Source organism: Tunturiibacter gelidiferens (genome assembly GCF_013410115.1).
GTDB lineage: Bacteria > Acidobacteriota > Terriglobia > Terriglobales > Acidobacteriaceae > Edaphobacter > Edaphobacter gelidiferens.
Genome location: NZ_JACCCV010000002.1, coordinates 2131560 through 2189230, shown reverse-complemented (window position 1 = coordinate 2189230; position 57671 = coordinate 2131560). Strand labels below are relative to the sequence as shown.

Annotated in this window: 49 protein-coding genes and 1 pseudogene (2 of these 50 cut by a window edge); 24 read left to right on the top strand and 26 right to left on the bottom strand. The window is 53.1% G+C overall.

Annotation, left to right across the window (positions count from 1 at the left end):
• A protein-coding gene (locus HDF12_RS21175) for an Ig-like domain repeat protein (RefSeq protein WP_179586710.1) crosses the window boundary here: on the bottom strand, nt 1-2748 show its 5' portion. It extends 504 nt beyond the left edge of the window; 2748 of the gene's 3252 nt are visible here — the first part of the coding sequence; its start codon is at nt 2746-2748; the stop codon falls past the left edge of the window.
• A gap of 685 nt (nt 2749-3433) precedes the next feature.
• On the opposite strand from HDF12_RS21175, the gene HDF12_RS21170 reads away from it, so the two are divergent.
• Both HDF12_RS21170 and HDF12_RS21165 read left to right on the top strand, forming a co-directional pair.
• Entirely contained in the window at nt 3434-3769 is a 336-nt protein-coding gene (locus tag HDF12_RS21170) for a BON domain-containing protein (RefSeq protein ID WP_257025759.1), read from the top strand.
• Between the two features lie 57 nt (nt 3770-3826).
• Nucleotides 3827-4465 (top strand): general stress protein, encoded by a 639-nt coding sequence (locus HDF12_RS21165; RefSeq protein ID WP_257025758.1) that lies wholly within the window; start codon nt 3827-3829, stop codon nt 4463-4465.
• Nucleotides 4466-4679: 214 nt separating this feature from the next.
• Here HDF12_RS21165 and HDF12_RS21160 read toward each other — a convergent pair whose 3' ends face one another.
• Nucleotides 4680-6770: a catalase gene (locus HDF12_RS21160; protein ID WP_179586708.1), complete on the bottom strand. Its 2091-nt coding sequence runs from the start codon at nt 6768-6770 to the stop codon at nt 4680-4682.
• Nucleotides 6771-7046: 276 nt separating this feature from the next.
• Here HDF12_RS21160 and HDF12_RS21155 point away from each other — a divergent pair, with 276 nt between their 5' ends.
• The 4 genes from HDF12_RS21155 to HDF12_RS21140 all read left to right on the top strand — a co-directional run bounded on the left by HDF12_RS21155 (nt 7047) and on the right by HDF12_RS21140 (nt 9971).
• Nucleotides 7047-7739, top strand: a complete 693-nt coding sequence (locus tag HDF12_RS21155; RefSeq protein ID WP_179586706.1) for a PIG-L deacetylase family protein — start codon at nt 7047-7049, stop codon at nt 7737-7739.
• A gap of 2 nt (nt 7740-7741) precedes the next feature.
• Complete coding sequence (locus HDF12_RS21150) at nt 7742-8320, top strand: SAM-dependent methyltransferase (protein ID WP_179587169.1); 579 nt, start codon at nt 7742-7744, stop codon at nt 8318-8320.
• Nucleotides 8317-9027 (top strand): glycosyltransferase family 2 protein, encoded by a 711-nt coding sequence (locus tag HDF12_RS21145; protein WP_179586704.1) that lies wholly within the window; start codon nt 8317-8319, stop codon nt 9025-9027. The genes HDF12_RS21150 and HDF12_RS21145 overlap by 4 nt, the downstream gene beginning before the upstream one ends.
• A gap of 122 nt (nt 9028-9149) precedes the next feature.
• On the top strand, nt 9150-9971 hold the full coding sequence (locus HDF12_RS21140; protein WP_257025757.1) for an acyl-CoA dehydrogenase family protein: 822 nt from the start codon (nt 9150-9152) through the stop codon (nt 9969-9971).
• Between the two features lie 87 nt (nt 9972-10058).
• Here HDF12_RS21140 and HDF12_RS21135 read toward each other — a convergent pair whose 3' ends face one another.
• Nucleotides 10059-10427: a low affinity iron permease family protein gene (locus HDF12_RS21135; protein WP_179586700.1), complete on the bottom strand. Its 369-nt coding sequence runs from the start codon at nt 10425-10427 to the stop codon at nt 10059-10061.
• A gap of 189 nt (nt 10428-10616) precedes the next feature.
• Between HDF12_RS21135 and HDF12_RS21130 the strand changes: the two genes are divergently transcribed.
• Nucleotides 10617-10982 (top strand): response regulator, encoded by a 366-nt coding sequence (locus HDF12_RS21130; RefSeq protein WP_179586698.1) that lies wholly within the window; start codon nt 10617-10619, stop codon nt 10980-10982.
• 95 nt (nt 10983-11077) lie between these two features.
• Nucleotides 11078-11830: a sensor histidine kinase gene (locus HDF12_RS21125; protein WP_179586696.1), complete on the top strand. Its 753-nt coding sequence runs from the start codon at nt 11078-11080 to the stop codon at nt 11828-11830.
• A gap of 148 nt (nt 11831-11978) precedes the next feature.
• Here HDF12_RS21125 and HDF12_RS22585 read toward each other — a convergent pair whose 3' ends face one another.
• From HDF12_RS22585 to HDF12_RS21105, 5 genes and pseudogenes are all read right to left on the bottom strand, one after another.
• A complete protein-coding gene (locus HDF12_RS22585) occupies nt 11979-12488 on the bottom strand; it encodes an SDR family oxidoreductase (RefSeq protein ID WP_257025756.1) in 510 nt (169 codons plus the stop codon).
• A gap of 67 nt (nt 12489-12555) precedes the next feature.
• A pseudogene (locus HDF12_RS22580) lies at nt 12556-12684 on the bottom strand (SDR family oxidoreductase); the annotation flags it as partial.
• A 359-nt stretch (nt 12685-13043) separates the two neighbouring features.
• Nucleotides 13044-14216 (bottom strand): zinc-dependent alcohol dehydrogenase, encoded by a 1173-nt coding sequence (locus tag HDF12_RS21115; RefSeq protein WP_257025755.1) that lies wholly within the window; start codon nt 14214-14216, stop codon nt 13044-13046.
• A gap of 64 nt (nt 14217-14280) precedes the next feature.
• Nucleotides 14281-14919 (bottom strand): SRPBCC family protein, encoded by a 639-nt coding sequence (locus HDF12_RS21110; protein ID WP_179586692.1) that lies wholly within the window; start codon nt 14917-14919, stop codon nt 14281-14283.
• 313 nt (nt 14920-15232) lie between these two features.
• Nucleotides 15233-15394 (bottom strand): DUF3309 domain-containing protein, encoded by a 162-nt coding sequence (locus tag HDF12_RS21105; RefSeq protein WP_179586690.1) that lies wholly within the window; start codon nt 15392-15394, stop codon nt 15233-15235.
• A gap of 286 nt (nt 15395-15680) precedes the next feature.
• Here HDF12_RS21105 and HDF12_RS21100 point away from each other — a divergent pair, with 286 nt between their 5' ends.
• Complete coding sequence (locus HDF12_RS21100) at nt 15681-15917, top strand: hypothetical protein (RefSeq protein WP_179586688.1); 237 nt, start codon at nt 15681-15683, stop codon at nt 15915-15917.
• Here the strand turns inward: HDF12_RS21100 and HDF12_RS21095 are convergent, their stop codons facing one another.
• The 7 genes from HDF12_RS21095 to HDF12_RS21065 form a co-directional block, all read right to left on the bottom strand.
• A complete protein-coding gene (locus HDF12_RS21095) occupies nt 15918-16559 on the bottom strand; it encodes a DUF2062 domain-containing protein (RefSeq protein WP_218892523.1) in 642 nt (213 codons plus the stop codon).
• 129 nt (nt 16560-16688) lie between these two features.
• Nucleotides 16689-17066, bottom strand: coding sequence for a response regulator (locus HDF12_RS21090; RefSeq protein ID WP_179586684.1), 378 nt, complete (start codon nt 17064-17066; stop codon nt 16689-16691).
• Nucleotides 17067-17251: 185 nt separating this feature from the next.
• Nucleotides 17252-18694: a PAS domain S-box protein gene (locus HDF12_RS21085; protein ID WP_373563995.1), complete on the bottom strand. Its 1443-nt coding sequence runs from the start codon at nt 18692-18694 to the stop codon at nt 17252-17254.
• A complete protein-coding gene (locus tag HDF12_RS21080; protein WP_179586681.1) occupies nt 18685-19500 on the bottom strand; it encodes an alpha/beta fold hydrolase in 816 nt (271 codons plus the stop codon). The genes HDF12_RS21085 and HDF12_RS21080 overlap by 10 nt, the downstream gene beginning before the upstream one ends.
• Nucleotides 19501-19754: 254 nt before the next feature.
• On the bottom strand, nt 19755-22133 hold the full coding sequence (locus HDF12_RS21075; protein ID WP_179586679.1) for an AI-2E family transporter: 2379 nt from the start codon (nt 22131-22133) through the stop codon (nt 19755-19757).
• Between the two features lie 284 nt (nt 22134-22417).
• The gene (locus HDF12_RS21070) at nt 22418-22774 is read right to left on the bottom strand and encodes a twin-arginine translocation signal domain-containing protein (RefSeq protein WP_179586677.1); all 357 of its coding nucleotides are present in this window, start codon (nt 22772-22774) and stop codon (nt 22418-22420) included.
• A 609-nt stretch (nt 22775-23383) separates the two neighbouring features.
• Nucleotides 23384-24097, bottom strand: coding sequence for an SOS response-associated peptidase (locus HDF12_RS21065; protein WP_179586675.1), 714 nt, complete (start codon nt 24095-24097; stop codon nt 23384-23386).
• A 278-nt stretch (nt 24098-24375) separates the two neighbouring features.
• Between HDF12_RS21065 and HDF12_RS21060 the strand changes: the two genes are divergently transcribed.
• The 4 genes from HDF12_RS21060 to HDF12_RS21045 are packed head-to-tail and all read left to right on the top strand — an operon-like array spanning nt 24376 to nt 30428.
• Entirely contained in the window at nt 24376-25503 is a 1128-nt protein-coding gene (locus tag HDF12_RS21060) for a P-loop NTPase family protein (RefSeq protein ID WP_179586673.1), read from the top strand.
• Nucleotides 25504-25505: 2 nt separating this feature from the next.
• Nucleotides 25506-27014, top strand: a complete 1509-nt coding sequence (locus HDF12_RS21055; RefSeq protein ID WP_179586671.1) for a DNA polymerase Y subunit UmuC family protein — start codon at nt 25506-25508, stop codon at nt 27012-27014.
• Nucleotides 27007-30216, top strand: coding sequence for a DNA polymerase III subunit alpha (locus tag HDF12_RS21050; RefSeq protein ID WP_179586669.1), 3210 nt, complete (start codon nt 27007-27009; stop codon nt 30214-30216). Before HDF12_RS21055 ends, HDF12_RS21050 begins: the two co-directional genes overlap by 8 nt.
• Complete coding sequence (locus HDF12_RS21045; RefSeq protein ID WP_179586667.1) at nt 30216-30428, top strand: hypothetical protein; 213 nt, start codon at nt 30216-30218, stop codon at nt 30426-30428. Before HDF12_RS21050 ends, HDF12_RS21045 begins: the two co-directional genes overlap by 1 nt.
• A 1701-nt stretch (nt 30429-32129) precedes the next feature.
• On the opposite strand, the gene HDF12_RS21040 is transcribed toward HDF12_RS21045, so the two are convergent.
• The gene (locus HDF12_RS21040; protein WP_179586666.1) at nt 32130-32561 is read right to left on the bottom strand and encodes a hypothetical protein; all 432 of its coding nucleotides are present in this window, start codon (nt 32559-32561) and stop codon (nt 32130-32132) included.
• Nucleotides 32562-33790: 1229 nt separating this feature from the next.
• Between HDF12_RS21040 and HDF12_RS21035 the strand changes: the two genes are divergently transcribed.
• Entirely contained in the window at nt 33791-35446 is a 1656-nt protein-coding gene (locus HDF12_RS21035) for a hypothetical protein (protein ID WP_179586664.1), read from the top strand.
• Between the two features lie 253 nt (nt 35447-35699).
• Here HDF12_RS21035 and HDF12_RS21030 read toward each other — a convergent pair whose 3' ends face one another.
• Entirely contained in the window at nt 35700-36263 is a 564-nt protein-coding gene (locus HDF12_RS21030) for a 3'-5' exonuclease (protein ID WP_179586662.1), read from the bottom strand.
• A gap of 114 nt (nt 36264-36377) precedes the next feature.
• On the opposite strand from HDF12_RS21030, the gene HDF12_RS23010 reads away from it, so the two are divergent.
• From HDF12_RS23010 to HDF12_RS21015, 3 genes are all read left to right on the top strand, one after another.
• Nucleotides 36378-37130 (top strand): SOS response-associated peptidase, encoded by a 753-nt coding sequence (locus HDF12_RS23010; RefSeq protein WP_179586660.1) that lies wholly within the window; start codon nt 36378-36380, stop codon nt 37128-37130.
• A gap of 424 nt (nt 37131-37554) precedes the next feature.
• Nucleotides 37555-38157 (top strand): hypothetical protein, encoded by a 603-nt coding sequence (locus tag HDF12_RS21020; RefSeq protein ID WP_179586658.1) that lies wholly within the window; start codon nt 37555-37557, stop codon nt 38155-38157.
• Nucleotides 38154-39626, top strand: coding sequence for a S1 family peptidase (locus HDF12_RS21015; protein ID WP_179586656.1), 1473 nt, complete (start codon nt 38154-38156; stop codon nt 39624-39626). Before HDF12_RS21020 ends, HDF12_RS21015 begins: the two co-directional genes overlap by 4 nt.
• 262 nt (nt 39627-39888) lie before the next feature.
• On the opposite strand, the gene HDF12_RS21010 is transcribed toward HDF12_RS21015, so the two are convergent.
• Nucleotides 39889-40365 (bottom strand): NUDIX hydrolase, encoded by a 477-nt coding sequence (locus HDF12_RS21010; RefSeq protein ID WP_179586654.1) that lies wholly within the window; start codon nt 40363-40365, stop codon nt 39889-39891.
• A 794-nt stretch (nt 40366-41159) separates the two neighbouring features.
• Here HDF12_RS21010 and HDF12_RS21005 point away from each other — a divergent pair.
• The 3 genes from HDF12_RS21005 (at nt 41160) to HDF12_RS20995 (ending at nt 45169) form a co-directional block, all read left to right on the top strand.
• Nucleotides 41160-41984: a helix-turn-helix domain-containing protein gene (locus tag HDF12_RS21005; RefSeq protein WP_179586652.1), complete on the top strand. Its 825-nt coding sequence runs from the start codon at nt 41160-41162 to the stop codon at nt 41982-41984.
• Nucleotides 41985-42101: 117 nt separating this feature from the next.
• The gene (locus tag HDF12_RS21000; RefSeq protein WP_179586650.1) at nt 42102-43646 is read left to right on the top strand and encodes a hypothetical protein; all 1545 of its coding nucleotides are present in this window, start codon (nt 42102-42104) and stop codon (nt 43644-43646) included.
• 20 nt (nt 43647-43666) lie between these two features.
• Entirely contained in the window at nt 43667-45169 is a 1503-nt protein-coding gene (locus HDF12_RS20995) for a hypothetical protein (RefSeq protein ID WP_179586648.1), read from the top strand.
• 226 nt (nt 45170-45395) lie between these two features.
• On the opposite strand, the gene HDF12_RS20990 is transcribed toward HDF12_RS20995, so the two are convergent.
• Genes HDF12_RS20990 through HDF12_RS20980 form a run of 3 tightly spaced genes read right to left on the bottom strand, consistent with a single transcriptional unit; the run spans nt 45396 to nt 47417 of the window.
• On the bottom strand, nt 45396-46178 hold the full coding sequence (locus HDF12_RS20990) for an SOS response-associated peptidase (RefSeq protein WP_179586646.1): 783 nt from the start codon (nt 46176-46178) through the stop codon (nt 45396-45398).
• 14 nt (nt 46179-46192) lie between these two features.
• Nucleotides 46193-47029 carry a non-homologous end joining protein Ku gene (ku, locus tag HDF12_RS20985; RefSeq protein WP_179586644.1) on the bottom strand — a complete coding sequence of 279 codons (837 nt, stop codon included), beginning with the start codon at nt 47027-47029 and terminating at the stop codon, nt 46193-46195.
• 49 nt (nt 47030-47078) lie between these two features.
• Nucleotides 47079-47417, bottom strand: coding sequence for a hypothetical protein (locus HDF12_RS20980; RefSeq protein WP_179586642.1), 339 nt, complete (start codon nt 47415-47417; stop codon nt 47079-47081).
• 258 nt (nt 47418-47675) lie between these two features.
• Between HDF12_RS20980 and HDF12_RS20975 the strand changes: the two genes are divergently transcribed.
• Nucleotides 47676-49694 carry a SpoIIE family protein phosphatase gene (locus HDF12_RS20975; RefSeq protein ID WP_179586640.1) on the top strand — a complete coding sequence of 673 codons (2019 nt, stop codon included), beginning with the start codon at nt 47676-47678 and terminating at the stop codon, nt 49692-49694.
• 572 nt (nt 49695-50266) lie between these two features.
• On the opposite strand, the gene HDF12_RS20965 is transcribed toward HDF12_RS20975, so the two are convergent.
• Nucleotides 50267-50491 carry a hypothetical protein gene (locus HDF12_RS20965; protein WP_179586637.1) on the bottom strand — a complete coding sequence of 75 codons (225 nt, stop codon included), beginning with the start codon at nt 50489-50491 and terminating at the stop codon, nt 50267-50269.
• Between the two features lie 89 nt (nt 50492-50580).
• Here HDF12_RS20965 and HDF12_RS20960 point away from each other — a divergent pair, with 89 nt between their 5' ends.
• Nucleotides 50581-50937, top strand: a complete 357-nt coding sequence (locus HDF12_RS20960; RefSeq protein ID WP_179586635.1) for an STAS domain-containing protein — start codon at nt 50581-50583, stop codon at nt 50935-50937.
• Between the two features lie 225 nt (nt 50938-51162).
• On the opposite strand, the gene HDF12_RS22075 is transcribed toward HDF12_RS20960, so the two are convergent.
• The 4 genes from HDF12_RS22075 to HDF12_RS20945 form a co-directional block, all read right to left on the bottom strand.
• A complete protein-coding gene (locus tag HDF12_RS22075; protein ID WP_218892522.1) occupies nt 51163-51303 on the bottom strand; it encodes a hypothetical protein in 141 nt (46 codons plus the stop codon).
• Between the two features lie 382 nt (nt 51304-51685).
• A complete protein-coding gene (locus tag HDF12_RS23005; RefSeq protein ID WP_373563977.1) occupies nt 51686-52093 on the bottom strand; it encodes a type II toxin-antitoxin system PemK/MazF family toxin in 408 nt (135 codons plus the stop codon).
• A gap of 2 nt (nt 52094-52095) precedes the next feature.
• Nucleotides 52096-52896 (bottom strand): hypothetical protein, encoded by an 801-nt coding sequence (locus HDF12_RS20950; RefSeq protein WP_179586631.1) that lies wholly within the window; start codon nt 52894-52896, stop codon nt 52096-52098.
• Nucleotides 52897-53279: 383 nt separating this feature from the next.
• The gene (locus HDF12_RS20945) at nt 53280-53462 is read right to left on the bottom strand and encodes a hypothetical protein (protein WP_179586629.1); all 183 of its coding nucleotides are present in this window, start codon (nt 53460-53462) and stop codon (nt 53280-53282) included.
• Between the two features lie 1183 nt (nt 53463-54645).
• On the opposite strand from HDF12_RS20945, the gene HDF12_RS20940 reads away from it, so the two are divergent.
• Together HDF12_RS20940 and HDF12_RS20935 are read left to right on the top strand one after the other, a co-directional pair.
• Nucleotides 54646-56562, top strand: a complete 1917-nt coding sequence (locus HDF12_RS20940; RefSeq protein WP_179586627.1) for a caspase family protein — start codon at nt 54646-54648, stop codon at nt 56560-56562.
• 144 nt (nt 56563-56706) lie between these two features.
• Nucleotides 56707-57671: the 5' portion of a caspase family protein gene (locus tag HDF12_RS20935; protein WP_179586625.1), read on the top strand. The gene runs 340 nt beyond the window's last position; only the first 965 of its 1305 coding nucleotides appear in the window; it begins with the start codon at nt 56707-56709; the stop codon falls past the right edge of the window.

The window sequence follows — 57671 nt, the reverse complement described above, 5'->3', positions numbered from 1 at the left end:
GTTGACGGTAATGATCATTGGCAGGGAGGTCGACGCCGCATTGTTGGCGTCGCCACTATAGGTCGCGATGATGGTTTGGGTGCCTGCGTTGAGCGTGGTGATGATTGTAGCAATTCCGCTTGAGATGGGGACGGCGCCGAGGGTGTCTGTGCCGTCGCTGAATGTGACGGTCCCTGTGGGAACCGTGGCGGAGGTAGTTACTATCGCTGTCAGGGTGAGGCTTTGGCCTGTCGCGAGTTGGGTGGCCGAGGTGCTGAGGCTTATTTTGGTGCTGGAGAGGACTGGTGGCGGGGGAACAACGGGAAGCTGCGTTACTGTCACGGTGACGGCGACAGAGGTTGAAGCTGCGTGAGTTGCGTCACCACCGTAGACAGCTACGATGGTGTGAGTTCCTGTGGCCAGGGTTGCGTCGTTGAAGGTTGCGACTCCGTTCGCCAAGGGGACTGATGCCAGCAGCGTCGCACCGTCGCTGAGTATTACGGTCCCGGTGGGAACGCCAGTTGCGGAGTTGACGGTGGTGGTTAGTAGGAGATTTTGTTGTGTCGTCAGCTGCGTGTCAGAGGCAGTGAGCGCAGTGGTTGTGGTGGAGGGGGCGGGCTGTGTCACCGTCACCGTGACAGAGCTTGAGGTGGAGACGGCGTCGCTGGAGTCTCCGCTGTAGATTGCAGTGATTGAGTGCGAGCCTGCATTGAGGGTGGAGGTGCTCAGGCTGGCCTTTCCGGCTGAGAGGGTTGCGACTCCGATGACGTTTCCACTGTCGTTGAAGGTCACGGTCCCCGTTGGAGAACCTGAGCCTGAGACGGTGGCGTTCAGGACGACGTTTTGTCCGGTCGGTGATAGATTCGGTGTTGCGTAGAGCGTGGTGGTGGTGCTGAGTGGAGCAGGCTGTGTTACGGTCACCGTGACAGAGCTTGAAGTTGAGGTGGCGTCGCCGGAGTCTCCGCCGTAGATTGCTGTGATGGTATGTGAGCCTGCGCTCAGAGTAGAGGTGCTGAGGCTGGCTTTACCACCGGAGAGGCTAGCGTTTCCGATTGTGACGGTCCCATCTTTGAAGGTTACTGTTCCTGTTGGCGAACCTGATCCTGAGACCGTGGCTGTAAGAGTTACCGTCTGCCCGCTGGTAGGCGTCGTCGGGGAGGCTGCGAGCGTCGTTGTGGTAGCGGCCGGAGCGGCCGCAGTAGGAGTAAATGTAAAGAGTGTGGCAGAGTAACCCGGGAAGCTTTGGTTGACGGTTCCGTTGTTGATTGACGCGCTGGCCCCCGAGACAATCTGTTGCAAATTTGCACCGGTGTAGGTGTAGACCGCTCCACTATTCGGAAGAGTAACGCCAGAGACGGTGAGAGTTGTGCTGATCGTAGCAGCTGTTTTATTCAATATCAGTATGGTCACGACGTTGTCCGTCGATCGTTGCGCTGCATAGACCGAAAGCTGGCTTTGATCGGAGCTGGTTGCGTCGACCCAAGTATCGCCGTATTGTCCGCCGCTGCCATCATAGTTTCGGTACATCCTGAAGGAGTAAGCGATTGGATCGGTTGGCGCGGGAGCGCTCCACATATTTGCGAAGTCGAGCTGCTCACGTCCGAAGATCCCCAGCACGTCCATCTCGGCTATGGCATCTACGATCGATTTTTGCCCGCTGTCGATTGAGTATTCCGACAACGCGATCTTAGTGCCGGGGTAGTACTGGCTCACCCACCCCTTGAAACGGGGTATCAGCTGCATGGGGCCATAGAAGACATACTGTTCTACCCAGGTGCCTCCGTTGAAGGTCGGATCCCAAAGAGTTCGTGTGGAGGCGAGCTGCGCAGAGGGAGACGACACATCGAAGTAGTAGTGCTCGTCCAAGTAGTCCAGGATGCGAGTTCCGTTGGTTGCCTGATAAGCAGCCATCTGCTGGAGATAATATTGGCCAGCGAGAAGGCCGCCCTGCTTGGTCGTGTCTCCGACCCAGCCGCCTAAGGTAAAGTCCGAAGGACCTAGCACCATCGCTGAGGGGTCCACTTGTTTGATGGCTGAGGCGTATTGCTCGCCTAATTGCGTAATGGTGGGGTAATCCGAACCATTCGGCAGAACATCGCGATGGGTGTTTCCCCATCCCAAAGGTTCGTTGTCCAACTGATAGAAGGCGACTCCACCTTGTGAAGCGGGACCGAAGGTTCCGACCAAGTGTTGCAGCCAACCCTTTTGCAGGCCCGTCGAATTGTCTATGTGATTCGTATATATATTGTTGTCCACCAACTGCGTTCCGTTGGCTGCGATGCTGTTGCCGCAGTTCTCGCCGTTCGGGTGCACATAAGGGTTTGTCGATTGCTGCACACCATAAATAGAGACTGGAAAACTGCAGCTCCATGCCGCACCTTTATTGACGAATGGGATGATCGGAATTGTGATCAGAGGGTCGGCCGATTGATAGGTGCGGATCATCTGGTCTACGGAGGCCCCTGGAGTCGGATTGGTTGTGCCGCTTCCGCCCATGAAGTACCAGTCGAAACCGGCATTACTCGAGTCAACCTGCCAGTTGTAACGCGTTGTGCCGTCGCCGCCCCAACGTATGTTTGGGACAGAGATCTCTTTCGCATAGGTTGCGTCGAGACCGTAGTTCGCGATGCCGTAGATTTCCGGGCTAATGGGATGCCGTCCGCCGGAGATATCAACGGAGAGAGTAGGAGGGGTGCTCTGGCCAAATGCAATTACAGACGCACTCAGGTACAAAAACGTGACGCACAGGATGCCGACGTCGGATCGCATGGGGAGGCGTCTCACAATCGAGCGAAGATGTCGTGCCCTGCCAGCCTAATCGGCGAAGCTCTTGCTCCAGATACAACCAAAGTTGCAGCCGTCGTTGGCACTCTAGCCGCAACATGCGCTTGGCTCATGAGCCTTGCGCCAGAGAGAACGGCTTTGCAACCACCAGTCTCATAGAGGACTGGGTCGACGAAATTGAACGTGGGACCTGGTTTCTCGCCGCGATCTGCTCGCTCATCAATTTCTATTTAGATGGTCGGAGGTGAAACCCGATCAACTCAGGATCCATCTCTCAAGAAATGCCTTCTCGTTCCTCGTCCCGAATTGACGCTACTGGAAGCCGACGATTCGCTTCATCAATCAGACCCCGGCGAGCCATAAATAGCGTGGGCCGCACGTATTACCTGGCCCGAACACCTGGCATACCGCAAGAAGAGAGACACCTAATTTTGTTTACCAGCCGATGCGCAATTTGGATGGCGAGACCTCGGCTCACGGAGGGGATATTTCGTCGCTGTGTGTTCTCTTTGTAATAGTCCCAACCGAGGACAACTCTCTTTCATCTCCTCACGTCAGATCACTGACTGCACTTCGGGATGCAAGATGTGTAAACCCGGCAGCTCAGGCGCTCTGTCCGCCGAAAGGTCTCATGAAACACTTGAGTAGAATCTCCCCCGCTACCGCGGCAATGGCGGTCCTTTGTGCTTTTGCACCGGTCTCACTTGCGAGCGCTCAGCAAACCGCGCCCGATAACTCCCAACAGAATAAAAACCAGAGCCAGAACGCTGACAACCAATCAAATTCGACCGCCGATCGCATGACCACGGCGAAGATCCGGAAAGCGATCATCGCGGACAAAACGCTCTCAATGTATGCCCACAACGTGAAGATCATCACGCTCGACGGCCAGGTCACCCTGAAAGGGCCAGTCAAATCGGAGGAGGAGAAGCAGCAGGTTGCTTCCGACGTATCTGCGCTGATCTCAGCAGATAAGCTCACGAATCAGCTCACTGTTAAACAGTAGGCTTCGCACCCAAGTCCACTCATCATCAACGCTTCAAAAGTTTCAAAGGAGTTACACATGTCAAGTAAACACGTTGCAGTTTTTGGTATTTACAAAACCCCCGCTACCGCAGAGGCTGCTGTAGATTACCTCCTGTCAAAAGGATTCACCAACGAATCGATCTCTGTTCTTCTCCCAGATGACGACAGCACTCGTGCCTTTGCTCACGAAAAGAGCACAAAAGCTCCCGAAGGTACTGCGACTGGTGTGACAACGGGGGGCGTCATTGGTGGGACCCTTGGCTTGCTAGCAGGGATAGGCGCCCTAGCTATCCCCGGTGTTGGTCCGCTCATCGCAGCGGGTCCGATCATGGGTGCGCTTGCGGGCCTTGGGGTCGGCGGAGCAGTTGGTGGCATCGTCGGAGCTCTTGTTGGTCTTGGCATCCCGGAATATGAAGCAAAACGCTACGAAGGCGCAGTTAAGGACGGAGGATCACTTCTTTCGGTTCACTGTGATACTTCGGAGCAGATCGACGCCGCTAAAGCTGCGCTCAAAGAAACTGGGGCCCAGGATGTTGCGTCTGCCAGCGAAGCGGGCAACGAAGATACTAAAGGTGGTCGCGGAACTTTCGGAAATATATCCGAAGGACATCACGTATCAGATGATCGCATTGAAGATGCGACCGAAGTCGAGGAAAAAGTAGGAACACGCGTTTAGCTACTACGAGTAGAAAAGGGGCCGGTCTCATAGAGACCGGCCCCTTTTCCCTGCTCACTAAGGTCTGGATCGTCGAGGTGGGCCAACGTTCCACCGAACATAGACCCGATGATATCGCGAGTCCCTCCCACAACTAAACGAGCATTAGGTAGAAGGCGGCAGTCACGAATGAGTCCATTACGACTGCGGACTAGCTCACCCTGATGCGTGTGCATTAGAAGACCGAGCAAACGCCGGGTTCTCGGCTCCAAATCCTTCCTTGGCTCGCTCTCTTCAAATACGCTTTGTGGTCATCTCCGATGACGAGACCGTCATCCTTAATAACACCTGCCGCGTCAAGGAGTGGTTTAGCCGCGGCAGAAGCGCCCATGACCTTCAGGTGAACGAAAGCATCATGGACCCAGGCAACCGCAGCCCCCTCTCTGGAAAGCTTCGTCGCGCCCTCCTTTGAAAGCAGCACGTACACTGCATCAAAGAGTACAGAAGAGCCACCGGCTAATTGAAAGTCGGCCTCAATGGTGGTGCCGTCGGATGCGTTGGCGCCTCCGATCTTCGGAGCGACAATCTTCAGGTTAGCCCCGGCGGCCGTCACGGCCTTTTTTAAAGCCAATATTGTTTTTGCATCGGACCCGTCCTCTACCAGACATCCGATAACCTTGGTCTTTAAACCCGGTACCGCCTTCTTGAGGATGCTCAGTGCATCAGACGTCGGAAGGTCCGTTCTGACTGGAACTTTTGCCGGGACGGCTTTGATTGCGTCAAGCATTCCGAGCCCATTGGCTACCCTCTGGGCGATCTCCGGACTAACATTTGCAAGTTGTCCCAGCATTCTCGTTCGAACTGACCTGGTTTCCACCTTGCTTAATTCGAAGATGAACGCCGAGATAATGTGATTCTGTTCCGGTTCCGTCTGAGAGTTGAAGAACATCAGCGCTTGGGAAAAGTGGTCGCTAAAAGACTCGGCTCGCACTCGCAGTTTGTCTCCGCCTTCGGACGCAGGAAACGTGGTGAATCCGTTTCTCGGGTCTTGACGCGGGGAGTCTGTTTCAAGAGAACTGGGCGAATACGAAACGCGACCCTTCTGCTGGATCATCGTCATGTGGCCGTCTCGCTGCATGTTGGCCATCGGGCATCGAGGAGCATTGACGGGAATCTGCTCATAGTTAGGCCCACCGAGACGGCTTAGCTGAGTATCGATGTAGGAAAGATTGCGACCTTGAAGCAGTGGATCGTTCGTAAAGTCGATTCCGGGAACCACGTCGGTGGTTGCGAAGGCAACCTGCTCTGTTTCTGCGAAGTAGTTTTCGACATTCTGATCTAACACTAATCGACCGATGATCTTCAGAGGGAGCGTTTCCTCTGGAATGAGTTTGGTAGCGTCGAGCACATCGAACTCGAACTTGTTGGCAAACTCCTCATTGAAGAGTTGAACTCCAAGCTCCCATTCTGGAAAGTTCCCTTCGTTGATCGCATTCCACAGATCACGGCGATGAAAGTCCGGGTCGGCACCCGAAATCTTGAGAGCTTCGTCCCAAATTACCGAGGCCATGCCGAGCTTTGGGCGCCAGTGAAACTTCACATATGTCGAATCGCCAGCTTCATTGACAAGTCTGAAAGTGTGCACGCCGAACCCTTCCATCATTCTAAAGGATCTAGGAATTGCGCGGTCAGACATGATCCACATGAGCATATGCGTGGATTCGGGAACGAGTGAGACAAAGTCCCAGAATGTATCGTGTGCCGTCTGTGCCTGCGGAAATCCGCGATCTGGTTCCTGTTTGGCTGCATGAATGAGATCGGTGAACTTAATCGAGTCCTGGATGAAGAAGACGGGGATATTGTTGCCAACGATGTCCCAGTTTCCCTGATCGGTATACATCTTGACGGCAAAGCCTCGAACATCGCGAGCCGTATCTGCTGAACCCATGTTGCCCGCCACAGTCGAAAATCGAGTAAACACTGGCGTCTTGACTCCGACCTTGGTTAATACTCGCGCCTTCGTAATCCCGCTTAATGAGTGCGTCAGCTCAAAATATCCTTTAGCACCGAAGCCCCGAGCATGGACGACGCGTTCGGGAATACGCTCATGATCAAAATGCTGGGTCTTTTCAACCAACAAATGATCTTCGAGAAGAACGGGACCCCGCTCTCCAACTTTGAGGGAATTCTCATCATCTCCGACAACAAGACCCCTTTGATTTGTTAGCTGAGGATGCGTGCCATCTGCAGTTTGATGGAATTCTCCACCTGCGCCTGCTTGATATTCAGCAGCTACGTTCCTTACAGACTTCTTCGTCTTAGACATAGTTCGATCCCTTATGTGATGGCTTTTGCTTACTGCTATACCTGGGTCTGTCCTCGACGGTCGTCGGTCGCGCAAGATGGGCGCTGGTATGGCTGCTAAACATGGGATGCAAAATATGAGAGACGTGGAATGTTTGACATTATGAATGTTTAGAGAGCTTGCCGAGCTTATCCATATAGAAATCTCGAATCACACAAACTGAACCATATAAAGAACGGCATCAAATGTTTAGTACCGCAGTGTGTCTCTCATCTTTCCCATAAATGGTCTATAGAAATGCCGACAGTTGTCCCTCTCACTCCAGAAACGGAATGGCTTCCAAAATTACGTCACCTACCAAACTGGGAGCCCCCACTCATCCCGACGCTCGTTCTTGCTCCGCATCCTGATGACGAAACCCTTGGAGCGGGTGGTCTTATCGCGAGACTTTGCGGGGCAGGTGTTCAGGTAGTCGTGGTGGCTATCACGGATGGAGAAAACGCTTATGCCGACACACAAAATATGAGTGGGATTCGAGTGCAGGAACAGGTTGAAGCACTTTATCGGCTTGGCGTACCGGAATCTATGATTCGCCGCCTGCGCCTGCCGGATCGGGATGTATCCGCCTGCGAAGATCGGCTCGTTGATTCACTCTTGCCGATGGTAAAAGGCAGAATGCACCTTGTCGCACCGTGGAAACGCGACTTTCATCCCGACCATGAGGCGGCAGGACGAGTTGCTGCGCGAGTGGCCCAAGTCAAGGGTGTCATCCTCACTTCTTACCTCTTTTGGACGTGGCATCGGGGTGTACCCGAGATGCTTGAAGGACTATCGGTCGAAAAGGTCCTACTTACTGATGCTGAACTCCACACAAAACGTTACGCCTTGGAAGCTCATGCATCTCAATTCGAGCATGCTGACGGCCAGCCCATTCTTTCTCCCGAACTGCTGTTGCCTACTCAACGAGACTACGAGGTCTATATCCGGTGATCATGGAAACCAAATTCGAATCGTCTCCCGCTTTCTTTGAGGCCAAATATCAGGAGAATACTGATCCTTGGGACTTTTCGCACAGTGCTTACGAACTGGGGCGTTACGACGCCATCATCAATGCGATCTCTCATCGAACTTATCGCCGGGCATTTGAACCGGGTTGTTCCATCGGTGTGCTCACAGAACGTCTAGCAGCATACTGTGGCACCGTTGATGCCATTGATTTTTCGCCGACTGCGGTTGTGCAGGCTCAGAGACGATGTGCTCATCTGCGTAATGTTGAAGTACATTGTGCAGCGCTGCCAGACGGAGTGCCAGTGAAGGATTTCAATCTCCTACTTTTGAGCGAAATAGGCTATTACTTCACCCCTCAAACTTGGCAACAGATCTCCTCGATATTGATCGACTCGATTCCTCAAGGCGCTACTGTTCTGGCTGCGCATTGGTTAGGCCATTCCCGAGATCATTGCATCTCAGGCGATGAGGTCCACGAGATTCTGCTTGCTCATCCGAGGCTCCTGGTCGAGCACTCGGAACGCAACCAAAGTATGAGGCTTAATCGGCTGGTGCGTTTGTGAAGGCTCCTTGGCATGTTGCGATCGTCATTCCGGCTCGGGACGAGCAAGACCTTCTGCCCAGATGCCTTCGGTCCGTACAAGAGGCTCGTCTGATGCTGCCCCCGCATGTAACAAGCGACCTGGTCGTCGTGACCGATCAGTCAACTGATGACTCCTTCCGAATCGCTCACGCGATCGTCCAAGAAAGCGGAACAGTCATCGAAATTGAAGCGGGCTGCGTAGGTACCGCACGAGCACTAGGTGTGCAGCTCGCATTAGAGCGCTATAAGGGACCAAGAAAACTCTGCTGGCTGGCGAATACCGATGCCGACTGTGAAGTACCTGTCAACTGGCTCCAGGACCAAATGGAGTATGCAAAGACAGGAGTCGCCGCGATTGCGGGCATTGTCGAGGTGGACTCCTTCATCGATCACGACTCCTCAGTCCCGGACAGATTTCGTCTTTCTTATTTGATCCACTCGGACGGGACGCATCCCCACGTGCATGGAGCCAACTTTGGAGTGAGAGCGGATGTGTATCTTCGAGCTGGAGGCTGGCAAGATCTTTCAAGCGCAGAAGACCATGATCTGTGGCGACGTCTGAAAATAGGAATACATCAACGCATATCAGACGCTAGCTTATGTGTCTTAACCAGTGGAAGACGGGTAGGGCGTGCACCACTCGGCTTCGCAGATGCTCTTGCCGCACACAATGGAGTTACGGGATGACAACGGACGAGCTGAAGTCCCGACTGACAGACGTTGTTAAGCAGAAGCTGCCACTCCCGGGAGGGGGGCGTACAGCCGAGCGCCATCAGCTACTGGCCGAGACAGCGCGAGAGGATCTCAGCTTGGCGAAGCTTGCAGAAGCTCATTGGGATGCGGCGGCAATCCTCGCGGAGGCGGGACGCAGTGCTGAACCTAACACGTTATACGCGGTTTGGGCTTCTGAGATCCCGGGCCACGCAGTTCGGCTGGAGCGAACTACAGATGGTTTCCAGATCAGTGGCGAAAAGCCGTTTTGCAGCGGGCTTGGAATAGTTGATCGAGCCCTCCTCACAGTCGGGCTACCACACCCACGCCTCGTCGAAGTAGACCTGAGAAAAAATTCAAGCCAGATCAGCTACGATCTGGAAGTCTGGAAGACGGAAGCTTTTCGGAACACTCAGACGGGGGCGATAACACTCCATGAATTGCGGGTGTCACCTGACTCCCTGATCGGCGGCCCGGCTTGGTACCTTGAGAGACCGGGTTTCTGGCACGGTGCCTGTGGAACAGCGGCGTGCTGGGCTGGAGGCGTTGCCGGTCTATTAGACTTTGCCCTCGTTAGCAAACGTGACGACCCTCATACCCTGGCGCATCTTGGCGCAATGCAAGCCGCTGTTTGGGGAATGTATGCACTATTAAAGCAGGCCGCCGATGAGATTGATGCAGCCCCTTCAGATTCGAAGGCTGCACAGATTCGCGCCTTGAAGGTCCGCCATTTAATTGATGGGATGGGTACGGCGACACTTCAACGATTTGCCCGGGCGTATGGTCCCTATCCGTTATCGATGAATGAAGAGACAGCGAGTCGCTATCAGGAAGTGGGTCTATATATGCGCCAGTCCCATGCGGAACGTGACTTAGAGTCTTTGGGCCAACTAACGCTAACCGAAATCATTGAGTCCTGAGAATGCATCTCGTCGCTTTTACTGTCCTAGTCGTTGACATCCCCGACTTCCCAGAGTTCGCTTTCCGCGGACGCGATTCGCATTCTGCTACTTGGATTGAAGTTCATCTAGCTCTAGGTGGCTTAGATTCTCGATGTCTATCATCTGGTCACGAGCCTTATCAATTGGGCGGATAAGCTCGTTGAGCTTGAAATTAATAGCGCGTGCGTCGCGATTTTGCGTGTTCTGGATGAGAAAAACCATAAGGAACGTGACAATCGTCGTGCCGGTATTGATGACCAATTGCCAAGTATCGGAAAAGCGAAATAGGGGACCCATAGCGGCCCAAAGCACAATGACAAAGCCGGCTCCAGCGAACGCCCACTTCGAGCCCAGCCAGCCGGAGGCGGAAGCTGCGAACTGCCCGAACCAATCGTTTGTGGTTCTCACTTGCACCTCAATAGGTTTTCTATCCATATCGTTCCCCTCAGAGCGACAACTGATCGAGTTTCCATAGCTTCCTGTAACGGAGACGTCATCCCTATCGTTATGGGATGTCTCCATCCACCCCGCCATTTGCATAGAAAGTAAAAACTCCCATCATTTCCTGACAAGCAGCAGGTCAATAATCACTGAGGTATCCTACATGGGGAGTCAGGAGACCAAGTGCCGGATACGAGTCGTGTGGTTTTCGTAGTAGACGACGAAGTGGTGATCGCCCACACCCTTGCCGTCATTTTAAATCAAGCTGGTTTTAAGGCGAGCGCATTTGATCACCCGGACAAGGCCATTGCTGCTTCTGTCGACCTGACGCCAGATCTTCTCATCAGCGATGTTGTGATGCCAGGCATGACCGGAGTTGAATTGGCTATCCACTTCCGTCGAACGCAGCCAAAGTGTAAAGTGCTGCTCTTCTCGGGACAAGCCGCGACTGTAGATCTGCTGAAAAAAGCGCGGGAGCAGGGCTACGACTTCGACCTCCTGTCCAAGCCCGTCCATCCGGCTGATCTTCTTGTAAAGCTACGAAGTTGACTTCCGAATTCATCGTGCAACAAACAGGTGAAGTATCGAGTTAAGTGGTAGCTGGTTTAGGCCAACCTTTCGTTCCCTAATGTCCTCAGATAGTCATGGACTCGCCCTTCGTTTCTAGCGGCTCCTTTGAGGACGAAGGTCAAAAGCTCAAAGCCTGTGAAGAGAATCTTAGACGCTATCACCAGCTTGCACTGGCGGGTAGGTTGGTCGGTGCGACCATGCATGAGGTCAACAATCGCCTCGCTGCTTTAACTAACCTTATCTTCTTGGCCAGATCGTCGGGCCAATCCCAACCACAAAGCACCGAATACCTTGATGAGGCGGACCTTCAGCTCCGCAGTTTAGCGGAGATCACCACCAGAAGTCTTACGTTCATTCGTGTGGACGCGGAATCGAAAGAGGTTGATCTGGTTGATTTGGCCACGTCCGCCCTTAAACTTCATCGGGAACAGATTGCAAAAAAGAGGATTAATGTTCAGACTCGCTCATCCGATGTTGCACGGGCTTGTGTGAACAAGGGTGAAATCTTTCAGGTTCTAACCAATCTTCTCTTGAATTCTTTGGACGCTGTTCCACACTCCGGAAATCTTCACGTTCGTGTTGCCATCCGCAGCTTGAACGCGATCATCACGGTTGCTGACAATGGTTCGGGAATTCCGAGATCGATCCAGAACACACTATTCGACTCGTTCAAGAGCAACAAGTCTGAAGGAAACGGTTTAGGCCTTTGGATCGTCAGAGAAATAGTTCAAGGGCACGGCGGCGCCATTCGGTACCGCACAAGCAATAGGCAAAACAAAAGCGGGACGGTGTTTCGAATTGTGTTACCGATCCAGAGAGCATCATGACTGCTTACGAACCGCGCAGCTCAATGGATATCTTCAAAGAGTATTTGTGACATAGCGATTCGACCGCTATCGTGTGTGGCGGACTTGGATCGAATCTTGTAGACGCTCAAACTAGTTAGTAATCTGAAGTGGAATTATCTGAACCACGTTACGGCTGGCCTGCGCCCCCACCTGCTCCATAAATGTTGCCAGTCGTGTAGCTAGCGTCGTTTGCTGCGAGTTGCACATAAATGCTTGCGAGTTCGGCTGGCTGTCCTGCTCGGCGTAGTGGGTAAGTTTCGCCGAAATGAATTAGATGATCTTGGGTGGCTCCGCCTGAAACCTGAAGCGGTGTCCAAATCGGGCCCGGCGCGACTCCGTTTACCCGAATTCCTTTAGGGCCAAATTGCTTCGCCAGCGATTTAACGTAGTTCATAGTCGCAGCCTTGGTCTGAGCATAGTCATACAAGTTGCCCGCAGGATCATAGGCCTGCTCAGACGTGGTTGCGATGATACAAGAACCCTGCTGCATGTGAGGTAGTGCCGCCTTGATGATCCAGAACGGAGCGTAGATGTTGGTCTTCATGGTGGCGTCGAAGGCTTCCGTGGTGAGTTGAAGGATGTCTTCGCACTGTTGTTGACGTCCAGCGTTGGAGACGATGATATCTAAAGCCGCCAAGCGCTTCGATCGTTTTACTTACAAGTTCCTTACAGTAACTCTCCTCGCGAAGGTCGCCTGGGATCTGGATGGCCTTACGTCCTTCAGCTCTAATCAGTTCAACAACTTCGCGTGCATCAGGCTCCTCCGAAGGGTAATAGCTGATGACAACATCAGCACCCTCTCGCGCATAAGCGATCGCGGCGGCCCTCCCCATGCCTGAAATCTCCGCCGGTAATAAGAGCTTTGCGTCCCTTCAAACGGCCCGACCCCTTGTAGCTTGTCTCCCCGTGATCCGGTCTTGGGTTCATCTTACTGGCGAGTCCAGGCATGGTTGTGATTGCCCTGGATATGGTGGTTTCGGATATTTGGAGGTCGGGTCGACAAAAGGGGCAGCGATGTTAACAGCCGTTGTCTGAGCTTGCGCAGTCGATACAGCCGCTGCGACCGTGGCGGCTGCGACGCCCGTTCCTAGATTGGCAACAAGATCACGGCGGGAAATTGGATTAGCGGAACTCATATTTCGGGATCTCCAGAGATTGCGGTGAGTTTAGTAGCATTCGCCCACAAGGCCCTTCAAGATGCGGCTTCTGCCCAAGGATCGATCACGATCTTCGTCACATTTTCTTTCTTGTCTCTCCAAACTTCGTACATCGCGGGAGCCTGCTCAAGCGTGATGCGATGAGAGATGATGTAACTTGGATCGATTTGTCCCTTCTCGATCCGATCAAGCAGAGGCTTCATGTAGTTATGCATGTTCGTCTGGCCCATCTTCATGGTGATGCCTTTACCAAAGGCCGCCCCAAACGGTACTTTGTCCAGGAGGCCGCCGTAAACCCCGGGTACTGACAGCGTGCCGCCCTTACGCACAGCCTGAATCGCCTGTCGGAGTACGCTAGGCCGATCCGTCTCCATCATCAAAGCGACTTTGATTTTGTCGTAAGTTCCTTGCAACTGTGCAGAATGAGCTTCGAGGCCTACCGCATCAATGCAGGCGTCCGGCCCTATCCCTCCGGTTAAATCCTTGAGTGCGGTAAGTACGCTGACATCCTCCTCAGAATAATCGACCGTAATTGCACCGAGGCTTCGCGCCATCTCAAGACGTTCCGGAAGACGATCAATCGCGATCACTCGCGCAGCGCCAAGCATAAATGCGCTTGCCACAGCGAACTGCCCGACAGGTCCGCAACCCCATACCGCAACCGTATCTCCTGGCAGAATCTGTGCATTCTCAGCCGCCATGTAACCGGTCGGGAAAATATCGGAAAGGAAGAGCACCTTCTCATCCGGGAGGTTACTTTCGATCTTCAAAGGACCTACATTCGCGAAAGGAACACGAGCATACTGCGCCTGCCCGCCCGCATAGCCACCCATCATATGCGAGTAGCCAAAGAGGCCAGAGCCAGAATATCCATAAGCCGCCTCCATTAGATGGGCATTCGGATTGCTATTGTCACACGCTGCCCAGATCTTCTTTTTGCAGAAGAAACAATTGCCACAGGCAATCGTGAAAGGTACAACGACGCGGTCACCTCGACGCAGATTGGTGACTTCATTTCCCACTTCTTCGACAATGCCCATGAACTCATGCCCAAGAATGTCGCCTGATTCCATGGTCGGAATAAATCCGTCATAGAGGTGCAGATCTGAGCCACAGATTGCGGTCCGCGTAACCTTAATAATTGCATCGTGCGGATTCAAAAGCTGTGGGTCAGATACTGTGAGTGTCTCTAGCTTGCTCTTGCCCATCCAACAGACAGCCTTCATAACTACCTCCGAAGCAGGTTCCTGGAAACGTGGGATTGGTTAGGACTCAGTTTGAAAGGGTTGGAATAGGAACCTTTTCGCCATATATGGAAGCCTTGATCTTTCCGCTAATGCCTCTATCTCCGTGCGGTTGACCTTCGGTTCTAGGAATCTCGCCGGTTTCAATTAAAGCTTTGAAGTGACGCAGATTCTCAATCGCAGCCTGTTTCGGATTGCGGCCCGCAAACGCTTGCAACGCGCTAGCCAGCTTGCCCATGCGGAATTCTTGGAGCAACGTCACAATAGTCCCGCGATCGCCGTGCGCACCCTCGAAGATCACCTCATCTGCACTGTTGAAATCTTCACCAACTGATTGCCACGCGATTCGTCTCCCAGGTTCGTCTGCCAGAATCTCGGAATCCCATTCAATGGTTTTGTCGTGGTTCTTCATAACCCAATGGGAGGTTCGTTCGCCCGTTACAACTACATGGATGATCTGCTCCTGCCAGACAGATGCAGCCGCAACGTCGCGCCACCTCGCATACAGGTCACTTGGGCTCGCCTGAACCAGTACAGAAGTTCTCACCCAAAGCTTTCCATCTTTATCTCGAGGCATAGGTAGATAACGTCCGTCGAGAATTGTGCCGACCGGTCCAGCGGCTGGCAGCTCTTCCGCGTAGGGCTTTTCTTTTAAGGCATGGGACATCGCAATCTCCTCTGCGCACCCGTGCAACGCAATGTTTGGAATCGTCCGGCGTCTTGCTCACAGACGTACTTACATAGACGCAGAAATCAGCGATTGCGTGGTCCGCCCGTTAGGCGGACAAAGAGCCCGTCCCTGGACGGCCTTTTTGTTTAGGCGTAGCTTCAACCTTTTCCTGCGGTGCTAGATCAGGCCATCTCTCTGTGCCTAGGTCCTGCTGCAGCATCTCCGGGCGGCCACTTTGTGGAGTCTGCCACAGAACCCGTCGTCAGTGGATCATTAGGAGACATTAGTCATTAGGTGCGCGATGGATTGCTTAGAGTCGACCTCGTCCTCGACCGAATAGCAGGTAAATGACGATCAACCCGAGAATCAGGCTGATGCCGCCGCCGCCGTAGTATCCGATTCCAGGGCCCATGTAGTAGCCGCCCCCGCCAAAGAGAACTAACAAGATGATGAGAATGACTATTAGAGGCATGCGCGGAAGTGTAGCACGCGGTTCCCTTGGATCTTCCATATCCGGCGCATATGGCCCAAACAGTCTGAGGTCGCAACACATGAAACGATCAAAGGACAGAGCAAAGTGAACGGGGTTATAAGACAGATAATGAGAAGGGCGCGGATTAGCCAGGTAAGGATGCTGCGAAAGTCGGTAGCGTGCTTTCGCTTCAAACTTGCCGGACGCTGGCAACCATCGACGGGTACAGACGATAACCCTCGTACAATATGTAATTGCGGCACGAGCTGCTTACCAAGGGAGTGTAATGGCTAGGAAAAAATCCGAAAAGAGAGCTATAGAGACACTTGATAAAGCAGTCAAGAATGCTATGAAGAGTGGCGTTAGCGGAGGTCTGGTTGATCAGACGGTGGCATCCGCGATACATGCTGCGACTGTGAAAGCCGCTCGAAAGGCAGCTGTTCCAACCCTAGATCGTGGTAAAGCCACGAAGCCACTGTCAGCCAAAACAGCAGCAAAAATTCAGCAAGAGATTTTGGATTGATCAGCCCTGGGCGGGACGCGAACGGAACAGAGTTCGGTGGCGACGCATCAGCAGCACCAGAGCCCGCCGGAGATAAATTGCGATCAAGGGCATCGCGATTGCACCCACCAGGCCCCAAACGACAAGTGCATGCCACTCCCATTGCCAGATATCACGAATTAGTCTCCAAGGGTGATGGCTCAGATGCTCGATCTGTTGTCGGCTTAGCGGAAGACGGCTAGTGTGAAAAAGATGTACTCCTAACTGAATGAACGGGATAAACAAGAGTAAGTGGATGGGTGTCATTGCATGCGCACCGACCTGCGATGCGATCTGATTCAAGCCGAACGCCCAAGCGATCATAATCACCATAAGAGTGGTGAGTCCCACCGAAGGGTTGATCCCAATGACTATTCCCAGTGCCAAACTCCACGCTAGACGGCGGGGTGATACACCTCCACGTAGTTGGCGCAGCAGGGGGCGCAGTATCTTGCAGCGAAAAAACTCGCGTATCGACTCAGGCACAAGCACGAAGTGGTGAGACGCCTTCCCGCGGGTCTTGGTTGTAAACGCATTTTTATACGTGCGCGAAGTGTCGACTCGCCAGCGTGAGCTCCTCAGTCTGCGCTTGGTCGACTGAGGTAGCTTTGAGGGCGCTAGCATGCACGCAAACACCAGCCAGTATCGAAGTCTCGTCGAAGAACGGCTTTAGCCAGCCGCCGCGCCGTGGCGAACTCTCGAAGCCGCCGCTTTAGGCAGGCGGAATCGGAGTGCAATCTATCTTCTCTGCTTCTATAACCCGCGTATCAATTCAACCATCTTTGTTGGGTGAATCGGTTTGAGGACGAGCGTGAAATCGTACCCTTGTTCGTTTGCAATTTCGATCATCGCTCCCGAAGATTCCTGTCCAGAGAAAATCAACATCTTGCACCCAGGTGCGATAGCCCTAACCGCCATCGCCAGTTCGACTCCGTTCAGTCCCGGCATCATTACGTCGGTCAATAGGTAATCAGGTGGACTAATCCTTGCAGCCTCCAACGCTGCTAGCGGGTCAAAGTATGGAACGGCGTTGAACAAATTCATCTGCAACACGACAGCGAACATCTTCGCGATTTCTTCTTCGTCGTCGACTACGAAGATACTGGGCTGCGTTTCGAAGGGGTTTTCCATCGTTATACCTAAGATGCGTATCGCCGGCCAAAATCGGATAGCGGATTCTAGAAAGTTGGCGTCCGCATGGCGTATTTGGTCATTTGGCCAGCCAGATTTGCAACAACAGATTGGCGCCATATCATCCTAGCCATCAGCCAAGAGCGGAAGGAGCGAAGAACGCAACCTTATCGCTATAAATTTCCTCAATTGGAGAAGAATAGGCTGATTACTGTTCCCGATCTTCCCGGACGAGTCGTGCTTCGCACCGCGATAGTTCCACCACTTTTTGCTATCAGGTCTTTGGTGATCCAGAGGCCAAGACCCGTACCTCCGATGCCTTTTGTCGAAAAGAACGGTTCAAAAAGCTGTCCCTGCACATCCGAATCCATCCCGGTCCCATTGTCTGCGACAAGCAGCCGAACTCCTTCCGACCCAATCTTGCGGTTTCGGCTCCTGTGGGCGCGGATCACTAGCTTTCCCCCATGGCGCATGGCGTCGTACGCATTGGCCACAAGATTCACTAGCACTTGTCTCAGCTCCCCTTCAAAACATAGGAGGGGAGGGCTCGTTTGGCAATCGGTTGTCGCGACAATGCCTGAGTTTTGCAGTCTTCCACGATAGAGAGACAGCACCGAATCAGCGAGTGCCTGAAGGTCGACTTCCGTTCGATTGGAACTTTGCTTATGAAACCGCAGAGTGTGTGTTGCGATGTGGGAGACGCGTGCGAGTTCCTCCTGCGCAGTCATAACGTACTGTAGTGTCTCCGGATCAGCGACGCGAGAACTCAGAATGTAGAGCAGGTTCGTTACGGACTCAAGCGGGTTGTTGATCTCGTGTGCGATGGAGCTGGCCAGCCGTCCAGCAGAAGCGAGCTTTTCGCTTTGCAGTAAAGCTTTTTCCGCCCGCTTGCGGTCGGTTGTATCGCGGATAATGGCTGAAAAGCCGACGAGCGTCCCGGGAGCTTCCATGTGCGGCGTCAGGCTCACCGAGACGTCAATAGAGCGGCCCGATCGATGGAGGGCGAGGGTTTCGCGGTGGACTTCCTCGCCACGTCGGAGTCTCTCTTCTGTGTCTCCCATTGCATCAGGTATAAAAAGCGATTGCAGCGTTCGCCCCTTACCCTCCACCGCCGTATATCCGAAGATCTGCTCCGCGCCGTTATTCCAGCTCTCGACCTGGCCGCGTGTACTCAATCGAATGATGCCGTCCGCGGATCGGCGCACGATTTCGGCAACCTCCTCGAATTCGCGCCTCGCCCTCAGAAGTTCAGACTCGTAGAGCCTTCGCTGCCCCGCGCCGAAGACACTTAGGTGAAAGCGTGTGAGCTTGCTGCTCTCATCCGTATGAACGGCGGCGTTTACGAAGGCGGGGACTTGACTGCCGTCAGGCCGCCGGATGGTCAAAACAATCTCATCGAGGGAGCCACGCAATCGAAGGCTCGGCAGGAATTGCGTCTCGTAGAAGATAACGCTCCCACGGGTGAGCAGGTCGTCGAGGTTCAGTCCCGTTAGTTCACCGCGATCCCGGCCAACCATTGCGAGGAACTTCTCATTAGCGTGGAGAAAGGTCCCATTTTCCGCGATCACAACGAAACCGCTTGGGAGCGACTCTAATGCATTCGCCGCAAAGGAGCTATCTAGGCCAATAATGGGAAGGGTTTCTCGTGCAGAAAGTTCTGCAGAGCTTTGACCACTTCTTTCGGAGCGCTCATGTGTGGACAGTGTCCCGTCGCGTCGATCATTACGAATTCGCTCGTCGGAAGGCACTTGTGAACATATTCTCCCACGCTTGTGCCAGCGATCGCATCTTTTCTACACTGCACGATCAAAGTGTTCGTTCTGACTTTCACGAGATCGGACCTATTGTCGGACAAGAAGGTCACCCGTGCGAAGTGGTTCGCAAGGAAAGGGTTCATCCTACAAAAGCTTGCTTGCAGTTCATCGGCAAGTTCTGGCGTCTCGGGGTTGCCCATAATTACTGGCGCCATCGTGGCGGACCAAGCGACATGGTTGCTCTCAAGCGACTCGAGCAAATCTTCGACGTCACCGCGTTCCATGCCACCTTTGTAGTCGCCAGAATTTATATAGCAAGGCGACGGACCGATCATAGTGAGACTTGCGAAATATTCAGGTTGTTCAATCGCGGCGAGCGCACCGATCATCGAGCTGACAGAATGGCCGACGAAGTGAACATTGTGCAAATTGAGTTCTTCGATGATCTCTATGACGTCTTGAGCGTACCCCCGCAGGGTACTATAGCGAGTCCTATCGAAGGCGGCTGCGTCGGATAGTCCCGAGCCGACATAGTCGAAGAGGACCACCTTGAAGTCATCCGTGAAAGAAGGCACGACGTGCCTCCACATGTTCTGATCGCAGCCGTAACCGTGTGCGAACATCAGTGTTCGATCGCCGCTCCCGAGGATCTTCACGTTATTGCGATGACTCGCTGTCATGGGCACCCAACAGCAAGTATGGCAGATTGAGAGGATACTCGGCTCTAGAAATGTCGCCGAATCACCTCACCTGGAGCGCGTCAACGATTTGCTTTCAAAATGTCGATCCGAATAGTAAAGGACCAAAATGAGCTCTTGGCGCCCAAAGTTCGTCGGCGCTGAACGAAGGCTAGGTAAACTTAGCTGGTTGGAATTAGCTTTTGTTAGCGCCATTGAGATCAGTATTTTAGCGTACCCGTGGGTGAATAAAAACATTAGGCTTCGTCCACTTCGGATTCGTCCGGGATTGAGTCCGCATGAAGCTCGATGGCTGTCATCACTGCATTCGCTATGAACACCAATGTTTTCTTTTGATGTTCCGACAATTGCCTTGGCCGAGTGTCGAGCACGCATATAGAACCGATAATCGTGTCGTCGTGGGCTTTCAGTGGGGCGCCAGCATAGAAGCGAATGCCGTTGTCCTTGACGAAGCAATCTTGAGAAAAGCGCTCATCTTCCGCAACGTCAGGAATCACCAAGCTTGATTCCGAAAAAGATGCCTGACTGCAGATTGACAGGTCACGATCCGATTCCGGGGAAGTCAGTGAGGCCGCGGGCAATCCACACTGCGCCTCCCAAAATCTTCGTTGGCCGTCCATGACTGTTATGAGTGCAATTGGGGCTTCGAACGCTCTGGCCAAATCTGATGCAAGACGGCTAAAAACTCCCTCCTCTGGTCCGTCAAATAAATCTATTCGCTCCATTTCTTGAACAGTCTCACCCAGTACGGCGTCAACTGGGCCTTCCGTTTCAATTTGAGCTTCGGAAGGGTACAACAAGGAAGAGAGGTATTCATTCAGCAATTGCAATGAAGACACAACGTGTTGCGCGTCTTCAGTTGGGATGCGGCTTCTAAGATTAGACAGAACATCGTCGCTGCTTAACACGCAAGCTACAACCACAGCTCGGGGGAAGCGTAAGCGGATTTGGTGGCATCGCATCCTCAGGTGCCGTACTGCACGGGGAGGTACACCAATGACGCAGACAACATTAGATTCGAGTGCAGCTAGTGTTTGTTGAACGTCAGATGTGTTGTAGTCAGCAGACATCACCGTTGCTGAGGCTGTATCTTCCAGGATTTGCAACGCGAGTTGACACGCTACCTCATCAGCCAAATCTCTCGCCGGTATGCACACTACGGTTTTTTCGGTTACGCGGGATGGGGAGGCGAGGGTTTGGGAGAGGTTATAGACGTTTTCCGCGAGCTCTTCAATTTCCTGAAGCATCTCCTCTGCACGTGTTGCAGTGATTTCTTCAGCATATCGGGCTTCTTCAATCATAGTGAGCGCCGGAATAATGACTGTATCGTAAACTTCTGCTCTGGGCGTTGTCGTCAAAACGTGTTCCAGCAGTGCTTTTGCTTCGTGTGTATTTGAGGAGAGTATTCGCTGATAAAAACGCTCTGAATGGGGAGGGATTCGCTCCTCACCGAACAGCACATCGAGAAATTGCAACTGCGGAACCTGCCGCCCCATAACAACAAGACAAACAGTAAGAGGTGTCGAAAGCAACAGTCCAGGGATGCCCCAAAGAAGTGTCCAAAAAATTGCGGCGATTAATATCGCAAGAGCTGACATCCCGGTGGATGCGCCGTACAGCAGAGGCTCTATGAAGTTTCCTGCAATCAGTTCAAGAACCAGAAATAAAATTACGGTCCAAATTAGTTCACTCCAGTGTGCAGAAACTGCGATCGATATGAGTAGTGGGCCCACCGCCGCAATTAGAATTCCGATGTAGGGTACGAAACGTAGAACACAGGTCAATACGCCCCATAGCAGAGGCTTTGGCACACCTATCACCCATAAAGCGCCGCTCACGGCGACCCCGTAAAGAAGATTTACTACAAGTTGCATCAGCAAGTAACGACTGACGCGGCGACCTGCATCCTCGATGGCCGTCGTCGTGACATGCATACGTCCTTTTCCAGCCAGTCGCAACGCTCTGTCTCTTAAATCTTCCCGTCCCAAAAGCATAAAAATGAGGAAGATTACGACTATGAAGATTGTTGTCAGAGGGTGAATGAGGGGAACGACGGTTCGGCTTGCCATGCTCATTACCGACTCGTCCGGCTCTTCGATTCGGACAGTGAGAGGGCCGGTTGGCGTTGAGGAGGAAATTGGAGTGTTTGACCGATTAGCTGTTCTTTGCTTTGGAGCCATGGGAAGAATTGGTACCGGTGGAACCGCCCCCCCGCCTGCGATCTGCTTGCTAATACTGGTCAACATTCCAACCGTGCTGCTCAACCTACCAGCCGAATTGAGATGAAGGGCTCCAACCTTGTCAGTGACGTTCTGTTGATACTGCGGAAGTTCCACCGCAAGACTGTACACCTGGCCGAGAACCGCCCAACCCAACGCGCCTAGTCCAATCACACACAATAAGATCACCAAGAGAGCAGCTGGCGTCTTCTTTAGTTTCCATCGCTCAAGCCTTGTAGCTGCCGGTGCCAACAGAAAAGCAAGGAGACCAGCCAACGCTAGGGGTACGAACACCTCTCGCGCGAAGTACAGGACAGCCATAACGAGAATGCCTGTTATGAGTTGATTATCTGTGCCTTTCAACGTTTCGCGCTTTTCGCCGACCACACCAGGCATACAAGGACCTCTCACGTGGGACAGAATGATCCAAACCGTTCCTCAGGTCACAGATCTCTAAGCCGTCATAATCTTGTCTGGCGTAATCGGGTATTCCCTAATCCTTTTGCCGGTGGCGTTGTAAATAGCATTCGCGACGGCGGCAGCAGATCCAGTGATCCCTATCTCTCCAATACCGCGTGATCCTATTGGGTTGAATTTGACATCCGGAATGTTCAATACAGTTACGTCCAGAGTTTCAATATCAGCGTTCACTGGAACGTGATACTCGGCTAGTGAATTGTTCAGCACGCGTCCGGAGACCGGGTCGATATGGGCCTCTTCACAGAGGGCAAAAGAAACGCCCCCTTCTTAGTACCTGTTAGATCCATTTGCTCCCGAAGGGCATCGAGCACCGAAGTACGACTGTCAAGAGAGAGTGTGTGAGATTTACCGTTGACTTTCAAGGTAATCGGTTGAACCGCCGCGTTCTCCGCAATTGCGATACCCGGCGAGCCAACTGCTGCTGCCGCTGAAAGTAGTCCAGCCGTCTGCATGAACCGTCTACGTGTGAGTTCAAATTGAAGGCCGTTCTTCTCAAGCTCCCGCTCTTCCAGCTCGCACTCTTCGCGGTCAGGATTTGTGCCGAGTGAATCTATCATCTGTCTGCTCCGGGTCGGAATCCATCGAGAGGAATGGTGGTATGGAAGTAGACGGATATTTCGGGCCGAAAGATGCTTCAAGTGGTCCACGTTGAGACGGCATGAAGCACTTGTGGTACTTAGGTTGAATTTCGAAGACATAACGCCGCGTCGGAATGTCACATTCACAAGCCCGATGATCGCAGGGACCTCGATCAAGGGCGGAGAGACGCTCAAAGTACTCTTCGCTTGTGTGCACAACGCGGGGCGGTTACAAATGGCCGCCGCACTCTTCAACCAACTCGCAGACCCATGTAGAACACACGCAATCTTGACAGGAACAGAACCGGGGGAGCTTAGCCATCCCGCGATCTTAGCCGTGACAAGAAGTAGGTATGGACCTCAGCCATGCGAAGCTTCAGAAGTTCACTGAGTAGCTTGCGCCGGATGCCCAGTCCCTTATCACAATGGGTGGCGGTGACAAGTGTCTTATGATCCCGTTCTACGCCGAGACGATTGGGCGCTCTGCGACCCGAAGGGGCTGCCGGTCGAGGAGGTTTAAGCAATATGCGATGACGTGAGGCTGCGTGCTGAATATCATTGGGCAGAACGGGTCAAATCAGGCGAGAACTAACCGAAGAGGGAGGGTACTGGCGGTTCATCAGCCCAAGGCTCACAAAGCTCTGGGCCAATGTTCCTGACGTTGCCCACCTTGGGATCTACCTTCCATGCCTCCAGATTCACCAACGAGGGTCTAAGAAGTTCTGTAGGTGGCCGAGCAGGGTCTACGGGCGACAACCACCGTTCGTAGTCTTCTTGGCGCAGGATGACAGGCATTCTTGTATGGATTGGCTGCATGACCTCGTTAGGATCTGTCGTAATGACGGTGAAAGTCTCAAGCGGCTGTCTGGTGGTGGGGTCGGTCAAGCTCTCCCACAGACCTGCCATGCCGAACAGCTTGCGATCCTTCCGCGCAATTGCCCACGACTGAGTTTTTTTGCGCTGGGGGTCTAGGCCTTGCCACTCGTAGAACCAATCAGCGGGAACGATGCAATGCCTTCTCTTGAAGGCTTCGCGGAACGTGGGCACAGTGGCGATGGTTTCGGCGCGTGCGCTCGTAGATTTGAAACCTGTCTTGTCATCTTTCGAGAAGAAGGGAATTAGCCCCCATCGCATGAGCGTCAGTTCGCGGTCGCCTTCCTCGTCGAGCCTGACAACTGGGAGGAACGTGCTCGGCGCGACGTTGTAGTTTGGGGCCAGGACGACCTTCGGGTTCACCTTCTTTGTGTAGAAGGCGTCTGCGATTGATTGCTTGTCTGATTTCAGTCCGTAACGACCACACATTGGTTCATCCTACCGAATTTCTACTTCCGTAATTCAGCCATGGCGCCAAATCGCTCTTCGGTCATACCGGCGTATTGGCGAACTTTTTCGTGATGGGGTCAGCTTCTTTGCAGATCGAATGTGTGAGATTGCAAAGAGCTTCGGTGAACCTTGCAGACTCCGTATGAAAGTAGTCATGATCCTCCAAAAGCCTTGCACCAGAAATGGTGCACGTTGACTTTGCACAGTTAGGAGAGTAATTCTAAGGCAAGCTAAGCGAACAAAAGGCGAATACAAGAATGAGTCATTCCCCACGGAGCGCAGTATTAAAACGCGAGATCGAGGCACAGCTCGCGTCCCGCATACCCGCCGCCTTGTCGCCCCAAGCCGCGCAGGCGCTGCGGCAACTGGACTCCGGTATTCCTGAAATCGACAGCCTAGTCGGTGGAGGTCTACCCATCGGAGGAATTACAGAGTTTACAGGTTTGGGAAGCTCTGGTCGAACCTCGCTGGCCTACGCTCTTCTCGCGAGAGCAACTGCTGAATCTGTTTGCGCCTACATCGATGTGGACGACACTATGGATCCTAGAAGTTCTGCATCCGCTGGGGTCAACCACAGGAACCTTCTGTGGGTTCGTGTCGCAAAAGCGAATCCCGGACCCACAGCAGCTTGCCCATCACCTTCATCCATCTCCAAATTAGGCCCTTCCGAGACAGGTCGATTTGTTGGCGGGCACTGTGGAAGCAACCATCCGCGAACGGAGACCAAAGGCCTCGATGTAGCGCTTGAAAGGATGCTCACACAGAAGACGGAAGCGCGGCTCGGAAAGATGGAAGGTACCCCCGGCTATCCGAATCGCAAGCTGGGCCTGGCAGCAGCTCCAAAGGAGCAAGTGGCCTTCGAACATTTTAATGCTCGCCGCGCGGACGAGTCCGACCCAATCCGGCGGGCAGACCAACGTGCTGCCAATGAGGCTCACGAGCGATCCCGAGCTCCAATCATGGCGACTTCATCTATCAAGAAATTTGAAAAGCCGTGGAGCCGTTTGGATAGGGCGATCCGTGCGACCGATCAGATTCTCCAGTCAGGCGGCTTCCGAGTCGTTGTCCTTGACCTCGCATCCGTACCGCCCGAGCAGGCTCTTCGTATTCCTTCGGCAACATGGTTTCGTTTTCGGCGTGCCGCCCAAGGGAGTGACGCGATCTTCCTCTTACTTACGCAGGTGGCTTGTGCGAGGTCGAGTGCGATTTGTGTGCTCTACTGCTCGGTGGGAACGGAAAGAATTTCAGGAAATCTGTTAAACGGTTTCTCGCGCACGGCAGAGGTAGCACGTCAGCGCCTGAGTAGCCCATTTGCAAAGAAGTCTCCGGGCCGTGCAGTTACCTGGGACACAACATTCTCCTGGATGCGAGCAGCGGGAGAGTAGACATGGGATATGCAGCTATCTACATCCCGGAGTTTCCGACGCTGGCCTGGTTGAGGCTGGATATGAGCGCTAGAGCCCACGCTACTGCGGTAATTGAGGGGAAGCCCCCGTTGGAACGAGTCGTCTCCTTCAACAGAGCTGGGAAAGAGCTTGGACTGACTCATGGCATGAGCAAGGTCCGGGCGGACACATCTGGTCAGATCTACTTTCATCTCCGTTCCATTCCGGAAGAGAAGGCTGCGCTTGAGCTTCTCTTTGAAGTCGTAAAACGGTTCTCGCCCCGGGTGCAAATTATCGCTTCGCCCGTAAACGGCTATGCGAACGGAAAGCAAATGGCTGCTGTGCTTCTGGTCGATCAGTCGGGAACCGAGACGCTTTTTGGCGATGCACGGAGCTACGCGGAATCGATATGGAAAGCCCTTCAAGCGTTGGAATTTGCGTCAAACGTCGCCGTCGCTCCCAACGCCGAAGCCAGTCTTCTACTGGCTCGAAGCTACACCGGCGTGACGCGGGTTGATGCGAAGGACGTGCAGGCAAAACTCGCTCCTTTACCTTTGTCGATGCTAACCGTAGAGGCTCCTACTCTTGCCACTCTGGGACGCTGGGGTATCCGCAACCTCGGAGAACTGGCCGCACTTCCTGAAACCGCACTGATCAGCCGTATCGGCCAGCAGGGAAAGCGCCTTCAGCGTCTTGCGGTCGGAAGTGAAGATCATCTGCTCGTACCGCAAGAACCGTCGTTCGTGCTATCGGAGCATGTCGAATTGGATGGCCCGCTTGAGTCGCTCGAATCTCTGCTCTTCATCATTTCGCCGATGCTAGAGACACTGCTACGTCAGGCGGTCAATCACGCCTACGCATTACGAAATGTCACGATCACGTTGCACCTTGAGAAGGCTGCTCCTCACCGTTTAGAAGTTCGACCAGCAGTTCCGGTACAAAACAAAGATCTGCTGCTGAAGCTGCTGAACCTCAAGTTACAGGCTGATCCTCCTCAAGCCGGCATACTCGGAGTGGCGCTAAGTGCGGAGCCTGCGATCCCGCAGGTTGCGCAGCGTGGATTGTTTCAGTCGCAGTTCCCGGAACCCGACAAGCTCGATCTTCTTATCGCCCGTCTTAGCGCGATCGTTGGCGAAGACAACGTAGGCTCGCCAGTCTTGTCGAATAGCTTCTGTGACGACGAATTCGTGATGGCACCGCTCCAACCGAGTGCGGTGAAAAGCACGCTAGTCCCCCAAGCTACTACTCGCGCTGCGTTGCGCCGCTTTCGTCCTGCTCAACCGGCAAAAGTGGTCTATCGGGATGCAGTTCCTTTCATCCTGCACTGGAGAGGTGAGCGGCTGGAACTTCGAAGTGCAATTGGTCCCTGGCAATCGAGCGGCTATTGGTGGGACGGACGTCGTTGGGAAGTCGATGAATGGGATGCTGTTGTCTCACAACCGCCGCAATCGCTTCGTTTACTGCATGAGCCTGAATCTGGAAGTTGGTATGTAGGAGGGCAATATGACTGACGGCTATGTCGAACTTCATGGGCGTTCGGCGTTCTCGTTTCTTGAAGGAGCTTCCATGCCGGAGGCGATGGCAGAACAGGCGGCAAGCCTTGGAATGCCAGCTCTTGGAATCCTTGATCGTGACGGACTGTACGGAGCTCCGCGCCTGTACATGACTGCGACCAAACTCGGTCTCCGTTCACACATTGGAGCCGAGATCTCAACGATGGAGTTCGGAAACCAGGTACTTCCCGAGTCTTGGCAACCCCACACCATTCCGCGACGTCCAGCGAGAATCTCGCTTCTTTGCGAGTCGCAGACCGGGTATAAGAACCTCTCTCAGCTCATCACCAACTACAAGCTAGAGCAGAAGACTAAAGGAGAAGGCATTGCTCCCTATCGCATGATTGAAGAGCGGGCAGAAGGTCTCGTCTGTCTGACAGGAGGAGAGGAGGGTCCGCTGGCAGCGGCACTCGCTCGGGGCGGAATGGATGAAGGCCGCCGGATGCTTGCGTCTCTTGTCCGAACTTTCGGGCACCGCAGTGTCTACGTCGAAGTGCAACGGCACCGCATCCGCGAGCAGGAAGCTCGCAACCAAGCTGCGATCGCGCTTGCTCGTGAATTCAACCTTCCCCTGCTGGCGACGAACGGGCCGACTATGGCGACGGCTTTCGAACGCGAGGTCCTGGATCTTATGATCGCGATTCGACACGGCTGCACGCTAGATAAAGCTGGACTACTGCTTCAGCAGAACACGAATCGCCAGATGTTTGGAGGACGGGAGATGTCGAATCTGTTTCGCGATCTGCCATATGCCGTCGCTGAAACAGTAGAACTCTCGTCTCGCCTGCAGTTTGTGATGAAGGATATGGGCTATGAATTTCCCCTCTACCCAATTCCGGAAGACGACACAATGGATACCTTCCTTTTCAAGCGCACGATGGAAGGCGTCGCCAACCGCTATGGCTGCAAGGCGAGCGCGAAGCTGAGGAAGAAAGCCGAAAAGCAAGTCGAAAAGGAATTAGCCCTCATCGCTAAGCTTGGACTCGCCGGGTACTTCCTTATCGTCTGGGACATTGTCGAGTTCTGTCGCAAAAATGGAATGCTTGTGCAAGGTAGAGGATCGGCGGCGAACTCGGCCGTCTGCTACTCGCTTGGAATTACGGCTGTCGATCCGGTCGGCATGGACCTCTTATTCGAGCGATTCCTTTCAGAGGTGCGTGGCGAGTGGCCGGACATCGACCTCGATCTCCCGTCGGGAGATGATCGAGAGCGGGCGATTCAGTACGTCTACAAACGCTATGGCCAGCTCGGCGCGGCGATGTGTGCCAACGTCATCACGTATCGGGGCAAGTCTGCCGCTGGCGAGACGGGTAAAGCACTCGGCTTTGATGTCGAAACCACGAAGCGGCTCACGCAGCTGGTCGGCTCCTGGGAGTGGAAAGGACCAACCGACACGATGGAAAATCAATTCAAGAACGCCGGGTTCGATCTTCACCATCCCAGGATTGCGAAATACCTCGAACTCTCGATCCGAATGCTTGATCTGCCCCGTCACCTCGGCCAGCACTCAGGTGGCATGATCATTGCCCAAGGACAACTCGCCTCGGTCGTTCCGATTGAGCCCGCCAGCATGGTGGGCCGGAATGTCATCCAGTGGGACAAAGAAGATGTCGCCGACATGGGCTTGATCAAGGTCGATCTGCTCGGCCTGGGTATGATGGCAGTCCTTAAGGATTGTGTTGAACTAATCCCCCAGCACTACGGTAAGACAATTGATATTGCTCAGATCCCGCATGACGATCCCAAAGTTTACGAGTCGTTGCGAAGAGCCGACACGATTGGTCTCTTTCAGGTGGAGTCACGGGCGCAGATGGCCTCTCTACCGCGTAACAACCCCGACAAGTTCTACGACCTCGTCGTTCAAGTCGCCATCATTCGTCCCGGACCCATCGTCGGTAAGATGATGAACCCTTACATGGAGCGGCGGCAAGGAAGGCAGGAGATTCGCTACCCGCACCAGTTGCTTGAGCCTGTTCTCCAGCGAACTTTGGGGGTGCCACTCTTCCAGGAACAGCTCCTGCGGATCGCCATGACCATCGCCAACTTTACGGGAGGCGAGGCAGAGGAGTTGCGTCGCGCCTTGGGAAGCAGGCGGTCGGCAGACAAGATGAAAGCTCTCGAACTCAAGTTGAGAGCAGGAATGGACGATAACCAGGTAGGTCCGGCAGCTCAGGATGAGATCGTCCAGTCGATCAGCTCCTTCGCTCTCTATGGCTTTCCGGAGTCCCATGCCGCAAGCTTCGCGCTCATCGCATACGCCAGTGCTTGGCTCAAGTTCCACTACCTCGGAGCTTTTACTGCTGCAATCCTGAACAATCAGCCAATGGGGTTCTACTCTGCTGCGGTGCTGGTAAAGGATGCCCAGCGGCATGGCCTTCGTATTAAACCGGTCGATGTCCTTCGGTCCAGCTGGTTCTGCACGCTCGAGGAAGATGACAGCGGCAAGCTCACGTTGCGGCTCGGCTTCCGGTATGTGCGTGGGATGCGCCAGGCAAGCGCAGTCGAACTTGAGGCCGCGCGAGCAATGCGTCCTTTTACCTCTATTGAGGAACTATCCCGACGCGTTCCGTCGCTTACTCGTGCTGACCTGACAACTCTTGCTGAAGTGGGCGCCTTGAATTCGATCGGAGAGGGGATGCATCGTAGAGAAGCACTCTGGCAGGTGGAACGTGCGGGGCGCAAGCCTGGGCCGCTCCTTGAAACATTAGATCGGGACGAAGGGTCGGAATCGCCACTACGTGCGATGGAGCCACACGAGAGGATGGTGGCTGATTATGCTTCTACTGGCGTTACGGTTGGACGGCATCCGATGGCACATTGCCGACCCCAGCTCCAAACCATGAAGATCGTGCCAGCCAAAGACTTGTCTCTCCTCCGACACGGCGTGAAAGCTCGCATCGGTGGTTGTGTCATTGCACGTCAGCGGCCCGGAACAGCGCATGGCTTCATCTTCTTATCGATTGAAGACGAGACCGGGATCTCGAACGCCATCATCGATCCCGATCTTTATGAAAAAAACCGGTCACTAGTGACCTATGCCAAGTTCCTGATGATCGAAGGCGTTCTCCAAAACCTCGACAGAGTCATTCACATTCGGGCAAAGCATATCGAGCAATTGGATGTGACGTCGGCACCGATGCAATCGCATGATTGGCACTGATGAGCGAACACATGACTTCACCGCCTGAAAGAGAGCCTCCGAAAGACTGGTGGCTGGAGAACGCATGCCGGATTGCGGCGTACCGGCTGAGAAACTCGCCCTTTCTCAGCGCCAATACGATCCCCATACGCGAACAGCTCAAAGACAGTGTTGAGTTTGTGCGCCAAGTTTGGAAAGCGATTGAGCATTCACTGCGTGAGGAGGATTTATGATGAAGGCGAACAGAAACAACCGCCTCCGAGCGAGTTGGATTTGTCCTCACTGTGGTGAAGAGGTTAGGGTAAACCGGTTTCGCCTATCAGCGCATCACCCGGGCTGCGTTATTTGTCCACGTTCGGACTGCGCAAAGGCGTTCCCTTGGAAGCAACAAAATCGTGGACGACTCTGGCCGGAGCAAGCAGCCTACAACGTTCTACGTTGAAGTTATCCTTGCTTGACTGGACTGAACATCTTTGTCCATTAGATACAGATTCTTGCCGGATGACTACGGAGGTCGTATGGAACTGATCAAGATCGCCGCTATCGCGGCAGGCGCCGCCGCCATTGCGAGTGCCGCTGTGGCTGCAGCGATGGCAGGGTTCCGCGCGTTTCAAACGAGATCTCGTCGTACACGCCAACCGTTCAGAACTATCTATAGCCACGGAGGCCGTCCGGGCCAGTCTTTTTCCTCCCATCAATAAGGTCGAATATCGGAGTTGGCAAGACACCCCTGAGAAAGCGGGTCAATACGGGTGACAACTCGTTGTAGTCACATGTCGACGTGGCCGTGGAAGTAACTCGTATATCCTCGAGGTCGAAGCCTATCCGCCAATTTCATCTTGAAGCCTTTCCCGAGACTGCGACCAGATGGCCACCAGAGCACTAACCGATTCTTTATACGAAACTCCTTCGAGCGTAAGCGCCTCTAGGTCAACCCGAAGTTCGCCATTGTCGGCAGCGCTTTCTACCTGGCGCAGCTCGTCTGTTCGCAGACATCCGCTTAGGGGCTTCCAGAAACAATCCCAGTCCTCCAGAGCGTCGCCCTTAAGTTGATTCTCTTCCCAGTAGAGACCATTCGATAGAGGCACTGCGGATTCCGGAGCGAAGCATACAAGGTGTTTGAGCTCACGTTCTCGGGCGCCATTATACCTGAATAATGGGAAACAGAAGCAGAGTGAGTTTGGTAGCCCGCCAAGTTCAGGGTTCGAATACCCCACCAACAGATATTGTCGGGAACGTTCGTCATTCGAGACACAAATTCCAGACACAGCCATTGATGCCCACTGATGTGCTCCACGGCTGAGATCTTTGAGGTACTGCATGACAGTCGAGAACTCTGCACAGTATTCGCAGTTCGGTTGGCCGAATGGGTATTCTCCTCTGACCTGCTTCAGAAAAGAATAAATCGGTTTGCGTGGCTTGATAAGTCCGGCCTTGGGACGAGGTCGATACGGGTTCATGGTTCTAGCACCTTTCCTTATGACGAGCACGGTTTAAGGACTCGCGAGTGGTTGCACTCACTGGCCCGTGTGGGACTACTTCGTCTTACACGAACAACCTACACAGCTCGACTATCAATAGTTGAACTTCAAGTTCTTCATGCGAGTCAACCTTGATCGAATAGCTTATGATGGATTTTCGCTGGAGGTCATATGGAACTTGTCAAGATCGCGGGTATCTCGATATGCGTTGCTGCGGTTGCGGGAGCCATCGTCGTCGCAGCAATGCAAGCACTCCGCGCTTTTCAAATGAGGTCTCGCCACCGCCGATGATCCTCCGGGAATTTCTATAAAAGAGTGGCCCCAGTCATAACCGGGGCCATTCTTCATGACAAGGATCAAAGTGCAGCGGGGAGGACGATCTGGCTAAGCGAACTGTCGATTCCAAATGCTAAGATACTGACAAGGCATGTTGCGAGTTGACAGTTTTCAGCGTTATGAGATCGTCGCCGGATCCAATGCCTTGGACAACTCAGCGACAAACTGCGCAAGTGCCTCTGTCGTAGTCAATACACCGACAATCTTCGGTTTTAACTTCTTTACAAGCCCGACAATCTGTTCGTGAGTCGGTGTGGAAGTCGCCTCAGTGAGGCGATTTGCAGTCTTCGGTGATAAAAAGCGTTCGTGCTTCAGTACGTAGCGGTCTGCGGTAGCACGTGGGAAATCGACTTCGCGTAAGAAGTCCATCCACCTGCCGCCGCGCCCCGGCTTGGATAATAGCTGCTTATAGCGATACAGATGTTCAGCTAACTTGGCCTTCGCGAGATCGAGCTCCTCACGGGTGTTGTCGAGCTTCTGACGGGAACGACGAAGAGCTGTGGTCTTCGTCTTCTGAGAAGACCACAGCTCGCTGATCTCGTTCTCCAAAGTTGTCTCCAACTTGATTTCATCCTCTGTCTTCGAGTCGGTTGAGGAAATCATAGGAACAGTCTGGACGGGTAACTGCGGCGTCTTCGCAGATTCGCCAGCAATGGGTGCCTGTGACTTGGACTCAGTAGATGGGGTCACTGGTGAGGTGACCTCCTGAGTATTCCCCGCTTTCGAATGCAGGTTCGGACCGGTAGGGGATGGCGTTGACTGACTGGGCTTAGCAGAGGGCGGGTGTGCGGCCCCGTTGACAACCTGAGCTATTACGGCCACAGGGGCGGACTTGATGGTTGGGCGGACTTCTATTGACATCTTTTCTCCAAGGGTTACGAGATACGTACCAGACGCGCGAACGTCATAACCCCTAATACCGCCCAAGGAGAACTTATCCCAATTATCAAACCGCATTTTCTTATTTTTATGAGGATGATGAATTCTTTGCCGGATATTTGGTGGAGTCCCTCCGTCAACAGTATTAACCGGCATCGGTTGGTTCACGACAGGAGAAATTGTCCTCTTCGTAGTTTGACCTGCGAGGAGAATCCATATGACTACATCAGACCGTCCATTTATCTGCTGATAGAGGAAATTCTTGATTTAGTCGGAAAGCTGAACTGTCTCGACTCGCCCCGTGGACCGAGGTTCTTGGCAATTGACATCGAAGGCTTCATCCACGACAGCAAGAAGCGTTTGCCATGAGCATTCATTCCATTATCTCGTCAGCAATATCGAAAGATGAAGCTTAGCCCCACTGTGACCTTCCATTCCAAGGGAAACAAACGCCTCATTGAGGCGTCTTGGCTTTGAACCAGCAAATTAAGTTCCGATTTTGCTCTGTTATCGAGAGGTTGGAGGTGTCTTCCGGCAAAGGCACGCCCTTATTTTGGGGTTGCAACTCGAATATCAGCACTAACACTTCCCGGTTGCGTCACTCAAGTGTGATTGATACTTCCGAGGGTTGGCTTCCAAGTATCCTAATAAGCCGCTTTGCCTCGACTAATGAGCGATTCTGTTTAGCCTTGAGTTGGCGATAACAGGTCGACACACCCATCGAGCAAGGGGGTTGCTTCAAGCTCGACATAATCTAGTTTTCGACCGGCTAGAGCGACAAGGAGCCCTTTAATCATTTTGCTCGTATGATTCAGTAGGCCTCTCAATTCCTAACACTTTCGAAAGTCGTCCTGCCTGAACGCCTACCACTGCAATGTTGAGATTATTGAAAGACGAACATGTTCTATCTTGATTCCACTGGTGACTTCATCGCCCAGGTCAAAGACATCGAGCGCCGTGCGGATCAGTGCATTGAACACTTCGCACTCTCAAATGTACCGACGCACGTTGCCTGCTGGACAGTCCTCAGTACAACCGTTCAACTGGTCGAAGATAACTTGGAGCGATTTGGGCCTGAGTCCTCGAAATTTCATGCGGCGATGCTCAATCTTTCGCGGCATGCCCCGCTGCTCATTCGTTGGCTCGGAAGGAGTGGGATGTCAGCTGTCTCTTTGGGCTGGACTCCCCAATGGGATTCTGTTTCCGAGACGCAAGCGCTTCGTGACCTCCGCGTAGTGTCTGATTACGACGCATTTCTTTCATCGTTCCCGATGTGGTATCGCAACCGTCTAAGTGCAGAACTTTTGAACAATGATGTAGTACGGTTTCAGACGAGCCAGGATGGTCGAGACCGACAGGTCAGCGCTTTTCAGAAAGGCCTACGTCGGCGGACTGGAATTCATAAAGCCATCGCTGGCGGGCAAGTTGAGCCAACAGAAGCAGTTCTTCGGCGTTACGGACGAATGTTGGATTCGGCGCAAGCAGTAGGTCAACGTGGTTTCCGCTATGAGCATTCTTATGAGCTCACAAACGGAACTTTCCGCAAATACACGAAGCGCATGGATCAGATTACGCGCCGTAGCGAAGACCTGGACCTCGGTGTGTATACGTTGGGCAAATTCAAGAGGTTTTATGTGGCGCTGCAAAGTATCTGCGCCATTCACGACTTCCTGTGTTTTCTATGGAAACAAAGGACGGGTAGGTATCCAATCGAATCAGCAGTATTAGTGAAAAAACGAGATGACTGGATTAAACTCCTATCGCTCCATTCTGGCACCGAGCATGCCGAGACAGAGCAATTGCTGAGCGATCTGACGTTTTACTCGAAACGTCTTGCCGACTTACACGTGTTCCCTTTCATACCTCTGGACGAAGATCATAAACTGCTCGCCTTGATTCCACAATTCATACTAAATTCCTCCCCGGAGGAGAACATCATTCGCACCTGCTCTTATCTAAGAGAACGTTCATTCAGTTTGCTGAGCGACAACAAATCGACTCTCATGCGACAAGACTTGCTCGAAACATTCAAGCGGTTCCGATGTGGTCATTCGATTAGTTTGCCGGATGGCTCGACAGACATCGACCTCTTGATCGAAGATCTGCGATCATCCACGGTGATAATCGCTGAGTTGAAGTGGTATCGGAAGCCATCGACATACAGAGAACGCTTGCGGGTGGATACTGAGTTTGAAGATGGCTTTAATAGGCAGTTGGCGACAGTCAAAGCATATTGCCGACAGAATCCCACGTGGTTGAAACACCGCAAGTCGCTGACACGTTCGCTTTCGGATTACGACAATGTCTTTTACCTGTTAGTCGGCCGCGATCATTGGAGCTGGTTCAACCCCCAGGACCGTACCGCGGTGGTGGAGTACGAACAGCTCCGGCTAGCAGTGGGACGTGAAGACCGATTGGACCAGGCTATCCAAGATCTACTGAGATATGATTGGCTGCCAGTGGAAGGTGTGGATTTTCATGTCTTGTTCGAGAGACGGTTTGTCGAAGGGGTAGGAGTGGAGTCAGCGGTCTACTACGGCGGTCCCCCAAAGTGAAGCGAAAGTAGTGTCACCAAGCCACCTGTGATGCCGGATCGTCTTCACAAGTCCACAACATCACTCTGGAACGCACTCGGCGCTATTCAAATGAGGTCTCGCCGTCGACGTTGATCCGCTGGGAATAGCAATCATAAAGAAAGAGCGGCCCACTTTACCTGGGTCAATTCCTTGATCCAGCCTCGCGTCTTTAGGAATACAGCTGCGTTGCCCTCTTTTGGAACGTCAAGACCACACGGAGTATGTTCCTTGCCTATTTGAGAGAATCACTCAGTTTCTGAGCGAAAGAGCTCAGAGATACAGCCTCCTCTCGTTTTGTGAGAGATATCGGGGTCTTATCAACTTTACCTTGCATTCTCCGAAGTATGGATGCATGTACGCGAGCTGTATTTCTAGCGTCAGGCAGCGCTCCATGCGGTACACCGTCGAACTCCAGATCCAACATTCTTACAGCGTCGCCCAAACTTATTTGTTCTCTAGTGACGAAGATCCCCTGAAAAATTGTGCAGAGGTCGATCGGACGAACGAAAGGGCTGATAAGACCAAGAGAAGCACATGTCTTGGCAATGACCGGGACATCGCCACCCCAAGTACAGCAAGGCTTCCTTGCGGGTCGAAACTTTTCCGTGATCACTGGGAGAACCTCTGCAAGAGTCTTGGCACTGCGTATATCTTCTTTCGTAATACCCGTGATCTGCGTGCACTTGGTACTGATTTCCCAACGCTTTGGGCGAATAAAATAAGAGCTCTCCTGGATTATTTCGAGGGTGCCAATGTCCATCTCTACCAGACCGATTTCGATGATCTCTTGCTTCATCCCAGGCAAACTCTCCCGCCATGCTCTGGAACAGCACATCCTGGTCTGCGTTATCTGTCGTTCACCAGATCCCTTTTAGTAGGTGGAATGCCAACTTGGATCTAATGGAATAACATGTGTGGTCGTTACGGACTAAGGTCTGACAAACAGCACATCGCCACCGCGTTCTACGCAAAGAAGATAAATCCCAAGGTCATTCTCGCGCCGAACTACAACGTCCCACCAAGCACATTCCTACCTGTCATTCGGCTAGACGAAGAAGGTGATCGTGAACTGACCCTATTGCGATGGGGTATAGTTCCCTTCTATTCAAAGGATGACGAAGCCGCATTCAAGATCACGAATGCTAGAGCTGAGACTGTTGCAACACTGCCAGCTTTCCGTGAGGCTTTCAGGAAACGTCATTGCATCGTTCCTGCCGATTGGTTCTACGAATGGCAGGGATTGGACCCAGAAAGAAGACACAAGCGTGGGCAATTGCGCGTAGGGACCGAAAGCTATTCGGCATGGCTGGTCTATGGGAGAGCTCGGACCAATCCGGCCACTAAAGAGCCATTAGAGACGTTCACTATCATCACGACTGAGCCTAACGAGATCATGCAGCCGATTCATACACGAATGCCTGTAATCCTGCGACCAGAAGACTATGGACGATGGCTAGAGACACCTGACCCAGCAGGTCTACCAACAGATCTTCTAAGGCCATCACTGCTGGAGCTGGAGGCGTGGAGGGTAGGTAAAGCTGTCGGTAGTGTTCGGAACAATGGTCCTGAGATGTGTGAATCGTGGAGTGACGGTCCATGTTCATCTCTCTCGTTGTTGCCTGACGTTCAGGAACAAGCAGCCTTGCGACGATTACGCCTATAAGAGGCAGAATGCCAGTGCCTATCATTGTCGTTGTAGTGGGTTCCGGTACAGGTCAGGTGGCAGTAAACGTCGAGTCCCCCACGCTGTTGAACACCAGAGCCCCATCCGTTGTTCCGAATTCCCACCCTGGATTGGTAACTCCCGTACCAGTAAGGGGACCAAACGCTGATCTCAAATCGTAAGTTCCAACTCTGTCCCTCTTCGAGTGGAGTAGGATTGGTTCCGAGGGCAGCACAGTCCACGGAGACACTTTGGAAGACATCCTTTCAACCGTCGTCGGAGAGTTTGTGAAGGCGCTTATTGAGCTTGGGGTCAAGAAACTCCCGGACCTGTTCAAAGCCAAGAAGACAAAATTCGCGTCGGGGCCGCGAGATATAGTCTCTCGACCGGCCCTCTGTTTCGAATGCGAGTTGAGAGATGGTCTATGACAACGAAGAACAATGTGATGGCGGGTCTCGGACTAGGAGTCCTAGTAGGCTTGCTACTTGGCCTGTCTGTGTCCAACGTTGTTGGGGCCGCCGTTGCAGCCTTAACTGCTTTACTAGCCACTTTCTTCGGTTTAGGGTCGAGTAGCAGCGAAGGGCGGAAGTTTGAGATAGATGTCGTTCGAATAACATCATTCAGTTTTGCCTGCGTTTTTGGCGTTGTCTTGGGCGTCTCAGCTCGTACCCATGGTTGGCTGTCACCTTCTATCAGTGAACAAGTAGCGAACTGGCAGAGAGCCGGCTTTAAGGCGGATGACGCTCAACAGATCGTCAAACAGATGATGGTTGGGGAATTCGCCAGCGAAGTTGGCTCGAAGACCAACGTCATGCCATCGCAGATAGGCGTAACTGGTCTATTCGATTCTGCCACCAATTGGTGCGTCCTCCTAAATCCGAAGCGGTCCAATGGATCAGCGGAATTGGTCGATCTTGCTCGATCATCTAATAAAGATCTCGCGAAACTCCTAGATGCAACAGACAGCCTTAGTTTGGACCAGAGAGCAGATGTGGTGCGTGCGGCTTATGAGGTGAAATGCCAATGAAGAATGTTTCGCATACTTCTCCGCTTTGGAGCTTAACGTTACTGGTCCTTTGCCTGGCAAATAGAAGTGTCGCCACTGCGCAAATCGATCCGACGGCAGCCATAATCAGTGCTGCCGCAAGGTCTGTGGTACAGATCATTACTCTGGATTGTCCGGGACTAGAACCTTCACGGGCGGGCTCGGGTTTTATTTGGACTTCTGCCGACCACGTCGTGACAGACCTGCATGTGGTTGCGGGCTGTCCGACGATCAAGGTGTTTTCACCGTCCGTTAAATATGTTGTTGGCCACGTGGAACGTGCACTACCGGATGCGGATCTCGTCCTTATCAAGCTTGATAAGCAGATTCCGTTCACCCCTCTCACGGTCAGCAGCTCGCTTCCTAAGGCGAATGATGTATTAGAAGCGATAGGCTATTACTACGGAGTTTCTACGGTAGATAACCGCCCTCTAAAGGTGACTATCGGCTCTCCTGTTCTTCAAGATATGCTGACCGACAACTTGGCGCAATCGATAAAGAATGCGGGCTATTCGAAAAAATTTCTTGAACTAGATATTCTTAGACTCGATGGGAACCTAACTCCTGGGCTTTCGGGGGCTCCTGTGATCGATCACTCTGGAAAGGTTGTTGGTATCGGGTCGGGAGGTTTAGAGCAGGGTCTCTCTGGCATCGCGTGGGCTACGCAGGCTCATTATCTAGCGGAGTTAAAGACTGCCCCTCCGTTGCCGTTGAATTCAACGGGTACTGCCTTTACTTCTGTTAAGTCTACGAAAGCGTTCTATTCCGCTTCCGCTGAATCGGGCGGAACGTCTATTCGCTGTGGTGATCTCAGCTTTGTGAGAAGCAAATCTAGAACGGTAAAAGATCTATTACCCACGCACGACGACCAAATCGGATTCCTGCAAATCGCTTCGACGACCGGACTAAAGTTGGACATTATCAATGAGGTTGCTCTCGATGTGTATTCGGAACCGTCCTCAGGGGGCAGCTTTGCGGTCCCTGCTGGAACAACTCTAGCCGAGACCGATGGAATCTGCCGTGCGCATCTTGCAAACGGGAAGGTTGAGATTCAAGTGTTTTCTGCCAAAAGATCGACACCGTTCGAATTGAACAACGCCTTCTTAGCTTTCGAAGGTCAACAGACTGTCGGCTCCCCCCTTCAGTGGGGAGTGGACCCATCGTTTACATATCCCGCGCCGCACCCAAGAAGTGACGGTTTTCTAGTTTTTAGAAAGGCCGCAAGGGGCGTATCGGGGTATACATGGCGCGGAGAGGCATTAGAAACGATCATGGAGAAAGGACAGCAAGCGATTGGAATCGTGGTAATCAATAGTGACTACAATCCACCCCTGTATCAGCAGTGCTTAGCGTCCCCACAGAGCGAGAGCTGTCAAGGAGTCATGTCTGATTATCGACTGTGGGTTGCGGGTGGGCTAGGTGTTCATCTTTCAAGTTTTCCTCAGAGCTAAATGGACTAAGCCTGTCATGGACTGTTCAGCATCTCTGGTCCATTGCGACGATAGTACCGCCCGCACTTAAGCGGCTACCTTCCTGCGCCGCGGTGTCTTCTTGGAGGCTGTCTTCTTTGGTTTCCTCTCGGCTAGGCTACTTCGAAGAGCATCCATGATGTTGACGACTTTAGTTTTGGCCGGTTCAGGTTCTGGCTCAGGCAGCGGTTTACATTTCCGTTTGGCTTCGACCAGCTTCTTCACGGCGGCCTCAACGTGGCCGCTATTCTAAGCTTGCCAGTCGTTGCATTAGACGATTTAGCAGAGGAATCTGTTCCATACGAAGAAATTCGCGAGCCCTATCAACCGAGAACCATTCTCCGCGATCCACTTCTGGAATCAAAATCTTCTTGCCTGAGCGGGGCGGCCACTCGACCTCGCAGGTGTTGCTGACAAGCTCTGTGGGTTCGCAGTTTCCTTGGAAGGCCCAGGCGAGAACGACCTTGCCTGTTTTCTGCTTCACGGATCCAAGTTTGATAAAAGGTGCAAAGACCTTGAACGCAGTCTCTTCTTGAAACTCCCGGATTGCCGCGACTAACGGCTCCTCGTCAGTTCCGTACTCGCCCTTAGGAATGGTCCAGAATCCTTCGTTTTTCTTGGACCAGTAAGGACCACCCGGATGCATTAAGAAGACCTCAATCGTGTCCAAGGCTCTGCGGTACATCAGAAGCCCGGCACTTCGTTTTAGTGTCTTGCTCATTGGCTATCGAAGAGGTCCAGCCACGTCGAGTGATAGAAGGGTATCGGTTTTCGGCCTGAAGTTCGTAAAGGACCGCCGCAGGCATATGAACCTATGTGATGATTGCGAATGATGAATATTGCGCCATTTTAAGCTGCCTTGGGCAGGCTTCGTCCTGAATCGTGAGAACGCAGTCAGGAATTCCTCCATATAGCGCTTCTTGGCGATAGCCTTCAGCCTCGCTGAGCTCATGGATCTCTTTAGGCGTGATGGCGAGCGCGTGCAGCCTAGTCGTTAATGTCTGTTCAATCTACACTTCAGCTGATTTTGATCCGATGAAGAGTTCTAATCCTGAACCATCGGTCTTGGGAAACCTGGATCCGAACTGGCCGCAAACCCGACTTTCAGCCGGGTTCAGTTTACCCTTTCCAGATAGCCGGTAATACGCAACTTGCCGGAAGCATACCCGATCCGACCGGGTGAATGAGTAACTGGCCTATTATCAAGAGCCAAGAAGGAATCTGGACTCCGTTTCCTTGGTTTAAGACTGCTTAGTAATCCAGGTGTTGCTGCTTATGGCGGCGGAGGTCGAAATCTAAGAGGATGGCCCGAGGCTGGAGAGTGCGCCTGCCGCAAGACGGCACAGCTGCGAGTGAGTGAGTTGTCGGCGACCGCCGCGTTGGTCCAAACCCCCGTTCAGAAGCTCATCTTTTGGGGTTGCACACGAAATCACGGCCAAATTTGATTAAAATTCTGCATTCACGGGGTGTGCCGAGTGTTCACTCCTCCGTGCCGTTTCTTGCGGGAGGTACCGGATGCGGATCCTTATGAGCAGTCGGGCTCGTCCAGAGCTTAGCCCTTACGTAAGAGCTTACGCGCAGCGTGTCGTTGAGAAGGATGATCCGGTCGTCGTCCAGTCTGTTCCCGCTGAACTCGAGCAAATTCTCAATCTTGAGTTTGGCGTTATGCCCGGAATTGATCACCGAGATCAGCACGAGGTGTCTCACGCCGCTTGGTTTGGAGGGGCGCAATCCTCATTCTCTGGTTACTTGGAGCTGCGCCCCGGGGTTGAGACATTCGCTGTTTTCTTCCAACCAGCGGGATGGTCCCTGCTCTTCAATGTTCCCGTCGTGGAGGTAACGAACCGAATTATAGATGCGACCGCAATTACAGGGGCTGGTTTTCGCTCTCTGTGGAACCGCGTGGGAGAGGGATCTACTTTCGAAGCGCGCGTGCAGATCGTTGAAGAATTCCTGGTTCGCCGCATAGCCCGTGCCGCCCAACACAACAAGATGACCTGTGCCGCCAACTACATCTTTCGCCACCGCGGAGCCCTCAAGATTTCCTCACTCGCCAATCACTATTCGCTCGGAGTGCGCCAGTTCGAACGAGCCTTCGAACATGAAAGCGGCATCTCTCCCAAAGCCTTCGCGCGCATCGCCCGATTCCAAGCCGCTGTCGATGCGCGGTTGGTCTCGCCGTATCGAACCTGGCTCGACATCGCTCACAGCGTCGGCTATTACGACCAGATGCACATGATCCACGACTTCGAAAAGCTAGGTCGTGCCGCACCAACCGAGCTTATTACACAAATCGGAGACGGCCGCCCTCCCGCCCTTGCCTCTGAAGAAAATAAGTAGCAATGTCGTATTTTTACTAGGCGCAATCTCACTAAATCGGCCATCCTTATCCACTGCCGGGATGATGCACAGTTCGATCCCGCTCCAAACGCGCGCATGCCGCTCAGGAGTGGTCAAATGAAACTAATTCAAATCTTCGCGACTTCCTCTATACTGCTCACCAACTTACTAGTATTCTCGACCAGCCTCTTAGCGCAGGAGAACGCTCATCGACGTCACCAGCGTTACAAACTAATCGACATTGGCACCTTCGGGGGACCTCAAGGCTTTGTGAATCCTGAAGGGAATGGCGGCCCGTACATCAACCACTTCGGGATGATCGTGGGAAATACTCAAACCGCAACCCCACTTCCCGGAAACGCTGACTTTTTCCTTTGTGCTCCCGGACCAAATGTAAACCACGCATTTGTTGCGAGAGCGGATCGCCCAGTAGATCTGGGTGCGCTTCAGCCGAGCGAGGACAATTGCAGCAACGCTCTTGGCATTAATGACTACGGCGAGATCGCTGGCCAATCTTCGAATGGCGAATTCGATCCGCTGCTCGGAGTCAATCAGATGCGTGCTGTCGTGTGGAAGGGCGGCAAGATCGAAGACCTGGGAACCTTCGGAGGAAACGAGAGCGCCGCCGCGTCGGTCAACAATCGCGGACAGGTGACCGGCTTTGCGCTCAACGATGTTCCCGATCCCTATTCCATCTTCGGCTCCTTCTTTTTACAGTCGCCAAACTCGACCCAGACGCGCGCGTTTGTCTGGAAGGATGGAGTAAAACGCGATATCGGCACGCTCGGCGGAAACGACGCACAGGCGTTCCCGGGTTATATCAATGATCGCGGCGAAGTCTCCGGGATTTCTTACACAAACACCACACCGAATGCGACCACTGGCTTCCCGACTATCGATCCTTTTCTTTGGAACGGTTATGAGATGATCGACGTCGGAACGCTTGGTGGTCACGTTGGATTTGCATTCGCTCTCAACAATCGCGGTGAAGAGGTTGGTGATTCCAGTATTGCTGGGGATATCTTCTTTCACCCATTTTTCTGGAGTAACGGCGTCATCACCGACCTCGGCACCTTTGGAGGCAATTACGGAGATGGCAACGATCTTAACGACAACGGCGAAGTCGTAGGCGATGGCTATTTTCCGGGTGATCAGGTCCACCATGCGTTTCTTTGGAGCCATGGGAATAAGAAGGACCTCGGCGTCTTACCTGGAGACAAGTGCTCCACAGCCTGGGCCATCAACTCACGTGGTCAGGTTGTTGGCTCTTCCGGCATGTGTGGCTTTGGCACACGGGCCTTCATTTGGGAACAAGGCGAGATGGCAAATCTCAACGATCTTGTATTCCCCAAGTCAAACGTCATCCTGTTTGAACCCACCGTCATTTCCGAGGACGGAAGGATCGGAGTCAACGGGCTGCCGCCCGGCTGTGATAACGGCGACCTTTGCGGCCATCCATATCTGTTGATACCGGATGGCGATTGCGACGATGATCTGTCGGCCCGGATTACGGCTGACCAGAGTCGTCCTGCAGAGACGCTGGCGTCAATCCCTCCGCCTACCGATCAAGCGACCAAAACAGACGTGGTGAAAACCGCGATGGATAGACTCCGCGACCAGATGCGGCGAAAGCTGCGGAACAGCAAGGGAGAACAGCCATGAAGCCCCCTCGTATAAACTCGATGCTGCTCATCAACTTAGTTCTACTCTCAACTATCCTCACCGCTCAAGACGATGCCGCTCGACATCACCCCCGTTACAAGCTGATCGACATCGGTACCCTAGGAGGCCCCATCAGCTACGGTCCCGTGAATGGACTTGGCAGTAAGCTGTTGAATAACGAGGGCGTTGTCTCTTCCTATGCGGACACCACGGCTCCAGATCCTCTCGCGCCGTGCTATGTCCCGGACTGTTTGGTTGCGCATGCATTTCGATGGAGCCACGGCATTATAACTGATCTCGGCGCTGTGGACGACAGGTATGGTAGCGCTGCAGGTTCGCTTAACGACTGGGGATGGAGTGTCGGCCAGTCTGAAACTGGCGTGATCGACCCCGTCTTCAACTTCCCGCTGTTTCATACGGTGCTTTGGGGAGGACGGAAGCTTGTGGACATTGGCACTCTTCCGGGTGGTACCACAAGCATCGGAATCTCTATCAACGATGCTGGGCAGGTAGTGGGCTTTGGGAACAACGACATTCCCGATCCGTTCGCCCTTTTCCCAAGTAGTACACAAATGCGAACATTCCTCTGGCAAGATGGCAGGCTCCAGGATATCGGCACGCTTGGCGGACCCGACAGTGTCCCGGGTCCAGGCTGTGACAATCAGCGGCCCGGTGTCATCGTGGGGCAGTCGTATACCAGCTTCACGCCAAATGGCACCTCAGGAGTACCAACCCTGGATCCATTCTTGTGGGATAAGGGCACCATGATCGACCTGGGAAACCTCGGTGGCACCAGCAGCGGAGCGACATGCATCAATAATCGGGGCGAAGTCATTGGTGAATCCAATCTGCCAGGAGATCAGACCTTCCATGCTTTCGTTTGGCGAAATGGACGGATGCAAGACCTCGGCACACTCGGCGGGGATTTTTCAGAAGCTTGGTGGATCAATGATGCCGGCGACATCGCGGGCTCAGCTGACCTTCCCACGCCTGGCCTGCATGATGCTGTCGTCTGGAAACACGGGCAGATCCATGATCTCGGAACTTTGCCAGGCGATCCGTGCAGCCGCGCTTACGCCACCAACTCGCGGAGTCAGGTCGTCGGTACTTCGACCGACTGCGTCAATGCCCTGCATGCGTTTGTCTGGGAAGAAGGTGGCCCAATCCTTGATCTGAACACGCTCATCCCACCGGGCTTGGGCCTGCAACTCACGAATGCAATCAACATCAACGACCGCGGGGAAATTCTCGCCAAGTCTTTCTCCATAGGTACAACACCGCATGACGACGAAGACCTGGGCCATCTCGTTCTGCTGATTCCCTGCGAAAACCGTGACCATGACGGTGCCTGCTCAGATCATGATCGCAGAGATGCTGAGATGACTGCGCCCGTCTCTGCTCCCCCTACCATCCACATGCCATCAACTGTAGCTCGGCAGCATTACTTGAAGCCGACAGATGTTGCCGCGACCTTGCGAGCAAGGCTGGCCCGTCAATTGCCGAACCCGAACTCACCAAGGTGATCCGGTGAAATAGCCCGGGCCTAAGTTTGCTTCTCTGCATTATCGTGTTGGGTCGAGCAGCGACACCAGAGACTTCGTTTGTTTCAGATGTGGCTGGATGATACGCACTTGCTTAGTTGTTCCCGCAAAACGGGGGTTTTCGGTAACTTGCAGGAAGTTAATAGCTGGCCGTGATCGATGATAACAACACGATGACAGTGGGATAATTTCTGGATTACGTTAGATTTCATGCACTGTTTAGCATCTCTGGACCGTTGCTCCTTACGTTCCCAACGAGCCGATTTGCTGGCGTCATCCTCATGCCATCCGACTCGTAAGGACGCAGGAGATCTATTGGAGGCCGCGACTCATGGTAGTCGTTGAGCCAACGGTCATAGTCGCGTGGGTGCAGGATGACAGGCATACGGTCGTGGATGGGATCTGTAATCTCGTTGGCTCCGGTTGTTACGATGGAAAAAGTATCGAGCGGTGGGTGCGAGCTTCCTTTTCTGGGTCGCCACTCCGAAAATAATCCCGCCAAGGCGTACGGTGCGCCGTCGGGCATCTCGAACTTATAAACAGGTCTGGACCCTGCCTTTGGCTTAGACGACTGCTTCGGCTTCGCCTGGATGTCCCCGAACAGTCCATGCTCTCCCGGTTCAATAGGGGACGGCTGAGGGAGGCTCGGACGCTGTAGCCATTCGTAAAACCCATCCAGCGGGATGAGACAGCGAGTGTGAGTGAAAGGGCCTCTCCAGATCGGCTTGTCCAATATCGATTCCGCGCGCGCATTCGTGGTCGAGAAGATCTTGAATTCGTCGGGATCGGCCATCTTCGCAGGCACCAGTCCCCACCGCATCATGATCAGTTCTCTCTCGCCGCTCTCCCGATCTGTTCGGATGACAGGCTGAAACGTTGATGGGGCAATGTTATAGTCCGGCGGGAGTTCAAAACCAGGAGGGAGCTTACCCACCTTGAATGCTTCGGCTATGCGCTGTTTGTCAGAGCGTCTGTAGTAACGACCGCACATCACTCTCTCCGATACTAAGCAGCCGTCTTCCGACGTGTTGTTGTCTTCGAGGCTGTCTTCTTGGGCTTGCTTTCGGACAAACTGCTTCGAAGTGCGTCCATTATGCTAACAATCTTGGTTTTCGCCGGCTCGGGTTCTGGTTCAGTGAGTGGCTTGCCTTTCCGCTTTGCATCTACTAACTTCTTCACGGCAGCCTCGTAGTCATTTTGATACGCGGACAAGTCGAATTTCGACGTACTCTTATCGATTAGCTGTTTTGCCAAAGCAAGCTCATCAGAATCTACGGATGTTTCTTTCACTTCCGAAAGGGATGATTTTGGATCGCGCAATTCATCTTCGTAGCGAAGCATGTAAAGCATCAGTCCCTTTTGCTTTGGATCAAGCGGCGCACCAATGGCGACTAAATGTTCGCGGCCACTGAATGCAATTTCTCCGATGCCCAGGGTATCGGTCTGAGCGAGGGCTTTGCGCATGATGCTCAGCGCCTTCGCTTGAACTTCATCTTTAGGCGCGACGAAATAGGGTCGATCATATAGCGCAGAAGAGATTTCGTCAGCTTTGACAAACTGTTTGATTTGCATCGTTGTCGCGGTGGGTATGCGAAGCGCTTTCAGTTCGTCTGGGGCGACCTCTATGTATTTATCTTTGGCGTATTCGAACCCCTTGACGATATCGGCCTTCTCAACCTCGCCGCTCTCATCAACGTTCTGATGGTGTACGCGCCTATGCGTCTTGCGATCAATCTGATGGAATTCGACCTGTCGTCCAGGGTTGGTAGCGGGAAAGATATTGACCGAGATGGAAACGAGAGAAATCTGGATTGATCCAGACCACGTGGGACGAGTTGGCATCACAGCTCCTGGCTAAGTCCTGTGAGAGTATGATGCGGCGAGTTCCCCTCTAGTCTTCCAGCAAGTCCTTAATGCGCTCGACCGTGGCTTGCCAGCTTGCGTGTTGCTCGTTACTGAGCGTGTCTAGTGCGTCTGTAGCTTCCTTGGGTGCGCCCTCTGTCTTCAGATATTTCGCCAAGATCGCAATATCATCGTCGAGTCGCTGAAGGTTTTCACGCTGGATCACTGCAATCCGCTCTGAGATGGCTGCGTGATCACGGACAGGCTCTGGAGACTTGGGTGCAATGCGGTCTGTGAACTTCAGGGTGCTGACGTCCTGATGGAATCGGGTCAGGTATGTGCCTGGGAGTTCGAGATCCACATATCGACCGTTAGAGCTGACGCTCATAATCTCCCACTCCGAATCAGATCGCTCAGGTATCACCCGGTCCCCGATCTGTGGCATCGGCGGTGGTGTAGGTGGATGAGGCGGTCCGAGCGGAAGGGTTCGATGTTCAGCCTTTTTACGTGGTTTCGCCATATTGAAGCCAGCGTAGCAGAACGGACGGCGGTATGATTTCCGAAAAGATCCATCCTGAGAGGCGCACCTATGCGCTATATGGGTACTTCGATTGCGCTGTTGGTCTTATTTAGTCTCGCGATAGAAATGCATGGACAGACTGTCGGCTCGGCGAGTCATACAGGCATGGTCCAGATGGAACCCACTTTAGGAAATTCAACCGTCGCTCTGTCTGGCCCCTGGAAGTTTCACGTGGGGGACAACATGGCATGGGCCAATCAGGACTTCGACGATTCGGCCTGGGGAACCATCGACCTAACGCCAAAGAGGGATTCAGCAGAAGCCGAGCTAGGCACCAGCGAATATATCCCCGGCTGGACAGCCCAAGGCTATCCAAATCACAAATCGGGATTTGCTTGGTACAGGCTGCGGCTCAACGTACACAATTCACATGGCAGATTGGCGATTAAGATGCCGAATGAAGTGGACGATGCATATCAGGTCTATGTCAATGGTCAATTCATTGGGGAGTTCGGCAAGTTTCGTAAACACAGGGTCATCACATACAGCACCTTACCAGAAGCTTTTCAATTGCCCCCCGAACTCAGCAATGGGCTCATGACGATTGCTGTCCGAAGTTGGATGGATAATGCGACACCATTCTTAACTTCAGACGCTGGCGGTTTGCACGAACCGCCTGTTCTCGGTCGGAAGGGAGTTATTTACGCTCTGGTCAGGGAGGATCAGGCCGAGACTGTAAACCTGATTTTCAGTGGCGTCGTCGAGATAATTCCACTTATGCTCGTTTGCATAGTTTCGGTCTTCCTCTTTTGGATGGATCGAACAGAGCCTGCCTATTTGTGGCTAAGTGTCGTCTGCGCTGTCTCGGTAATCGCCATTGGCATCATCCTTGCCGTCAGTTTCGTGCCGTGGATCAGCCTGACCCCTGGAATAGTCTTGGAGGATGTCATCATTGGTCCGATCCGGATCGGACTGTGGCTTATCTTTTGGGGCTATTGGTTCCGAATCAGCCGAATGCGCTGGGTTCATCGCAATGTATGGGCTTTGGTCGCTCTGACGATGGTCGGCACGGCGATGATGCGTGCGCCTATCTACGGACAGCACGTTCCAGTCCATGCGTCCGTCTACCTGACACCTATTTTGCTGGGACTAAGGCTTAGTTTTGCAGCGCTTCTTTGCGCGATTACTTTTCGAGGCATTCGCCAGCAGAAGACCGAGCGTTGGCTGGCATTCTCCGCAGTCGTTCTGGTGGCCGTCGCTCTTTTTCAACTGCAACTCCGCCTTCTGCTTCACCTACCGACTGCATATAACATTCTCGGATTTGACGTTCAGTTGGGAACCATCTCCATGATCTTTTCTCTCTTTCTGATCACGGTTATGCTGGTGCGTCGATTCCTGCATACTCAACGAATACGCGAGCAGTGGAAGGCGGAGATCGAACAGGCCCGTCAAATTCAGCATGTGCTGATTCCAGAGCAACTCCCGCAGACGCCAGGTCTTGCGATCGAGAGCGAGTATCGTCCGGCGCGCGAAGTTGGTGGGGACTTCTTCCAGATCCTCCCTGTGCAGGATGATGGCAGCGTACTGATCGTGGTCGGTGACGTTACAGGAAAGGGTTTGCAAGCTGGAATGCTTGTTGCGCTAATCGTAGGTGCCATAAGAACAGCGGTCGAATACGACTCCGATCCTTTGGAGTTGATGAACAACTTGAATGATCGGCTATGTGGTCGCGGTCGAGCCAGTGCGACATGCCTTATCCTCCAGATCCGCACAGATGGACGGCTAACTCTGGCAAATGCTGGACACCTGCCACCGTATCTGAATGGCAACGAGATCGAAATGGGGGGGTCTCTGCCGATTGGCGTTGTGCCAGGCGCGGAGTTCTTCGTTTCGCACTTCACGCTTGCGCAGGGAGACACGTTGATGTTGATGTCCGACGGAGTCGCGGAGGCACAGGATCAACAGAAGCAGTTGTTTGGATTTGAGCGCATTAGGCAGATGTTGCAACGGCCAATATCGGCAGCAGATTTGGCATCAGCCGCGCAAGAATTTGGCCAAGAGGATGACATTCTCGTTCTAAGGATCCAGAGACAGCCCGAGCTTGAGGGACAAATCGGTGCCGCAACCACCGTCGTAGCGACATAGGGCACAGAGCAGGAATACAGAATTTACACCCATAGATTTGTGTTCGGCTATTCCTGAGCCTCGGCCCAGCCACGCTGCCACGCCTGACTCTAAGTGTCGTCATTCTGCCCACCGCTCTGCCCACACTCGATGCCCTTGTTATAGTCGGCGACTTCTTCATCTGTGTGCTTATGCAACATGAAAGGTTCGTATCGATGGTGGCTTCTCCGCTAAGCCCCCCTTCACTGTACCCTTCGAGGCTTTGATCTTTGTCGCTCTCATCTGGCACTGGATGGACGCCGGTCACAATTGGATCGCTTACCGCCACAGTGACCGGTGGCATTGGATCTTGGCTATCATCTAGTGGAATTGTCATCGTTAGACCTCGTTGCAGAAATCACAGCCTTCACCGTGCTCGACCAGGGCCATGTAGCAAACTTGGATGTCGTTCATGCGGTCTAAGGGTTCCTCAGTGCCTAAACGATTAACTCCTTCGCCGCAGCTGATGAGATATGCCTGAGCGAGCATCATGCCTTCAGGACATGCCGGGTAGTCGTCAGTATTCCATAGAGCTAAGAGTTTGTTGTGGTCCATCACCGTGTCCCATGCTTTGAGGAGAAGAAACGCATCACTCTGGTTAAGATGCCTCCGCGCATCCGAGCGTCTTCGGCCTCCAGTTCCTTCATGCGTGTTTTCAACTGACGCATCTCTTTCGCGTGCTCCTTTGCCCTCACATGCGCCTCGACCGAGCCACGGTCGTCTCTGTCACCAAATCCCATTGGCTTGTATTGCTTCGTAAATTTGATCTTCGCTGCCATTCGACCTCACTATTTCAATTTACTGTACTGGCACATGCGATAATCTCTAGGTTCGACACGGCCCGTGTCACGCCAGGAGATTGTCCAAAATGCCTGAGACCGCTGCGGCTTCGCCCATGCTCACAACCGAGACTAAGCATTATCGGAATGACGTTGTCCTTGTGATCTGTCACGGTCGACTCGTCGCGGGTTCCGAAGGCATTCTTTACACTACCGTTCATGGATTCATTCCAACGAAGAAGCGAATAATACTGGATCTCGCCGATCTTCAGCACACCGACAGCCTCGGTCTAGGAACGCTTACGCGCCTGTATGTATCGGCTAAGTCGGCGGGTTGCAGTTTAGAGCTTATGCATCTGAGCAAGCAGATTCGACACCTTCTAGGGCTGACAAATCTCTTCAACGTTTTTACGATTATTGCGGAGAGTGGTGTCAAATTTATTTGATTCCGCACAGGTCTTGCTTAGTCCCTCACATGCGGATTGTGGATTATTGCGGTTCGGCATCCCCAGGTGAGAATCAGTCTCCGAAAGATTTCCGGAAGCCCAACTCTACCAACTGGCGTGCCGTATAGAGCCCTGGAACGTCAACTTCGCGGCCTTGCGCAAACCATCGCGGATGATGATCATGTCCTGCGGCCGTTTCAAAATCATTACGCGAGCGGACACAGTTCAGATTTTCCCTAAGAGTTTGTTGAATTGCTCAGGTGAAAGCTTGAGAAACACCCCGCCCTTCCCGTTGCTGATCGCGTTTTCTATCATCTGTTTCGATTCGAGGTTTGGCAATGCGCCTCCTCGCTTGGCAAGTTCCACCAACTTTTCGTCATCTTGAAACGTCACAGTGCGGAGGCGCTGTTGGGTTGCGCTGTCGTAGAAGACGACTTGCCACGCTCTCTTTCGCTCAAAGGCAGCATAAACATGCTTCAGAGGTGGCTTGCCCTTGTCACAGTACCGCTCTCCCCGCGTATGTGGAGGCGGTAAGAAGTTCTTGCAAGCGCAGCAAATCTCACCTGCCAACCGTTTTGACGCAGTCGTACCTCGCTCACCGCCCATAGGCGAATAATAAGCGAAAGCAGTGTGGAAGGCGAGCGATGAAAAAATACCCGCATTCTGAGGCAGCTTTTCTAACTGGTTGGAGACCAGGATTCACTTCGATGGAGCCGACTGGGAAGAGCGGCTGCCGACAATAGAACAGCTAAAATCCTAAGACGTTCTGTAAGCCAATTTTCACGGCTTCTAGAGCATCTGGCGTCAGGGTCGCCCAATGCTGAACGAGCCGTGTACGGTCACAGCAGGTCACCTGTTCGCATAGAGCGATAGAGTCTCGTGGGATCGGTGGCTCGGTACTAACCGGAATAATTAGGGCTGCAGGTATCCTAATGTCGTGAGCTGGGATTGTCTTGTTGGCATGCTTACTCTTCTCTGATGTGAGGGGTACGCAGACGATGAGTTCGCCATGGTTGATACGGTTTGCAGATACGACGATCATCGGACGATAGAACTTCTGCTCATGTCCGCTAGCGTCTCGAGATTCTCCACGGAAAACCCAGCCTTGCTGTAGGCGAGGTAGTGCAGGAGGAGTGGCTGGTCGGGCAGGGGCCATTATTAATATTCTTCGTCTTCCCGACCAGCCATCGAATAGGCGAAATCTAAGCGGTCCTCCTCGTCCAAAGGAATCAACTCTACGGGTGAGTCGTCTACGATTTCCTGACGAAGACGAGCCCCAAATCGAATAGCAACATGCCCGTTGACAAAGTGCCGCATGCCTTCGTTGAGGAGTTCCTGCATGTCATCTGGTAGAACCCGTTTCGCGGAAATAGCATACGCGAGGCAATCTAGATGGAGACGCCCAAAAAGAAGCTCAATTGTGCAAACTCCCGAGAAACGTTGATCTTCCTCGCGTTTGTTTTCGGGGACAGGTGGACGGGAATTGATGAAATCAGCCAGATCTACGACTTTCCCGAGTTCCCAGAGTGAAAAAATAGCCTGATCTTTCAGATGGGGGGGGCAATATTCTTTCGCGGCGTTGGCATAAAAAGTCTCGGCAACGTAAAGCTGCTCTTTGATTTTCTTGACCAATTCAATGCCTTCGTTGAGGGCATGCGCAATCCTACCCAGCCCGAGCATTAGATCAACGTAGCGCTGAAACAACCGCTCCCGACGAGCAATGAATTCATCCGCACTACCGCTTTTTCCTAGTTCTTCGATCAGCTGACAGAGAGCAATACGCGCTTTGTCCTCCTGTGAGGACAAGACCGGCGTGGGAGTGTAACGCGCCGCACTCTTGCGTGTTACGTCTTGCGAAACCCGTGTTTGCCGCATGCAGTTCAGATCGTTACCCGATAGCGTCAGGAACGCCAACGACTCACTTCGCCCGGCGAACGCGTGCGTGAGATTCATGTTCATTACTTTCTCCATTACGGCGTTGCTGTGCCGTTTGTGCTGCCCTACTGGGTTGTCCTTTTGTACTCTTTCAGGGCCAGTCAGTCCACTTCCCTCTTGGACGCTTTCTAGCGCACTCGCGACTGCATTTTTTCCAAGCAGACCGAATTCGATGCCTTTTTCGTGGTATGGACTACTTTTCATAGTAGCAAACCACGAGTACATCTAGGTTTACGCCGCAAATGTATCCCACAATTGGGGAGCTTCGAAAAACCTTCCCTGTAGATTGATCCATATGACCCTCTATCGTCATCCGCAGAGCTTTGGATTACCCAACGTATTTACTGCCATATCGCAGACATATCAGGGATCAACCGCCCCCGCAGATCTTTCAGGTCTGGCTTTATCTATGTCCTGTACCAAACGAACAGACGAGTCCCTGTTGCCGTCACGCCGGTTACCTTGAAATCTTTCCATTGAAGCATCTGCTGGATGTTGTCGTTGAGGATGGATGCGCCGACAGCCAGACCAGCCGTCACCGCGATGGGTCCGTAAAGCGCCGAGCCGTCTATGGGGTTGGTTATGGTCACGGTGCCTGCTGTGGTGGTCGTGGCGGCCACGAGCGCGATCTTGAAGACCCGAAAACCAAAGGGCTTGGCCTAGAGGCTTTGAGCAGCCCCGAAGAAGGGGAGGTCCGAGTCTACAGACGCGGGGTTTGAGTTGAGGGAATTTGGCATTTAGGGGTTCAGCTCTCGTAGGGGTAGGAACGCCTCCAAAGCGCAAAGAGTTGACCGACTCCGCCGCGCGGTTGGAACGTTTTGGAACGTGAATGGATTTTGAGGGGTCGTAAGTCTTTGAAATGTGGTGGCCAGAGACGGGATCGGTCTCCCGCGCCGCTAATGGAATCTGTAACTTACAGATTCTAAAAGGTTCAGGAAAGGCCAAAAGTGCCGGAATGCCCAAACGTTCTTGCAAATCTCTTGCAAAATTTGTTTTCTGATGCTGGCATTGGAGCCAAGAGGTAGCGAAGCAGAGTGATTGGTTACTCGGAAGTGAGCCTCTGCGACCGAATTACTTCCCTTGTGGCCGGCAATCCGAGAGCCATCGGAGAGCAACTCGCTGCTTTGTAATAGGCCCTGCCCGTCGCTAGAGACTTATAATTTCATGTTGCCAGTAGCGAAGATTCGACTACATGGGTGAAACGACGCGGCCGCTCACCGCACTATTTATGTGAGGCTTTGAAGGGTTTGTATATCAATGCTAAGAAACAGGACGTTTGGAAAAGTTGGTTCGCGCCGACCGGTGGACTTTCGGTTGCTTTATCGTTCTCATTCCTAAATCAGCTTGTTGTGGCACTCAGCAAATCCGGTACATCATGGCAACATCTCCGTTTGAGTGGTTGAGGCACGATATCAGTTAAGTGGGTTGCAAGGTTTTAGCTAAAGGGAGCACCCAATGCGGAACAATAAACCAGCCGTTCCACCCCCAAGGGCGCGACGAGGAGACAAGCTCTCCATTGAGAAAATACCGAATCCGTTCGGATCCGAAGACTTCATGCACTGATGAAGCGATCCTCTGCTCTCGGTCTCTGGTTGAGTGGGCGGCGTTCCGGCAGTTACGGTTTCACCCGGCCCGTCGATTACGTGAACGGTGAACTGGACATGGGAGGAATCAATGAAGAAGAGGCTGGACTTGGTACTTCTAGCATGTTTGGTGCTCGTATTGTCTGCACTGGGATCCAGTACCTTTTTTGGGAAGGCGGCGGGAAACACGATGCGATCCGAAATCGCAGCCGAGTCTCATGGGGCTTCTCCTGCAGGCACTCCAACGAAACTTGCTCTTCTTGTGGGGATTAACAACTATGAATATGCGGACCGGATACCGCGATTAGCGGGATCACTCAACGATGTTGAAGATATAAGGCAGGTTCTCATTGGCAAGTTTGAGTTCCTACCCGAGAATATTCTCGTTTTGAAAGACTCCGAGGCAACGCACGCCGGGATCATGAATGCGATTCAAAACCACTTGATCGCCAAAACTCACGCGGGCGACATAGTGGTTTTCCACTACAGCGGCCATGGCTCGCAGATGAAAGACCCTACAGGAAAGATGATCAACGGCCTTGACGAGACGATTGTGCCATACGACTCGCGTGACCCCGAGGGAAAAGTATTCGATATCAGTGGCGCCGAGTTGCATGCGGTTCTGGTTCAGCTTGCGGCCAAGACCACAAATCTCACGTTTATTCTCGATAGCTGCCACTCGGGTACTCTTGTTCGGGGCGCGAGGGTACGGTCAATTCCCGCAGACTCGCGAATTTTACCCAGCCAAAAGATGGCGACCGAACGCAGTTTGAGTCCTAAAGGTGGCGGGACATCTCTCAAATTTGCCTTCATTTCCGCTGCGACTTCCAACGAGGGTGCGTTCGAATACTTCAGCGAAGGAAAGGATCACGGCTCGTTGACCTACTTCCTCGCTCGTCAACTCCGGAGTGCGAGTGCGGGAGCCACTTATCGGGACGTGATGGACAGCGTGACAGCCAGTGTCACAGCAAATTATCCTGCACAACATCCTTCTCTAGAGGGTGCGGAGGCCGATCAACATATCTTTGGAGATGGCAGCAGCCTGGCTGGAGTCTATGTGACGGCATCGCCATCGCTGCTTGATCCCAAGAGGGTGATCCTCGGGATTGGACAGGTTCAAGGAGCTACGTCGGGGTCTGTCTACGACGTTTATCCCCCAGGAAGCAAGCAGTTCGCACCAGAGCAGCCTACTGCAAAGGTGCAGCTTGTCTCGGTCGATGCCCTAAATTCGGAAGCGGTCATTCTTGCGGGGGGCAGAATCGCTTCAGCGTCGCGAGCCGTGGAGCGAGAGCATCGCTACAGTAGTTCCAGGGCACGGATCTATCTCGACGGCGTTGAACGATCCCTCACGTTACAGGCGATCAGAGACGCCCTGCGAAGTATTAAGTACATCGAGATCGTCGACAGACCTACCCTCTGCAACATGCAACTACGGCAGGCGGCGCAAAGCGTGCAAACGCTCGCGGCAGATTCTTCCATCTTGTCCTCCGTGACGGTGAACGATAGCTCCGCCGTAGATAGGGTGGTCGGGCAGCTCGAAGCTTGGGCCAAGTGGTTCAATGTTTTATCGATCAACAATACTCAATCGGCAATCAGCGTCAGCTTCAGCATCCGGGGCAGCCACACGCGGAACCCGATGGCGCAAACGGGAACGCCGGACATGGAAGTTCTTGAGGGCGAAGCAATCGATTCTACATTCACGAATGACTCCGAGAAGGACCTCTACGTTGCCATACTGGACTTATCAAGTGACGGAAGCATCACCGTCGCCTATCCGAGCCAACAGGGGGCGGATGAGGTCTTGAAGTCACACCTAACCCTTTTCAGATCCTTCAAGACATTCGTCCCTAAAGGCCGCTCCAGCGCAACCGACGTTTTAAAAGTATTCGCGAGTCAGAAGCCGATCGACCTGACTCCGATAACACAGGGACGGATTCGAGGCGGGTCTCAGGATAATGGCGAACTGGACGAACTCCAGGAGCTCCTTATGGATTCCAGTGGAGTCAGTCGGGGTGTTGCTCCACTTCTGAGCAGACCGTTGGATCTAGGCACTTGGACCACCGTACAGCGAGTACTATTGGTGAGACGTGGGGTTGATGGCCCCTGAGACTGGAAGTGTGCTCCCGATCGGAGCGCTGCTTCTGCCTGGTAGGGGTGCTTTGGGCCCAGTTTCAAAAGCATTTCACTATATTGGGGAGCTCGATCTGCGGAGGCAATCCGCAGCAAGTGGTTCGAAGTGGAGGCGCACCCCATGCGTCGTATTAGGTTGTGGATACTAGTCGCGATTACAGTCCTCCTGTTTCCAGATGGCAATGCTACTGCTGCCATGCTGATTCTGCAGAGAAGCCAGCGTGGGGTACAGGACGTCAGTCCGCAGACTTTGCAAACAGGACCCATTGGCCCTTACTACGCACTGATAATTGGCAATGACAATTACCAGTTCCTTCCGAAACTCCAGACAGCATCGAATGACGCTCAGGCGCTCGCGCACTTGCTCCGCGAGCAATATGGGTTTGGCACAACGCTGTTACTGAACGCCTCACGGGCCAATATCCTCGATGCGCTCGCCACTTACCGCGACAAGCTTCCGATCAACTCTAACCTACTCATCTACTACGCGGGTCACGGAAATAACGATTCCGAGGCCAAGGTGGCTTACTGGCTTCCAGTGGATGCTCAGGCTGGGAACAATGCGAATTGGGTCAGTTCGGAAGACATCACCGCGGAGCTCCGTGTCATAAAATCTCTTCATGTTCTGATTATTGCCGACAGTTGTTATTCAGGAGCCCTCTTACGCGGAGGGATCGACTTCACCGATATCAACGCCGATATCAAGCCACAGGAACGTGGATACTATCTGGCCAAACTACAAAGAATCAAGTCCCGAAACATAATGGCAAGCGGCGGGAATGAACCAGTTGCTGATGGTGGGCCTGATGGTCATTCCATCTTCGCTGCAGTGATCTTGCAGAGTCTGCGTGAGATGGACGGCGCCCAGTTCACCGCCGCCTCACTGTTTCAAAGAGTGGTAGTGAGAGTCGCCGGACGCTCTCGACAAACTCCACAGTACAGCGCAATCGTCAATTCCGATCATGATGGTGGCGATTTCGTGTTCTTCAGACAACCAAGTCATAGCCAACCAATTGAGCTATGTTGTTCGGTACTTACGACGATGATTGCAGATGGTGGAAATTCAAGCGCCGACGTTTCGCGTTC

What these genes read in the sequence shown, in the direction of transcription:
- HDF12_RS21170 (WP_257025759.1), top strand. Translation starts at nt 3,434, where the DNA reads ATGGCGGTCCTTTGTGCTTTTGCACCGGTCTCACTTGCGAGCGCTCAG.
- HDF12_RS21165 (WP_257025758.1), top strand. Translation starts at nt 3,827, where the DNA reads ATGTCAAGTAAACACGTTGCAGTTTTTGGTATTTACAAAACCCCCGCT.
- HDF12_RS21160 (WP_179586708.1), bottom strand. Translation starts at nt 6,770, where the DNA reads ATGTCTAAGACGAAGAAGTCTGTAAGGAACGTAGCTGCTGAATATCAA.
- HDF12_RS21155 (WP_179586706.1), top strand. Translation starts at nt 7,047, where the DNA reads ATGCCGACAGTTGTCCCTCTCACTCCAGAAACGGAATGGCTTCCAAAA.
- HDF12_RS21150 (WP_179587169.1), top strand. Translation starts at nt 7,742, where the DNA reads ATGGAAACCAAATTCGAATCGTCTCCCGCTTTCTTTGAGGCCAAATAT.
- HDF12_RS21135 (WP_179586700.1), bottom strand. Translation starts at nt 10,427, where the DNA reads ATGGATAGAAAACCTATTGAGGTGCAAGTGAGAACCACAAACGATTGG.
- HDF12_RS21125 (WP_179586696.1), top strand. Translation starts at nt 11,078, where the DNA reads ATGGACTCGCCCTTCGTTTCTAGCGGCTCCTTTGAGGACGAAGGTCAA.
- HDF12_RS21115 (WP_257025755.1), bottom strand. Translation starts at nt 14,216, where the DNA reads ATGGGCAAGAGCAAGCTAGAGACACTCACAGTATCTGACCCACAGCTT.
- HDF12_RS21110 (WP_179586692.1), bottom strand. Translation starts at nt 14,919, where the DNA reads ATGTCCCATGCCTTAAAAGAAAAGCCCTACGCGGAAGAGCTGCCAGCC.
- HDF12_RS21105 (WP_179586690.1), bottom strand. Translation starts at nt 15,394, where the DNA reads ATGCCTCTAATAGTCATTCTCATCATCTTGTTAGTTCTCTTTGGCGGG.
- HDF12_RS21100 (WP_179586688.1), top strand. Translation starts at nt 15,681, where the DNA reads ATGGCTAGGAAAAAATCCGAAAAGAGAGCTATAGAGACACTTGATAAA.
- HDF12_RS21095 (WP_218892523.1), bottom strand. Translation starts at nt 16,559, where the DNA reads ATGCTAGCGCCCTCAAAGCTACCTCAGTCGACCAAGCGCAGACTGAGG.
- HDF12_RS21090 (WP_179586684.1), bottom strand. Translation starts at nt 17,066, where the DNA reads ATGGAAAACCCCTTCGAAACGCAGCCCAGTATCTTCGTAGTCGACGAC.
- HDF12_RS21080 (WP_179586681.1), bottom strand. Translation starts at nt 19,500, where the DNA reads ATGACAGCGAGTCATCGCAATAACGTGAAGATCCTCGGGAGCGGCGAT.
- HDF12_RS21075 (WP_179586679.1), bottom strand. Translation starts at nt 22,133, where the DNA reads ATGCCTGGTGTGGTCGGCGAAAAGCGCGAAACGTTGAAAGGCACAGAT.
- HDF12_RS21070 (WP_179586677.1), bottom strand. Translation starts at nt 22,774, where the DNA reads ATGATAGATTCACTCGGCACAAATCCTGACCGCGAAGAGTGCGAGCTG.
- HDF12_RS21065 (WP_179586675.1), bottom strand. Translation starts at nt 24,097, where the DNA reads ATGTGTGGTCGTTACGGACTGAAATCAGACAAGCAATCAATCGCAGAC.
- HDF12_RS21060 (WP_179586673.1), top strand. Translation starts at nt 24,376, where the DNA reads ATGAGTCATTCCCCACGGAGCGCAGTATTAAAACGCGAGATCGAGGCA.
- HDF12_RS21055 (WP_179586671.1), top strand. Translation starts at nt 25,506, where the DNA reads ATGGGATATGCAGCTATCTACATCCCGGAGTTTCCGACGCTGGCCTGG.
- HDF12_RS21050 (WP_179586669.1), top strand. Translation starts at nt 27,007, where the DNA reads ATGACTGACGGCTATGTCGAACTTCATGGGCGTTCGGCGTTCTCGTTT.
- HDF12_RS21045 (WP_179586667.1), top strand. Translation starts at nt 30,216, where the DNA reads ATGAGCGAACACATGACTTCACCGCCTGAAAGAGAGCCTCCGAAAGAC.
- HDF12_RS21035 (WP_179586664.1), top strand. Translation starts at nt 33,791, where the DNA reads ATGTTCTATCTTGATTCCACTGGTGACTTCATCGCCCAGGTCAAAGAC.
- HDF12_RS21030 (WP_179586662.1), bottom strand. Translation starts at nt 36,263, where the DNA reads ATGAAGCAAGAGATCATCGAAATCGGTCTGGTAGAGATGGACATTGGC.
- HDF12_RS23010 (WP_179586660.1), top strand. Translation starts at nt 36,378, where the DNA reads ATGTGTGGTCGTTACGGACTAAGGTCTGACAAACAGCACATCGCCACC.
- HDF12_RS21020 (WP_179586658.1), top strand. Translation starts at nt 37,555, where the DNA reads ATGACAACGAAGAACAATGTGATGGCGGGTCTCGGACTAGGAGTCCTA.
- HDF12_RS21015 (WP_179586656.1), top strand. Translation starts at nt 38,154, where the DNA reads ATGAAGAATGTTTCGCATACTTCTCCGCTTTGGAGCTTAACGTTACTG.
- HDF12_RS21010 (WP_179586654.1), bottom strand. Translation starts at nt 40,365, where the DNA reads ATGAGCAAGACACTAAAACGAAGTGCCGGGCTTCTGATGTACCGCAGA.
- HDF12_RS21005 (WP_179586652.1), top strand. Translation starts at nt 41,160, where the DNA reads ATGCGGATCCTTATGAGCAGTCGGGCTCGTCCAGAGCTTAGCCCTTAC.
- HDF12_RS21000 (WP_179586650.1), top strand. Translation starts at nt 42,102, where the DNA reads ATGAAACTAATTCAAATCTTCGCGACTTCCTCTATACTGCTCACCAAC.
- HDF12_RS20995 (WP_179586648.1), top strand. Translation starts at nt 43,667, where the DNA reads ATGCTGCTCATCAACTTAGTTCTACTCTCAACTATCCTCACCGCTCAA.
- HDF12_RS20990 (WP_179586646.1), bottom strand. Translation starts at nt 46,178, where the DNA reads ATGTGCGGTCGTTACTACAGACGCTCTGACAAACAGCGCATAGCCGAA.
- ku (WP_179586644.1), bottom strand. Translation starts at nt 47,029, where the DNA reads ATGCCAACTCGTCCCACGTGGTCTGGATCAATCCAGATTTCTCTCGTT.
- HDF12_RS20980 (WP_179586642.1), bottom strand. Translation starts at nt 47,417, where the DNA reads ATGAGCGTCAGCTCTAACGGTCGATATGTGGATCTCGAACTCCCAGGC.
- HDF12_RS20975 (WP_179586640.1), top strand. Translation starts at nt 47,676, where the DNA reads ATGCATGGACAGACTGTCGGCTCGGCGAGTCATACAGGCATGGTCCAG.
- HDF12_RS20965 (WP_179586637.1), bottom strand. Translation starts at nt 50,491, where the DNA reads ATGGCAGCGAAGATCAAATTTACGAAGCAATACAAGCCAATGGGATTT.
- HDF12_RS20960 (WP_179586635.1), top strand. Translation starts at nt 50,581, where the DNA reads ATGCCTGAGACCGCTGCGGCTTCGCCCATGCTCACAACCGAGACTAAG.
- HDF12_RS23005 (WP_373563977.1), bottom strand. Translation starts at nt 52,093, where the DNA reads ATGGCCCCTGCCCGACCAGCCACTCCTCCTGCACTACCTCGCCTACAG.
- HDF12_RS20950 (WP_179586631.1), bottom strand. Translation starts at nt 52,896, where the DNA reads ATGAACATGAATCTCACGCACGCGTTCGCCGGGCGAAGTGAGTCGTTG.
- HDF12_RS20940 (WP_179586627.1), top strand. Translation starts at nt 54,646, where the DNA reads ATGCGATCCGAAATCGCAGCCGAGTCTCATGGGGCTTCTCCTGCAGGC.